Source organism: Actinocrinis sp., from assembly GCF_035653575.1.
Classification (GTDB): Bacteria; Actinomycetota; Actinomycetes; order Streptomycetales; family Catenulisporaceae; genus Actinocrinis.
In genome coordinates this window covers 57,672-115,342 of the sequence record NZ_DASRBQ010000124.1, presented here as the reverse complement: position 1 = coordinate 115,342, position 57,671 = coordinate 57,672, and the positions used below count along the sequence as shown (strand labels likewise).

Here is a 57,671-nt window from a genome sequence, read left to right as displayed (position 1 = left end):
ACTACGTCAACGCGCAACTGCTCGGCAACCCGAACACCCTGGTGATCGGCCAGAGCATCGAGCACGAATTCCTTCAGGACTCCACCGGCTACCCGGTGGCCAGCGCGCTGTCGGTCATCCTGATGGCCGCGACCCTGGCGATCGTCCTGGTGTACGTCAAGAGGGCCGGAACGGAGGACCTGCTCTAGTGTCCGCGCTGACCACAAGCACCGCCGCCGCGAACCGGTCCACGGCCGCGACGGTTTCGGGAAAGGCGCCCGCCGCGCGCGCCACGCGCCGCCGCAGCCCGCTGGAGTGGGTGCGGGCGCACGTCCTGGCCACCACCTCGGTGCTGATCTTCGTCTTCCTGCTGGCGCCGAACGTCGTGATGCTCGTCATGTCGTTCAACTCGCCGATCGGGAAGTACAACTACATCTGGCACCAGTTCTCCACCGACGCCTGGCGGCACCCGTGCGCGGTCGGCGACATCTGCCAGCACATGGGCCTGTCGCTGGAGATCGGCGTGGTGGCCATGATCGGCTCCACGGTCCTGGGCACGATGGCCGCGTTCGCCATGTCGCGCCACCGCTTCCGGGCCCGCCCGGCCGTCAACGTGCTGCTTTTCCTCCCGATGGCCGCGCCCGAGATCATCATGGGCGCCACCCTGCTGACCCTGTTCTTCTCCACGATCGGCAGCGGCTCGATGGGTTTCTGGACCATCGTGATCGGCCACATCATGTTCTGCCTGAGCTATGTCGTGGTGACGGTCAAGTCGCGGCTGGCCGGCATGGACCCCACCTTGGAGAAGGCGGCGCAGGACCTCTACGCCACCCCGCGCCAGACGTTCATGAAGGTGACGCTGCCGCTGGTCGCACCGGGAATCCTGGCCGCCGCGCTGCTGTCGTTCGCGCTGTCCGTGGACGACTACATCGTCACCAAGTACACAGCCGGCGACCAGATCACCTTCCCGCTGTACGTCTACGGAGCGGTACAGCGTTCGGTGCCGACGCAGATCGACGTGATCGGGTCGATGATGATGCTTGTGACGATGACGGGTATCGCGGGCATGCTCGTGGTCGGTCGGCTACGGGCACGACGGCGGTGACTATGGACGTGAACCATGCGTTGGCCGGGGCCGTACCGCAGTCGTTTTGGCTGGACGACCCCGGCCGCCCCGCACCGCTGCCGCCGCTGCGCGACGACGTGCGCTGTGACCTCGCGATCGTCGGCGCAGGCTACAGCGGGCTGTGGACCGCGTTGCTGGCGAAGGAGCGCGACCCCGGCCGCGACGTGGTCGTGCTGGAGGGAGCGCGGACCGGCTGGGCGGCTTCCGGCCGCAACGGCGGATTCTGCGCCGCCTCGCTGACGCACGGCCTGCCTAACGGAATCGACCGCTTCCCCGACGAACTGCGCACCCTCACCCGCCTCGGCGCGGAGAACCTGGACGCGATCGAGGCGACGCTGCGCAAGTACCGCATCGACTGTGACTGGGAGCGCACCGGCGAGATGAACGTCGCCACCGCGCCGTGGCAGGCCGCCGAGCTGCGCCAGTACGCGGACGTGGCCGCGCAGTACGGCGAGCGGGTCGAGTTCCTCGACGCCGAGCAGACCCGCGCACAGGTCAACTCGCCGACCTATCTCGCCGCGACCTGGGACCGGGAGGGCTGCGCGATCATCCACCCGGCCAAGCTGGCCTGGGGTCTGCGCGAAGCGTGCCTGGAGCTGGGCGTGCGCATTTACGAGCGCTCGCCGGTCGTCGCGCTGGAGAAGAGCGTCAACGGCCCCTCGCTGCGCACTCGGCAGGGCAAATGGGTGGTCGCAGACCATGTGGTACTGGCCACGAATGCCTTTCCGTCGTTGCTCAAGCGCGTCAGACCGTACATCGTGCCCGTATACGACTACGTGCTGATGACAGAACCGCTAAGTACCGCGCAGCTTGCCGAGCTGGGCTGGAGCGCGCGTCAGGGTATTGGCGACAGCGGTAACCAGTTCCACTACTACCGGCTCACCGCCGACAACCGCATCCTCTGGGGCGGTTACGACGCGATCTACTACTACGGCAGCCGCATCCGCTCCGAACTGGATCAGCGCCCAGCGACGTTCACCAAACTCGCCGAGCACTTCTTCCAGACCTTCCCGCAGCTGGAGGGGCTGAAGTTCACGCACAGCTGGGGTGGCGTCATCGACACCTGCACCCGCTTCTGCGCGTTCTTCGGTACCTCACACAACGGCCGGGTAGCGTACGGGGCCGGGTACACCGGACTCGGCGTTGGAGCGACCCGCTTCGGCGCGAACGTGATGCTCGACCTGCTCACCGGTAAGCCGACCGAGTTGACGGACCTTCAGCTGGTACGCAGCAAGCCGCTGCCCTTCCCGCCCGAGCCGTTCAAGGCACTCGGCGTGAACCTCACGCGCTGGTCGCTGGACCGCGCCGATCGCAACGAGGGCAAGCGGAATCTGTGGCTACGCGCCCTCGACCGCGTTGGGCTCGGCTTCGACAGCTGAGCCGGCGCGCGCGAGCCGGCGCGCTGCTGTAAGCCGAATGGCTCCGGCGCCGACACTGTGGCAATTGGCCACCCCGTGCCAGGTCAGCAGACTCGAAAGCACAGCATCCGCACATTCCAACCCAAGGGGCGATAACCCGTGAGCAAGCACGTCACACACTGGATCGACGGGGCGCCCTGGTCGGGCGTGGCCGACCGGCGCGGGGACCTGCACGATCCGGCCACCGGGCAGGGCACCGGCGTCGTGGACTACGCCTCGGTCCGCGAGGTGGACGACGCGGTCGCCGCCGCCGTGGCCGCGTTCCCGCAGTGGCGGGCGACCTCGCTGGCCAGGCGGGTGCAGCTGCTGTTCAACTTCCGGGAGCTGCTCAGCGCCCGGCGCGACGAACTGGCCGCGCTGATCGTCTCCGAGCACGGCAAGGTGCACTCCGACGCCCTCGGCGAAGTGGCCCGCGGCCTCGAGGTGGTCGAGTTCGCCTGCGGCATCCCGCACTTGGTCAAGGGCGGCTTCGTCGAGTCCGCCTCCACCGGGGTCGAGGTCTACGAGCTGCAGCAGCCGCTCGGCCCGGTCGCGATCATCTCGCCGTTCAACTTCCCGGCCATGGTGCCGATGTGGTTCTTCCCGATCGCGCTGGCCACCGGCAACACCGTCGTGGTCAAGCCCAGCGAGAAGGACCCCTCCGCGGCGAACTGGCTGGCCGCGCTGTGGAAGGAGGCCGGGCTGCCGGACGGGGTGTTCAACGTCGTGCACGGCGACAAGGTCGCGGTGGACCGACTGCTCGAACACCCGGACGTCAAGGCGGTCTCGTTCGTCGGCTCGACGCCGATCGCGCGCTACGTCTACGAGAACGGCACCCGCTACGGCAAGCGGGTGCAGGCGCTCGGCGGCGCGAAGAACCACATGGTCGTACTGCCCGACGCCGATCTCGACCTGGCCGCCGACGCCGCGGTCTCGGCCGGTTTCGGCGCGGCCGGCGAGCGCTGCATGGCGGTCTCGGTCCTGGTCGCGGTGGACCCGGTGGGCGACGAGCTGGTCCAGAAGATCGCGGACCGGATGGCCAAGCTGCGGGTCGGCCCCGGCTGCGCGCCGACCTCCGAGATGGGGCCGCTGGTCACCGCCGCGCACCGGGACAAGGTCACCTCGTACCTCGACGCCGGCCTCAAGTCCGGGGCGAGCCTGGTCGTCGACGGGCGCGAGCACGCGATCGACTCCGCCGAGCAGACCGGCGTGGACACCTCCGGCGGCTACTGGCTCGGCCCGACCCTCTTCGACCACGTGACCTCCGAGATGGAGATCTACACCGACGAGATCTTCGGCCCGGTGCTCAGCGTGGTGCGGGCGAAGTCCTACGACCAGGCGATCGAGCTGATCAACGCCAACCCCTACGGCAACGGCACCGCCATCTTCACCAACGACGGCGGCGCGGCGGCCAGGTTCCGCAACGAGGTCGAGGTCGGCATGGTCGGGATCAACGTGCCGATCCCGGTCCCGGTCGCCTACTTCTCCTTCGGCGGCTGGAAGTCGTCGCTGTTCGGCGACTCGCACGCCTACGGTCCGCAGGGCGTGCACTTTTACACGCGCACCAAGGCGGTCACCCAGCGCTGGCTGGACCCCTCGCACGGCGGGATCAACCTCGGCTTCCCGCAGAACGTCTAGCAGGCCGTCGCAAGGCCGCGCAGGGCCGGCGCCTCTCCGCCGAGACGCTAGCCCTGCCGCGGCTCCACTTGGGACATGATCGCGAGCGGATTGCCGTCCGGGTCCGCGAAGAAGGCCATCCACTCCTCGACGCCGTTCGCGTGCCGGTGGATCAGGTGCGGGGCTCCGGAGAAGATGGCGCCGCGCGCGGTCAGCTCGTCGTACGCGTGCTGAATGTCGGACACGCGGAAGTACAGCAGCGAGGGCGTCCCCGGCTGCGCGCCTGGTTCGGGCGGGCTGATCATCAGCCGGACTCCGCCGCAGTCGTAGAAGGCGAGCTGGCCGAAGGTGTAGAGGTGCTCGAGCCCGAGCGTCTTGCCGTACCAGTCGACCGCCGCGTCGAAGTCGCGCACGTGCCGGGAGATCTGGCCGAGCGGGCCGAGTTCGAGCCGTGCTCCGGGTTCCATCGCGGCGGGTCCTTTCCTCAGGGCGCTGTCTCTCGGCACGCCGCGCCACTGGCGCAACTCGGCGCGGTTGGCCAGGCCGAGCTTCGCGAGGGCGTTCGCGACGTGGAACTTCACGGCGTCCGGGCTCACGCCGCGCAGCCGCGCGATGTGGCGCGTGCTCATCCCGTGGCGCACCGCGTCGACGGTCCGCCACTCAGCGGGGGTCAGCACGTCCGGATGCCGTGGCCTGCCGCGTCGCGACCCGTTGCCGTTCACGGCGCCAGGCTAGCCACGCGGAGGGCGAATTTCCCTCCCCGCGGCCCGCGGGACCAGCCGGGTGAGGGTGTAGTGCCGCAGCACGAGCAGGGCGGCGCCGCACCAGCACAGCGAACCGAGAGTGTCGGAGAGCCAGTGGAAGTTGGACCAGAGCAGCCCGAAGATCGTCATCAGGACGAGCAGCGCCGCACCGGCGGTGACCGTGCGGCTTAGCGCGCGGCGGTGCCGGCTGACCAGTTCCGGGCCGAGCGGGATGACGAAGACGCACAGCAGCAGCGCGCTGGTCCCGTAGCACAGCGTCGCGTCCGCGGTGTGGCCGGAAGGGAAGTAACCGAGTGCCGCGTCACCGAGCACGCTGTGACTAGGACCGGGGCGGTCGATCCACAGCTTGAGCGGGATGACGGTGAGGAGGGCGGCCACGGCTGCCACGGAGACCAACGAGGGCAGCCAGGAGCGGGTGAATCGCACCGCGAGGATGGTGCTGACGAACAGCACCGACAGCGCCATCGTCTGGTCGCCGAGGTCGGCCATCGCGCGCCCCGGCCGCAGCATCCAGGACAGCGACGGGTCGAGCGCGTCGCGCTGTAAGCCATCGCGCAGATGTAGGTCCAACCGGGTGACGGGACCGTGCGACTTGACCTGCCAGAGCAGGAACGCGAAGCCGAGCAGCAGCGCGATCGGGGCGAGCCACCAGCGCACGGAACCACCGGACGAACCAGGACCCCCGGATGGACCAGGACCCCCGGATGGACCGGCGTCGTCGGCGGCCGGCGACGGGGGCGTCGCCGGCAGCGCCGTCGGCTCTGGTCGGGAGTTCGGCGTCTCTTCGAAAGTGCGCTGCATCCCTTCGAGGGTACGCTGCGCGGCTCACCCGGGACGGAGCTTCGGGCTGGCGTGCACAGGTTCTTCACACCGCGCCAGCCACGCGCTACGGCCCGGCCACCGCACCGGAGGACACGGAAGCGAGCCTCGCGGCGAAGACGAGCGCGGCGCCCGCCCGGGGTCGGGGGCGGGCGCCGCGCTGTCGTCCTCGGGCCGCACTCCCGGGGACAGGGCGGTCAGCTCATGGAGTCGAAGGCCTGCTCGATCACGTCCAGGCCTTCACTCAGCAAATCATCGCCGATAACCAGGGGCGGAAGGAAGCGCAGCACGTTGCCGAAAGTGCCGCAGGTGAGTACCACCACACCGGCGGCGTGGCAGAACGCCGCCGCCTTGACCGCGACCTCGGGCGCCGGCTCTAGAGTCCCCGGCTTGACCAGCTCGATCGCGATCATCGCGCCGCGGCCGCGCACCTCGGCGATCTCCGGGTGGCGCTCCGCGAGCGCCCGCAGCCGGCTGGTCATCACCTCGCCGATCTTGCGCGCCCGGCCCGCCAGGTCCTCCGCGCGCATGGTGTCGATCGCGCCGAGGGCCGCGGCGCAGGCCACCGGGTTGCCGCCGTAGGTGCCGCCGAGGCCGCCGGCGTGCGCGGCGTCCATGATCTCGGCGCGGCCGGTCACCGCGGCCAGCGGCAGGCCGCCGGCCAGGCCCTTGGCCGTGGTCACCAGGTCCGGGACCACGCCCTCGTGCTCGCAGGCGAACCAGTCGCCGGTGCGGCAGAAGCCGGTCTGGATCTCGTCCGCGACGAACACGATCCCGTTGTCCCGGCAGAACTGCGCGATGCGCGGCAGGAAGCCGGGCGGCGGCTCGATGAAGCCGCCCTCGCCCTGGATCGGCTCGATGATGACCGCGGCCACGTTCTGCGCGCCGACCTGCTTCTCGATCTGCGAGATCGCCTGCGCGGCGGCTTCCTCGGCGCAGTGCTCCGGGCCGGTCGGCCAGCGCAGCGGGTAGGCCATGGGCACCCGGTAGATCTCCGGGGCGAACGGGCCGAAGCCGTTCTTGTACGGCATGTTCTTCGCGGTCAGCGCCATGGTCAGGTTCGTGCGGCCGTGGTATCCGTGGTCGAAGACGACCACCGCCTGCCGCTTGGTGTAGGCGCGGGCGATCTTGACCGCGTTCTCCACCGCCTCGGCGCCCGAGTTGAACAGCGCGGACTTCTTCGCGTGGTCGCCGGGGGTCAGCTCGGCCAGCGCCTCGCAGACGGCGACGTAGCCCTCGTAGGGCGTGACCATGAAGCAGGTGTGGGTGAACCGCTGCAGCTGCTCGGTCGCGCGCCTGACCACGGCCTCCGCGCTGTTGCCGACGCTGGTCACCGCGATGCCGGAGCCGAAGTCGATCAGCGAGTTGCCGTCCACGTCCTCCAGTACGCCGCCGCCCGCGCGGGTGACGAACACCGGCAGCGTCGTCGACACGCCGAGCGCCACGGTCTCGTTGCGCCGGGCGAACAGCTCGCGCGACCGGGGACCGGGGATCTCGGTCACGAGCCGCCGCTCCTGGGGCAGCGAGGGGCCGCCGACAGGGCGGGAGGAGGTCGTCATCGGGCGGGTGCTCCTTAGGGCTTGCGGCCGGGTAGAAGACAGGCAGGCGAAAAAGGGGCGAGGCTGCTCTCGACGATAACGAAGTAACGCACGGCGGACACCTGGCAGCACGTCGGGGGTTTGCCGGTCACGCTTGTCAGAGTGTCGGTATCCGCCGCGGACGGCTGCGTATGGGTGCGCGGGTCAGTGCGCGACGGTGCGTGGTCGCGGTGTCGTCTCGGCGGGATCGGCGCAGGTCGCTACCATCGTGCGGACGGCTCGTCAGCTCGGGTTCCGCAGGGGCCGGACGCAGAGGGAGAGAGCACAGTGGCGGTGCATGACGGTCCGGTCGTCCCGGCCCAGAGTGCTGGACAGGAAGAGCGTCACGGGCACGGGCACGGCATGCGCGAGGGCTGGTATCCCTGCCCGAGCGGCGCGGCGCAGGTGCGCTACTGGGACGGCACGTCGTGGACCGACCAGACCCGACCCGACCTGCTCGGCTGGGTACACGGCCCGCGCGTCCTCGACCTGCCCGGCGTCTTCGCCTATGGCCGCGACCCCGAAGCCGACGGCTCGGGCCGACCCGGGCCGCTCGACCCCACGCTCTGGCGGCGGGTGCGCAATGCCCTGATCGCGCTGCCGATCCTGTACATCGCGCTGATTCTGCCGGCCGGGTACCTGCTCACCGCGATCGGCCTGTCCGTCGGCGTGGCCCGGATCATCTACCTCGTCGTGCTCGTCGTGATCTGCGGCAGCTACGGCAAATGGCTGATCGCGCTGCGGCATCTGTGGGCCAGGTACCGGCCGGAGGCGAAAACCGCGCCGGCGCCGCCGCCTGCCCGCCCCGACCTGTGGAAGGACCTGCGGCAGGCCGGTTACGACTCGGCCGCGCGCCGCCTCGACGAGGAACTGGCCGAGGGCGAGCTGACCGACGTCGACTACGTACGCGTCGCCCGCGTCGTGCAGCAGTCGGCGCGCTCCGCGCAGTCCGGGGAGAGCCGGGAGCGGCTGCGGCCGGTCGCCGAGCAGATCGAGGAGTACGGCGGCGCGGCGTTCGTGCACGAATCCCGTCAGCGCGACCTGCCGGTTCCCCGGCTGGTTCAGCACGACCTGATAACGGGTCAGGCCCGGCTCGGCGTCGCCGTCGCGACGCCCCGCAACCCGGCGACGCACCAGAACCAATGGTTCGCGCTCGACACCGAGGTGCTGCGCACCTCGATGCTCGTGGTCGGCCCGCCGGGATCCGGCAAGACCCGGTCCTTCGCCCGGCCGATCATCGAGCTGCTCGGCCTGCAGACCCTTGTCGGCCTGGCCTCGGTGGTGGTGATCGACCCGACCGGCTCGGCGTTCGGGCCCGCGGTGCTGCCCGGCTTCTTCGACATCGACATCGACCCGAACCGGCGCCCAGACGCGGCGCCGGACGACCGGTCAAACTGGGGCTTCGACCTGTTCGGCGGCGCGTCGAGCCCGGACGAGGCGGCGGATCGGCTGGCCGGCGCGGTGCTGCCGCCGGAGACCGCGCACCGCGATCCGGCCGCCGACTCGGCCGCCCGCAACGCGCTGTACGCGGTGATCTCCGGCTTCCACGAGCGCGAATCGCGCTACCCGACGCTGCGTGAGCTCATCGACGCGGTGCTGCGCGACAGCCCGGTCCAGCTGCTCAACGAACGGCTGCGGCTGCTCGACCGCCCGGCGTTGATCGACCTCTTCGACGGCCGCTCGCGCCGTTTCTCCATGCGCGAGATCAACCGGCCGACGCGTGTGCGCATCGCCCTGCCCGAGGGCAGCTCGCCGCAGGCAGCGCGCATCCTCGCCCGGCTGGCCATCGCACAGTTCGTACAGGTCGTCGCGGCGCCGGACGCGGATCGCTCGGTGTTCAAGGGCCTGGTCGTGGACGAGGCCGGCCGTTTCGTGGACGAATACGTCGTCCAGGGATTGCAGCGCGCGCGTGCCGCGAACGCCGGGATAGTGCTGCTGACGCAGTCGATGGGCCAGTTCCCCGAGCACCTGCGCTCCGCGGTGTTCACCGGCACCGGCTGCAAGGCGGTATTCGCCGGGGTCGAGCCGCAGGACGCGCGCTACTTCGCCGAGTACTGGGGCACCCAGTGGTCGGCCGAGACCACCGTGACGACCGGCTCGTCCACGACTACCGGCTCCGGACATATCTCCACGCCCGGAGGCAAGAAGGAGAAGTCGGTCATCCAGTCGATCACCGGCAACACCGCGGTGGAGTACTCGCGCTCGGTCGCGACCAGGGCGATCGAGCGGCCGGTCTGGTCGGCCTCGGAGATCATCAACGACGTTCCGACCGGACACGCGCTGATCTCGCTCGCCACTCCGGACGGCATCCGCACGCCCCCGGTTCTGGTGAACCTGCGCGGGTAGAGCGCTGAGGCCGGGCGGGCTGTCAGGTTGCCCGGTCCAGGCCGGAAATCGGCGGCAAGGTGTAGGGCGACGCGCACTGACCGGCCGACCTAGGGTGAAGCGGAAGAGTGCTGTCCTGGCGCAGTGAAGACACACAGCGATGGAGCCGACGATGACTGTTGCGACCGACCCGCGTCCGTTCTGGCTGGCCGGAAGCCCGGCGACCGGCGAGGCGACGCTTGAGGTGACGCGGCCGTACGACGGCTCGCGGCTGGCGGCGGTCTCGCTGCCGACCCGCGCGCAGATCGAGCAGGCGGTCGCGGCGGCCGAGGCGGCGGCCAAGCCGGCCGCCGCCCTGCCCGCGCATGCCCGCGCCGCCGCCCTGGACCATGTCTCCAAGCGCCTCGCCGAGCGCGCCGACGAGATCGCGCGGCTGATCACCGCGGAGAACGGCAAGCCGCTCAAGTGGTCGAAGGGCGAGGTCGGCCGCGCCGTCTCGGTGTTCCGCTGGGCCGCCGAGGAGGCCCGCCGCTTCGCCGGGGAGCTCCAGCGCCTCGACACCGACGCCGCGGCGGCCGGCCGGCTCGCGATCGTGCGCCGCTTCCCCAAGGGCCCGGTGCTCGGCATCGCGCCGTTCAACTTCCCGCTGAACCTGGTCGCGCACAAGGTGGCCCCGGCGATCGCGGTCGGCGCGCCGATCATCCTCAAGCCCGCCCCGGCCACCCCGCTCTCCGCGCTCCTGCTCGGCGAACTGCTGGCCGAGACCGACCTGCCGGCCGGATCCTGGTCGATCCTGCCGGTGCCCAACGACCAGATGGCGGACCTGACCGGCGACCCGCGGCTGCCCGTCATCTCCTTCACCGGCTCCGGCCCGGTCGGGGCGATGATCCAGCAGGCGGCGCCGCACAAGCACATCACGCTGGAGCTCGGCGGGAACGCGGCGGCCGTGGTGCTCGGTGACTACTCGAGCGAGCAGGATCTGGACTGGGCCGCCTCCCGCATCGCCACCTACTCGAACTACCAGGCCGGGCAGTCCTGCATCTCGGTGCAGCGGGTGATCGTGGACCGCTCCGTTTACGACCGGCTGCTGCCCAAGCTGGTCGACGCGGTGGCCGCGCAGAAGACCGGTGACCCGAACGACCCGGCGACCGACGTCGGCCCGATGATCAGCGAGCAGGCGGCGATCCGGGTCGAGCAGTGGGTCGAGGAGGCGGTGGCGGCCGGGGCGAAGGTGCTCGTCGGCGGCACCCGCGAGGTCTCGGCCTATGCCCCGACGGTCATAGTCGACGCCCCGTCAGACGCCAAGGTCGTCTGCGAGGAGGTCTTCGGCCCGGTGCTCGTCGTGCAGCAGGTGGACGACACCGCGGCGGCCTTCGCCGCGGTCAATGACTCGGCCTTCGGGCTGCAGGCCGGCGTGTTCACGCACGACATCCAAGCGGCGTTCCGTGCTCACAGCGAGCTGGAAGTCGGCGGCGTGATCATCGGCGACGCGCCGAGTTACCGCGCCGATCAGATGCCTTACGGCGGTGCGAAGGGCTCAGGCGTCGGGCGAGAGGGCGTCAAGTACGCGATGGACGACTACACCTACGAGCGCGTGATGGTGCTGACCGGCCTCGACCTCTGACAGGCGGTCAGGTAGGTCAGCGGCACCGTTTTTCAGCGGCACTGTTTTTCGGCAGCACTGCCTTAGGCCGAGGTACCGTTCGGCCCCTGCGTCGACCCGTTGGACGGATCCGAGCCGCTGCCTCCCTCGGTGAAGTGGAAATGCCCGGTGGCGATCAGCAGCGCCGCGAGCAGGATCCAGGCCGCGGACAGGATGATTCCGGCGATGGCCAGGCCCCTCCCGGCCTGCCGCGTCTTCGAGGTCTGCACCAGCGCGCCGATGCCGAGCCCGAGCCCGATCAACGGCGTGACGCAGAAGAAGCCGCAGATGCCGAGGACCAGCGACGCGATCGCCATGCCGCTGGTGCCGGGCGGCGGCCCGTACGCGGCCATGCCAGACCCGTACGGACCGGGGCCGTACTGGCCGTAGTTCGACGGGTACGGCATCCCCGGATACTGCGGGTACTGACCACTGGCTGCCTGCGGAGCGCCCCCGTATTGGAAGCCGCCGTACTGGGTCCCCGGCGGCGGAGGAAAGGCGCCCGGCGGGACGAGGGGTTGCTGCGGCGGGTCCGGCTGCGGATCCCAGGGCGACGGGGCCTGTTCAGACACGGCGCGACCCTACCAAGCGGGTGCGGAACAATGGCGCCCATGAGCGAAGCGAGCAGCAGCAGCCTCATCGACCACCCGCGGCGGATCGTCATCCTCGGCTCGACCGGTTCGATCGGCACCCAGGCCGTCGACGTGATCACCCGCAACCCCGGCCGGTTCCGCGTCGTCGCCCTCGCCGCCGGGGGGAAGAACGCCACGCTGCTGGCGCAGCAGGCGCTCGACCTCGAAGTCGAGGTCGTCGCCGTCGCCAGGGCCACCGCCGCGCAGGATCTCCAACTCGCCTTCTACGCCGAGGCGCAGCGCCGCGGCTACCCGACCGGCGGCTACCGGCTGCCGAAGATCGTCACCGGCCCGGACGCCGGGGCCGAGCTGGCCACGCTGGACTGCGACGTGGTGCTCAACGGCATCGACGGCGCCGCCGGGCTGAAGGCCACCCTCGCCGCGCTGCGCAGCGGCCGTACCTTGGCCCTGGCCAACAAGGAGTCCCTGATCATCGGCGGTGACCTGGTCACCTCGCTGGCCAGGCCCGGCCAGATCGTCGCGGTGGACTCCGAGCACTCCGCGCTGGCCCAGTGCCTGCGCGGCGGCACTGCCGACGAGGTGCGCCGGCTGATCGTGACCGCCAGCGGCGGCCCGTTCCGCGGCCGGGCCCGCGAGGAGCTGGCCGACGTGACGCCGCAGCAGGCGCTGGCGCACCCGACCTGGGCGATGGGCCCGCTGGTCACGATCAACTCGGCGACGCTGGTGAATAAGGGCCTTGAGGTCATCGAGGCGCATCTGCTCTACGACATCCCGTTCGACCGGATCGAGGTGGTGGTGCACCCGCAGTCGATCGTGCACTCCATGGTCGAGTTCGCGGACGGCTCCACGATCGCGCAGGCCTCGCCGCCGGACATGCGCATCCCGATCGCGCTGGCCATGGGCTGGCCGCACCGGGTCGCCGACGCCGCCCCGGCCTGCGACTGGACCAAGGCCGCGAGCTGGGAGTTCTTCCCGCTGGACGAGCAGGCCTTCCCGGCCGTGAGCCTGGCCAAGCAGGTCGGAAAGGCCGGCGGCACCTTCCCGGCGGTGTTCAACGGCGCGAACGAGGCGTGCGTCGCGGCGTTCCTGGGCGGGCGGCTGCCGTTCACCGGGATCGTGGACACCATCGCGGCCGTGGTCGCCGAGCACGCCGACCGCGCGCAGTCGGCCGAGGCCGCGACGCTGGAGGCGGTGCTCGAGGCGGACCGCTGGTCCAGGGCCCGCGCCGAAGAGCTCACCGGTTCGGCGGTCAGCGGGTAGGCTCGCAGGAGAAGATCCAGGCCGCGAGCGGTCTGGAACTTTCCCGCTTCCCGCGTACGTCTGTCCGGGAGACACCCGGTTTTGCCGTGTCCGGGTGCGGGGCACGAGACTCGGGTCCGGCAGGTTGCGTGCAGTACCACTCGACGATGAAGGCGGTTTCCCGGCGTGAACGTCCTCGGCGCGCTGCTGTTCGTGGTGGCGCTGCTCATCTCGATCGTGCTGCACGAGGCCGGGCACATGGTGTGCGCGCGCTGGTCCGGCGGCAAGGTCACCGAGTTCTTCGTCGGCTTCGGCACCCGGCTGTGGTCGTTCCGGCGCGGCGAGACCGAGTACGGGATCAAGGCGATCCCGGCCGGCGGCTACGTCAAGATCGTCGGGATGACCGATCTGGACGAGATCGAGCCGGGGGACGAGGACCGCGCGCTCAAGAACAAGCCGGCCCGGATGCGGCTGCTCACCCTCTCCGCCGGGTCGCTGACCCACTTCCTGATCGCGCTGGTGCTGTTCTTCCTCACCCCGATGCTGTTCGGCGTGCAGAAGGCGGACACCGCGCCCAGGGTCGGCCAGGTCGCCGCCTGCCTAACGTCTGACGGCACGCCGCAGGACACCTGCACGGCCGGCGCGAAGCAGTCCCCGGCGGCCGCCGCCGGGCTCGCCACCGGCGACCTGATCACCTCGATCGACGGCAAGCACATCGCGACCTTCGACGACCTGGCCACCGCCCTGCACCGGCTGCCGGCGAATCAGCCCGCGACGATCGAGTACACCGATCCGCAGGGCGTGCGGCGCTCCACCACGATCGTGCCGATCGGCGTGAAATCGGTCACCTACCCCGACGGGCACACCGCCCCCGGCAGCCTGGTCGGGCTGGGCCAGAACGCTTACACCCAGCACGAGAACCCGGTCTCGGCCGCGGCCTACAGCGGGCGGCAGTTCGGCAGCTCGATCGTCGGCACCTTCAAGGGCCTCGGCTCCATCCCGGCCGCGATCCCGAAGCTGTTCACCTCCACCGTCGACCACACCCAGCGCTCCGCGAACTCCCCGGTCGGCGTGGTCGGCATGGCCCAGATCAGCGGCAGCATCATCGGCAAGACCGGCTTCGCCGGCTTCTTCGCCCTGGTCGCGGTCATCAACGTGTTCATCGGCGTGTTCAACCTGCTGCCGATCCTGCCGCTGGACGGCGGGCACATCGCGGTCCTGCTCTACGAGGAGGGCCGCAAGCGGGTCTACCAGCTGCTGCGCCGGCCCGTGCCCGGCCGGGTGGACCTGAACAAGCTGATGCCGGTGGCGTACGCCTTCCTGCTGGTCTTCGTCGGCCTCACCCTGCTGCTGCTGGCGGCGGACATCACCAACCCGATCCGCCTGCCCTCCTAGCCGCGTCGGCCGGGGTGACCCTTTCAGCCCGCGGGATGTGCCGTTCGGCGCACAGCCGGTGAAGATCGGGTGAAGGGGTAGGGACGCCGTGCAATGAGAGCTGTCGATGTGTCGTAGCGTTGCTCTTGTCGCTGATCCATTGACGCAGGAACCACCGTCCCAAGACTGGGGAGAGCCCGAACGATGACCGCCGTTTCCCTCGGTGTTCCGTCCATTCCGGCCAAACCGCTCGCGCCGCGCCGCAAGTCCCGGCAGATCATGGTGGGTAACGTGCCGGTGGGCGGGGATGCGCCGGTCTCGGTGCAGTCGATGACCACGACGCTGACCGCGGATGTCAACGCCACGCTGCAGCAGATCGCGCAGTTGACCGCGGCCGGCTGTCAGATCGTGCGGGTGGCCTGCCCCTCGCAGGACGACGCGGACGCGCTGCCGCAGATCGCCAAGAAGTCGCAGATCCCGGTGATCGCGGACATTCACTTCCAGCCCAAGTACGTGTTCGCGGCGATCGACGCGGGCTGCGCGGCGGTGCGGGTGAACCCCGGTAACATCCGCAAGTTCGATGACCAGGTCGGGGAGATCGCGCGGCGGGCCAAGGCCGCCGGGGTGCCGATCCGGATCGGGGTGAACGCCGGGTCGCTGGACCCGCGGTTGTATGAGAAGTACGGCAAGGCCACCCCGGAGGCGCTGGTGGAGTCCGCGCTGTGGGAGTGCTCGCTGTTCGAGGAGCACGACTTCCGGGACATCAAGATCTCGGTGAAGCACAACGACCCGGTGGTGATGATCCAGGCCTACCGGCTGCTGGCGCAGCAGTGTGACTATCCGCTGCATCTGGGGGTGACCGAGGCCGGTCCGGCGTTTCAGGGCACGATCAAGTCGGCGGTGGCGTTCGGGGCGCTGCTGGCCGAGGGCATCGGCGACACCATCCGGGTTTCCCTCTCGGCGCCTCCCGTGGAGGAGGTGAAGGTCGGCATTCAGATCCTCGAATCGCTCGGGCTACGCCAGCGCGGTCTTGAGATCGTCTCCTGCCCTTCGTGCGGACGCGCGCAGGTGGACGTGTACACCCTGGCCGACCAGGTCTCTGCGGCACTCGACGGGCTCAACGTGCCGCTGCGGGTGGCGGTGATGGGCTGCGTGGTCAACGGACCCGGCGAGGCCCGCGAGGCCGACCTCGGGGTCGCCTCCGGTAACGGCAAGGGCCAGATCTTCGTGCGGGGCGAGGTCATCAAGACCGTGCCGGAGTCGCAGATCGTGGAGACCCTGGTCGAGGAGGCCGTGCGACTGGCCGAGGAGATGGGCGCCGACCTCGGCGACGGCGAGCCCGAAGTGGCGGTCGGCTAGAACCCTGCTTCCCGCGAATCCGACCGGCAGACCCGTGATCAGGTCTCGGTGAAGCCAAGGTTAGGCCGGGTACCGCGTCCGCACTATTTCGCCTCCGGTACTCAGGACCACGAGGCCCTTCCAGGCCGTAGAGTGTGCCTTAAGGGCTACAGGTGAGAGGCGTAGATCGCGCATGAACGTGGTGAGCCGGCTGCTGAGTCCCGCCGCGAGCGCGCGTGTGCTCGACCACAGCGACTTGGACGAGGTCCTGGAGTTGCTGGCCCGCGATCCGATAGACAACGCGTTCATCGGTTCACGGGTCGAGGCGGCGGGCCTCGACCCGTGGCAGCTCGGCGGCGAAATGTGGGGCTACGCGGCCAACGGCCGGCTCACCTCGCTGTGCTTCTCCGGCGCGAACCTCGTGCCGATCAACGCCACGCCGGACGCCGTGCGCGCGTTCGCCGACCGGGCGCGCAAGCAGGGGCGGCGCTGCTCCTCCATCGTCGGCCCCCGCGAACCCACCCTCGACCTGTGGTCCTACCTGGCCCCGCACTGGGACCAGGCGCGCGAGGTACGCCCGAACCAGCCGGTCATGGCGCTGCGCGAACCCTCGGCCACCGTGGCCCCGGACTTCCGGGTCCGGCCGGTGCACCCGGCGCAGCTCGACGTGCTCATGCCCGCCTGCATCGCGATGTTCACCGAGGAGGTCGGCGTCTCGCCGGTGGCCGCGGACGGCGGGCGGATGTACCGCCAACGGGTTGCCGAACTGGTGAACGCCGGCCGCGCCTTCGCCTGGATCGACGGCGGCGAGGTGGTGTTCAAGGCAGAGATCGGCGCGGTGACCCGGGCGGTGTGCCAGATCCAGGGGGTCTGGGTCAATCCGAAGTTCCGCGGCCGGCGCATCTCCGAGGGCGGTATGGCCGCGGTCGTCGAGTACGCGCTGCGCGACTTCGCCCCCGTGGTCTCGCTTTACGTCAACGACTTCAATGCTCCGGCGCGCGCCGCGTACCTGCGGGTCGGCTTCCACGAGGTCTCGGAGTTCGCCTCGGTGCTGTTCTGACCCACGCTGCTTGCTGAGCCGCCGTCAGAGCCTAGGCGCACTTGGCCTCGTGGTCGAGCAGCGCCTGCTTGATGTCGAGCCCGTACAGGAAGCCGCCCAGCGTCCCGTCAGTGCGGACCACGCGGTGGCAGGGCACGAACAGCGCCGTCGGGTTGGTCGCGCACGCGCTGCCCGCCGCCCGGATCGCCCGCGGATTGCCGGCCTTCGCGGCCAGCTGCGTGTAGGTGTACGTGGTTCCGGCCGGGATCCTGCGCAGCTCCTGCCGCGCAGCGGTCCGGAACGGCGCGAAGCCGGGGCGCTCCTTCGTGACGACCTCGTCGATCGCCGACAGGTCGCCCTCGAAGTACTTGCGCACCGCGGCGAGTGCACTGTGGTCGTCGTCGTTGACCGCGACCGAGCCGGGCTCGGCGTCGGCGAGCCGCGCCAGCTGCTCCACCGAGTCGGTGAAGCCGGCCGCATGCACGACGTCCCCGGCCACGAGCACCGTGAACGGACCGAGCGGAGTGGCGGTCTGATGCGCTGTCAGGTCAGTCATGAGCTTGGTTTCCTCTCCGGTGCGGGAAGATCGCACGCTTCGAGTCTGCCGCACCGCGCGAGCCGTCACTGGCGGGTTTCGGACATGGCAATGCGCGCCCTAGCTGCCGCCGGGAACGCCCGTACCCGCCGGGTTCAGTTCCCCAGCAGCCGCTGCCGCCAGTACGTGAACGACGACTCCGGATCGCCGGTATACGCCCACGGTACCCGCGTCACGTGGTTGCCGATCGCCTGGATCACCGGCCGCGCGTCATTGTGCCGGTCGGCGTAGATCAGCGCGTGCGCCAGGTAGTTCAGGTCCGCCTTGGCCTGCGCGTGCTGCCGCTCCTGCCGCCGGAACCACCGCTCGAGGATCCGGTCCAGATCCAGCCCGACCTGGTCCTCGGTCCACATCATGTCCAGTCCGGCCCGCATCGTGGCCCGCTTGTCCGCGGAGTGCGCCCGATACGACTCGGCGTGCGCCACCAGCGGCAGCACGGCGAGCGGCGAACCGACCGGCGCTTCTCCGGCGAGCCAGTAGGCGAAGTCGTACATCTCGGCGTGCGAGCCGTGCCAGGCCGCGAAGAGGTAGATCAGGGTCTGGTGGTGGCCCTCGCGGTTCCACGGGTCGCGCTCACGCATCCCGTGCCAGCGCGCCCAGAACTCGTCGCGATTCACGCCCTGCGCCCGCGCCAGCGTGATCAGGCTGATCCACGGCATCGGGTCCTTCGGCGAGAGCGACGCGGCCCGGCGGCACAAGTCCTCGACGTCTTGCGCGGTTTTGTTGGTGCCCGTGTCACGCACCTGGGCTCGTGCCCGCACCAGCCGGACCACCTCGACGTGCGCCTGCAACGTCAGGGCGTCCGGGTTGTGCGGGTCGAGCGCGAGCCAGCGCTCCAGCCAGGCGCTCGCCGCGGTCGTGTCGGCGAGCACCTTGATCCGGTGGGCGCGCCGGTCCCAGTTGCGGCGAGTGTCTTCGAGCAGGTCGCGGGCCGGTTCCCAGCGGCCCTGGGCCAGTTCGTCGCGGGCCTCGGCGAGATCGAGGTCGTCGAACGCGGGATCGAAGGAGGCCTTGAACGCCTTGGACCTAAACACCGCCATGGCAGCGCAATGTAGTGGTCAAGTAGCTCCCACGGCATTAATGCGACCGAACTGTGTCCGACGGCCCGATATTCTCGTGACGGGCTGTAGTACAACAGCCCGCAAGCACCCGTTACCGCCCCTGTTTCCGAGCCCGATCCACCCCCTCTTCCGCTAGGAGCGCCGCAGTGATCTCGCGCATGTCCACGCTCTTTCTCCGGACCCTCCGCGACGATCCGGCGGACGCGGAGGTGCCGAGCCACAAGCTGCTGGTGCGCGCCGGCTACGTGCGCCGCGTCGGGCCCGGCATCTACTCCTGGCTGCCGCTGGGCAAGCGGGTGCTGGACAACATCGCGCGCGTGGTGAAGGAGGAGATGGACCGCTTCGGCGCGCAGGAGGTCCAGTTCCCCGCGCTGCTGCCGCGCGAGTACTACGAGGCGACCGGCCGCTGGACCGAGTACGGGGCGAACCTGTTCCGGCTCAAGGACCGCAAGGGCGCGGACTACCTGCTCGGCCCGACCCACGAGGAGATGTTCACCCTCATGGTCAAGGGCGAGTACTCCTCCTACAAGGACCTGCCGGTCAATCTGTACCAGATCCAGACCAAGTACCGGGACGAGGCCCGGCCGCGCGCCGGTATCCTGCGCGGCCGCGAGTTCCTGATGAAGGACTCGTACTCCTTCGACCTGGACGACGAGGGACTGAAGCGCTCCTACGAGCTGCACCGCGAGGCGTACATCCGGATCTTCGACCGGCTCGGCCTCGACTACCGGATCGTGTCGGCCATGTCCGGCGCCATGGGCGGTTCGGCCTCGGAGGAGTTCCTGGCCCCCGCGCCCACCGGCGAGGACACCTTCGTCTCCTGCACGAACTGCGACTACGCGGCCAACACCGAAGCGGTCGAGGGACGGCCGGGCGCCGCGCTCGACGCCTCGGCCGAGCCCCCGCTCAAGGCCTACGACACTCCCGACACCCCGACGATCGACTCGCTCGTCGAGTTCTTCAACGGGCTGGACATCGGCCGGACGATCACGGCCGCGGACACCCTGAAGAACGTCGTGGTCAAGCTGCGCCACCCCGGCGTGAAGGAGCCGGAGATCCTGGTCGTGGGCGTGCCCGGCGACCGCGAGGTGGACCTCAAGCGCCTGGAGGCGGCGGTCTCGCCGGCCGAGGTCGAGCTGTTCGAGGCCGAGGACTTCGCAAAGCACCCGGCGCTCGTGCGCGGCTACATCGGTCCACAAGGCCTGGCCAAGGCCGGATACACGTACAAGGTGGATCCGCTCGTCGTGCCCGGCTCCTCGTGGATCACCGGCGCGAACGAGAACGGCAAGCACGCCGCGCACGTGGTCTACGGCCGCGACTTCACCCCGGAGGGCACCATCGGCGCGGCCGAGGTGCGCGCCGGTGACCCGTGCCCGCGCTGCGGCCACGCGCTGTCCATCGACCGCGGCATCGAGATCGGGCATATCTTCCAGCTCGGCCGCAAGTACGCCGACGCCTTCGAGCTTGACGTGCTCGGTCCGGACGGCAAGCCGGTACGCGTGACCATGGGCTCCTACGGCATCGGGATCTCGCGCGCGGTGGCGGCGATCGCCGAGCAGAAGCACGACGAGCTCGGCCTGGTCTGGCCGCGCGAGATCGCTCCCGCGGACGTGCACCTGGTGGCCACCGGCAAGGACGACTCGGTGTTCGAGGCGGCCGCGACCCTGGCCACCGAGCTGGACAACGCCGGCGTGCGGGTGCTGTTCGATGACCGGCGCGGAGTCTCGCCGGGCGTGAAGTTCAAGGACGCGGAGCTGATCGGCGTGCCGACGATCGTCGTGGTCGGCAAGGGCCTGGCCGACGGCGTCGTCGAGGTGCGCGATCGGGCCAGCGGCGAGCGCCAGGACGTGCCGGTCGCCGAGGCTGCGGCGCGGGTGCGGGCGCTGGCGGGCTGAGCGTACGGCGGGCGTCGTTCGCGGCGCCCGCCGCCCACGGGAAGCCGGCTTCAAGAGCGACCGAGGGCTGGGACCGGACTCTCGTCTCTCGGTCGCTCTTACCCGATTGGATCGACCTGGACTTCTCCTGCCGCCGGACCGACTACCCTGGTAGGCGACAGAACGCAAGACCAGACCCCACATCCGTCGAGGAGCCGACCCCGATGAGCCCGACCGCGCCGCCCAGGCTCGACCGGCAGAAGCTGCGCGCATTCTTGGAGCCGGTGGTCGAGCGGGCCGGCGCGGAGCTCGAGGACCTGACCGAGCAGCGGGCCGGGTCGCGTCGGCTGATCCGCGTGGTGGTGGACCGGGACGGCGGCGTCTCGATGGATGACGTCGCCGACGTGACGCGTGCGGTCTCCGAGGCCCTCGACGGCTATGCCGCGATGGGCGAGGCCGCGTACGTGCTCGAAGTCACCTCGCCCGGGATCGACCGGCCGCTGACCGAGCCGCGGCACTGGCGGCGCGCGCGGGGCCGGCTGGTCAAGGCGACGCTCAAAGCGGGCGGCGAGGTGGAAGGACGAGTATCCGCCTCGGACGAGCACGGGGTGACGCTGCTGGTCGGGGAGCGCGACAAGGAGCGGGTCCTGCCCTACGGCGAGATCGCCAAGGCGCGGATGCAGGTCGAGTTCAACCGGGCCGCCGAGGACGCGGACGATTCGGCGCTTGACGACGAATCGGATGAAGACGCGCGCTCCGACGATGAGCTTGACGACGAGAGCTGATTGAGGACGCGATGGACATCGACATGCGGGCGCTGCGCGACCTGGCGCAGGACAAGGAGATCTCACTCGAACGGCTCTTCGAGGCCATCGAGCAGGCGCTGCTGCTCGCGTACGAGCGGACCGAGGGCGCCTATCAGCGGGCCAGGGTCGTGCTCGACCGCAAGACCGGGCACGTCGCGGTGTGGGCCACCGAGACCGACGAGGAGGGCCGGCCCTCCGGTCCCGAGTTCGAGCACACTCCCGGCGGCTTCGGCCGGATCGCCGCATCCACCGCGCGCCAGGTCATCGCGCAGCGGCTGCGCGAGGCCGCCGACGAGGCGGTCTTCCGTGACTTCGCGGCCCGCGAGGGCGACCTGATCACCGGCAAGGTCCAGCAGGGCGACGACCCGCGCAATGTGCTGGTCGAGATCGACTCGGGCAAGAAGGAGAGCTTCGAGGCGCTGCTGCCCGCCCCCGAGCAGGTGCCCGGGGAGCGGTACGAGCACGGCACTCGGATCAAGTGCCTCGTCGTCGCGGTACGCCGGGGCCAGCGCGGACCGCAGGTCACGCTGTCGCGCACGCACCCGAACCTGGTGCGCCGCCTGTTCGCGCTCGAAGTGCCCGAGGTCGCGGACGGCACCGTGGAGATCGCGGCGGTGGCCCGCGAGGCCGGGCACCGGACGAAGATCGCGGTGCGTTCCACCAAACCGGGAGTGAACGCCAAGGGAGCGTGCATCGGACCGGTCGGCGCCCGGGTGCGCAACGTCATGAACGAACTGCACGGCGAGAAGATCGACATCGTGGACTGGTCCGACGACCCGGAGCGCCTGGTCGCCTCCGCGCTCTCGCCGGCCAAGGTCACCAAGGTGCGCATCGTGGACCCGGAGACCAAGTCCGCGCAGGTCACCGTGCCCGACTACCAGCTCTCCCTGGCGATCGGCAAGGAAGGGCAGAACGCCCGGCTGGCCGCGCGGCTGACCGGCTGGCGGATCGACATCCACTCCGACGCCGAGCAGCAGCCGGCCGGCTGATCGGCGCCCAACGGGCCGCGCGCGCGTCGAGGAGCGCTCGCGCGCGGCCGGTGCCCCCTGCCCGGACGGCGGTAACGGGGGAGCGGGCGCACTGATCGTGGGGGTAAGATAGAACGTGACTGGCCTGCCGACAGACCCGGGAGAGCGCGGCGCGCCGACGCGTACCTGCGTTGGTTGCCGTGTCCGGGATGCGCAGGAACGGCTGCTCCGTCTCGTCGCCGGAGAGGGCGAGGTTCTGCCCGATCCGCGTCGGCGCCTTCCGGGCCGCGGTGCCTATCTGCACCCGCGGCTCGCGTGTCTCGCCCTCGCCGAGCGCAAGCGGGCTTTCCCGCGGGCCTTCCGCCTGCCGGGACCGCTCGCGGTCGAACGGGTGCGCGCGCGGCTGGAGGCGTCCGAGGCGGGCGCGGAGTAAATCCGCTGCCCGCTCCGTTACAGGCGCAGCAGGCGAGTTGTCCGAAGCACTGTCAAATAGCAATGCCGAACAACAGGGATCGCTACGACGCGAAAGCGGGTCGAGAAACACGATGAGCACGCGATGAGCACCCAGCAATGAGCACGCCCATGCTGTGATACCGACGGTCGCGCGGACAAGACGCGGGCCGAGACAGGAGTGAAGTGGCCAAGGTCCGGGTCTATGAACTCGCCAAGGAGATGGGTGTTGAGAGCAAGGTCATCATGGCCAAGCTCCAAGACCTCGGTGAGTTCGTTCGTTCAGCCTCCTCTACGGTGGAGGCTCCGGTCGTTCGTAAGTTGAAGGATTCCTTCGACGGCGGGGGCAAGGCCTCCGCGTCGGGTGGTGGCTCCGGCACCGCCACCGCGCCGCGTCCCGGCGCCCCCAAGCCAGGCCCGCGTCCGGGTCCGGCTCCGATGACCCAGTCGCCCAAGCCCGCGCCGACGGCCGCCAAGCCGGCCGCGCGCCCGGCGGCGCCGGCACCGAACGGCAGCGCGGCCCCCGCGGCCCCTGCCCCGCAGACTTCCCAGAGCCCGGCGACGCAGGGTCCGGCGACCCAGAGCCCGCGTCCCGGCGCGCCCAGGCCCGCCGCGCCGCGTCCGGCCGCCCCGTCCTTCGAGGCCCCGACCGGCCCCGCCGCCCCGGCCCAGCCGAGCGCGCCCGGCCCGCAGGGTGGTGCGCCCCAGGGCGGCGCACCGAACCGCCCCGCGGGCCCCGGCCCCCGGCCCGCCCCGCGTCCGTCGGGCGACCGCTCCGGCGCGCCCCGTCCCGGCGGCGGAGCCCCGCGTCCCGGCGCCCCGCGTCCGGCCGGCCCGCGCCCCGGCAACAACCCCTTCACCTCCGGCTCGACCGGCATGCCGCGTCCCGGCGCGCCGCGTCCGGCTGGTGGAGAGCGCGACCGCGATCGTGACCGCGACAGGGACCGCGACCGCAGCCCGCGCGGCGACGCTCCGGGCGGTCCGCGTCCGGGTATGCCGCCGCGTCCCGCCGCCCCGCGCGGCGACCGCACCGGCGGCGCCCCCGGCGGTCCGCGTCCGAACCCGGGCATGATGCCCAACCGGCCTTCTCCCAGCCCCCGCCCCGGCGGCGGTCCGGGCGGCGGCGGCCGTCCCGGCGGTCCGGGTGCCCGTGGCGGCGCTCCGGGCGGTCCGCGCCCGGCCGGCGGTGCCCCGCGCACCGGCGGTCCGCGTCCCGGTCCCGGTGCGGGCTTCGGCCCGCGTCCCGGCGGCGGCGCTCCCGGTGGCGGCGGCCCCGGCGGTGGCGGCGGCTTCGGCGGCCGTCCCGGTGGTGGCGGCGGCGCCGGTCGCGGTGGTCGCGGTTCCGGCACGCAGGGCGCGTTCGGCCGTCCCGGCGGTCGCGGCCCGGCCCGTGGCCGCAAGTCGAAGAAGCAGCGGCGTCAAGAGTTCGACAACATGCAGGCCCCGTCGATGGGCGGCGCGCTGCTGCCCCGCGGCAACGGGCAGGTCGTCCGGCTGACCCGCGGTTCGTCCCTGATGGACCTCGCGGAGAAGATCGGCGCCAACCCGGCGGCCCTGGTGCAGGCGGCCTTCGCCATCGGCGAGATGGTCACCGCGACCCAGTCGGTCAACGAGGAGATCCTGCAGCTGATCGGCTCCGAGATCGGCTTCGAGATCCAGATCGTCTCGCCCGAGGAGGAGGACCGCGAGCTGCTCGAGTCCTTCGACATCGAGTTCGGCGACAACGAGGGCGGCGAGGACGACCTGGTGGCGCGTCCGCCGGTGGTCACCGTCATGGGCCACGTCGACCACGGTAAGACCCGCCTGCTCGACGCGATCCGCAAGTCCAACGTGGTCGCGGGCGAGGCCGGCGGCATCACCCAGCACATCGGCGCCTACCAGGTCAAGGCCGAGGTCGGCGGCGAGGAGCGGAAGATCACCTTCATCGACACCCCGGGTCACGAGGCGTTCACCGCCATGCGTGCCCGAGGCGCCAAGGTGACCGACATCGCGGTGCTCGTGGTGGCGGCCGACGACGGCGTGAAGCCGCAGACCATCGAGGCGCTCAACCACGCCAAGGCGGCCGAGGTGCCGATCGTGGTCGCGGTCAACAAGATCGACAAGGAGGGCGCGGACCCGCAGAAGGTGCGCGGCCAGCTCACCGAGTACGGCCTGGTCGCCGAGGAGTACGGCGGCGACACGATGTTCGTGGACATCTCCGCCCGCGAGAACATCGGCATCCAGGAGCTGCTCGAGGCGATCGTGCTGACCGCGGACGCGTCGCTGGACCTGCGCGCGAACCCGAACCAGAACGCCGAGGGCGTGGCGATCGAGGCGCACCTCGACCGCGGCCGCGGCGCCGTGGCCACTGTGCTGGTGCAGCGCGGCTCGCTGCGGGTCGGCGACACCATCGTGGTCGGCGACGCGCACGGCCGGGTGCGGGCCATGCTCGACGAGAACGGCAACAACGTCGAGGTGGCCGACCCGTCCCGTCCGGTGCAGGTGCTCGGCATGACCTCGGTGCCCGGGGCCGGCGACACCTTCCTGGTGGTCGAGGAGGACCGGGTCGCCCGGCAGATCGCCGAGCGGCGCGCCGCCCGCGACCGCAACGCGCTGCTGTCCAAGCGGCGGGTGCGCGTCTCCATGGAGGACATCGGCAGCGCCTTCGCGGCCGGCGACATCCAGCAGCTCAACCTCATCATCAAGGGTGACGTCTCCGGTTCGGTGGAGGCCCTCGAGGACGCGCTGCTCAAGCTGGACGTCGGCGCGGAAGTCGACCTGCGGATCATCCACCGCGGCGTCGGCGCGATCACCGAGTCCGACGTGGACCTGGCGCTCACCAGCGACACCATCATCATCGGCTTCAACGTGCGGGCGGACGGCCGGGCCAAGGCCAAGGCCGACCGCGAGGGCGTGGAGATCCGGTACTACTCGGTCATCTACCAGGCGATCGAGGAGATGGAGGCGGCGCTCAAGGGCATGCTGAAGCCGGAGTACGAGGAGGTGCAGCTGGGCACCGCGGAGATCCGCGAGGTCTTCCGCTCCTCCAAGTTCGGCAACATCGCCGGCTGCCTGGTGCGCTCGGGTCTCATCCGCCGCAACGCCAAGGCCCGGCTCATCCGGGACGGCGCGGTGGTGGCCGAGAACCTCAGCATCGAGTCGCTGCGCCGGTTCAAGGACGACGCCACCGAGGTCCGCGAGGGCTTCGAGTGCGGTATCGGCCTCGGCTCGTTCAACAACATCCAGGTCGACGACGTGATCGAGACCTACGAGATGCGGGAGAAGCCCCGCGTCTGATCCGCGGCGGGTGCCCGGGATCGCGCCGCACTGAATGCACAGTGCGGCGCGATCCCGGGCACCGCTCGGTTGATCGACCGATCAGTTGATCGGCCAGCCGTTTCATCGTTCTGACACAACCTCACCTCCCCTGGGCCGGGCTGGCCCTGATGTCACTGGTGTTCACCGGAACCCTGACCCTCGACCTGCTGCTCGGCGACGTTCACTCGCTCAAGGAGAAACGCGGGTTGATCCGGCCGGTGCTGGCCGAGCTGAGCCGCCGCCCCGCCGTCGCGGCCGCCGAGGTCGGCGCCCAGGACCTGCACCGCCGGGCCATTTTGGGCGTCGCCGTCGTGGCGGGCTCGCATCAACGGGTGGTGGAGCTGTTGGATGACTGTGAGGGCGCGGTGGCCTGGCGGCCCGAGTTCGAGCTGCTGTCCGTGCGCCGCCGCGTCCGCAGCGATGAAGACGACTGACGCACGCAACCACCAGACCGGCGGGGTGGACGAGACACCGCCGGACCGGCGCAGAGGACAGGAGCGGGAAGATGGCGAACAACACCGCGCGCGCGGCCAAGCTGGCCGACCGGATCAAGGTGGTGGTGGCCGAGACGCTCAAGACCCGGATCAAGGACCCGAGGCTCGGCTTCGTCACCATCACCGACGCCCGGATCACCGGGGACCTGCGCGAGGCGACCGTCTTCTACACGGTCTTCGGGGACGAGACGGAGCGCTCGGAGTCCGCGGCGGCGCTGGAGTCGGCCAAGGGGATCCTGCGCAGCGAGGTCGGCCGGCAGACCGGGGTGAAGTTCACCCCGACCCTGGCCTTCGTCGCCGACGCCATTCCGGAAGGCGCCAAGCAGATCGACGAGCTGCTGGCGCGCGCGGCCGCCGCCGACGCCAAGGTGCATGAGGTGGCCAAGGAGGCAAAGTACGCCGGCGACGCCGATCCGTACCGCGCGCCGCGTGCCGCCGAGGACGAGGACGAGGAAGACGCCGGGGACGAGTGAATCGCGCCGGGTGAGCAGGGCGGATGAGCAGTAGGGGCGGAGCACACTTTGACGCGTGACGCAGCGCGCCCAGCGCCGCCGGACGGCCTGGTCGTCGTCGACAAGCCGGCCGGCTGGACCTCGCACGACGTGGTCGGGCGGATGCGCCGACTGGCCGGAACCCGCCGCGTCGGGCACGCCGGGACGCTCGACCCCATGGCCACCGGCGTGCTCGTGCTCGGCATAGAGAAGGCGACCCGGCTGCTCGGGCACCTCGCCCTGACCCGCAAGGTGTACGAAGCGACGATCCGGCTCGGCCAGACGACCGTGACGGACGACGCGGAGGGCGAGGTGACCGCGGCGGCCCCGACCGGGCATCTGGCGGACGCCGACGTGCTCGCCGCGGTGAGCCCGCTCACCGGCGAGATCATGCAGGTGCCTTCGTCGGTGTCGGCGATCAAGGTCAACGGTGTGCGGTCGTACGCGCGGGTGCGGTCGGGCGACGAGGTGAAGCTCGCCGCACGGCCGGTGACCGTGTATGAGTTCACGGTCCGTCAGATCCGGCGCGTCGAAGCGGCCGAGGGGCTGGGTGTCGTCGACCTCGATGTCACGGTCGCCTGCTCCAGCGGGACCTATATCCGGGCGCTGGCCCGGGATCTCGGCGCGTCTCTCGGCGTCGGCGGGCATCTGACGGCCCTGCGACGCACCCAGGTGGGCCCGTACGGGCTCGCACAGGCCCATACGCTCGACGAACTGGCCGCGGTGGCAGCGCAGGCCGAGGCGCTACCCGTGCTGTCTCTGGCGGCCGCTGCGGCGGTCGCCTTCCCCCGCTACGACGTGGACGGCGAGCAGGCGAAGACGATCGCGCACGGCGGCTTCCTGCCCTCGCCCGGCCTGGGCGAGGGGCCGATCGCGGTCTTCGGCCCGGACGGCGCGTTCCTCGCGCTGGTCGAGGAACGCGGCGAGCGGGCCAAGCCGATTGCGGTCTTCGTTTAAGAAGACTTTCGGCTACTGCTTTCGGCTACTGCGACGGGTTCGACCACGGGTCGGTGGGCGGATCCTGCGGCACCTGCGGGCCGCCCGGTTGTCCGGGGGCGGGCGGTGTGGGCTGCTGGCCGGGCATCCCGTACTGATACGGGTACGGATACGGCGCGCCAGGCACGCCGAACTGCGGCGGCTTGAAGTACGGACCCGACTGCTTGTTCCACAGCAGGATGATCGTGGCCAGCCCGACGAGCCAGGTGATGATGCCGAGGGCGACGCCGATCCCGGAGGCCTTCTGCGCCGAGAACGGCCCGGAGCCGCCGGCCGAGGCCGCGAGCAGGCCGATGACGCTCAAGCAGCTGATGCCGAAGAACACCGTGGAGGTGATGCGCGCCCAGTTGCGTCCGTTGCGGTTCGCGAACGCCATCCAGACCCACAGCCCGACCTCGATCAAGCCGAACACCGCGGCGAAGGCGACGCCGGCGTGCACCGCGGTGTCCACTTTGGCGCTGGAGTAGTCCGGGTGCTGGTTACGGATTGTGTCCCGGATCGTGGAGGTCTGGGTGAGCCCGATGATCGCCGAGATCAGCGTCAGCCCGGCGCCGGCCAGCATGAGGTAGAAGGCGTTCTGCACGGTCCGCGGGATGGGCGGTTTGGCAGGCATCCCGGTCTGACCGGGATACTGGGGATAAGCCGGGGGCGGTCCCGGCTGCGGGTAGGCCATGACGACGGGGTTCCCCTCCTGTTTACAGTGCGTGCGGTCGAACATCGTAAACGCCCGGTCCGACGGGCGACAGGGGCGGCCGGTGCGGATCGCTCACGGCGATCTGGCAAGGTTGGACAGCGACGGGTTCGAACTGGAGGAGTGACGGTCCATGGAGCGCTGGCACGGCTTGTCCGAGGTGCCCCCCGGCTGGGGCGTGCCCGGCGGCTGCGTCGTCACCGTCGGCTTCTTCGACGGTGTCCACAAGGGCCATCAGCGGGTTGTGCGCCGCGCGGTCGAACTTGCCAGGCAGCGCGGGGCCGCGGCCGTCGCGCTGACCTTCGATCCGCATCCGAGCGAGGTCGTACGCCCCGGTACCCATCCGCCGCTGCTCTCAACCCCGGCGCACCGGATGGATTTGATGCAGGCTCTCGGCGTGGACGCGGTGCTGGTGCTCCCGTTCACCCTGGAACTTTCGAAGCTGACGCCGGAGGAGTTCGTCCAGCAGGTGCTGGTCGATCGGCTGCACGTGATCGCCGTGGTGGTCGGCCAGAACTTCCGCTTCGGACACCGCGCGGCCGGAACCGTGGAAACCCTGGCCGAGCTGGGCGAGCGCTACGGCTTCAGCGCCGAAGGGCTTTCGCTGGCCGCGCCCGACGAGAACGGGGAGGCGGGCACCGAGCCGCGCTTCTCCTCTACCGACGTGCGCCGGATGGTGCTGGCCGGGGACGTGGAGACCGCCGCGCGGCGGCTCGGGCGGCCGCACCGGGTCGAGGGAACGGTCGTGCGCGGGGCGCAGCGCGGCCGCGAGATGGGCTTCCCGACCGCGAACGTGGACACTCCGCCGCACACCGCGATCCCGGCCGACGGGGTGTACGCGGGCTGGCTGGTCGTGGACGGGGACCCGCTGCCCGCCGCGATCTCGGTCGGCACGAATCCGACCTTTGACGGAACCGAGCGCACCGTGGAGGCCTACGCGATCGGCCGCACGGATCTGGAGCTGTACGACAAGTACGTCGCCGTCGACTTCCTGGCCCGGCTGCGCGGCCAGGAGCGGTTCGACTCGATGGAAGAGCTCATCAAGCGGATGAACACGGACGTCGAGGAGGCGCAGCAGTTGCTGGCCGCCGCGACGCGGTCCTGAGCCGACAGCTGTCAGGCGATCGCGAGGAAGCGGTCGAGCACCCGGCAGCCGAAGTCGAGGGCTGAGATCGGCACCCGCTCGTCCACGCCGTGGAACATCGCGGCGAAGTCGAGGTCAGGGGTCAGCCGCAGCGGGACGAAGCCGTAGCCGCGCATCCCGCCCTTCCCGGAGCGGTCCAGCGACGCGAAGGTCTTGTTGTCGGTGCCGGCCGACAGGCAGTAGGGCACGGTGCGCGCGGCCGGGTCCTCGGCGCGCAGCGCTTCGAGCATCGCGTCGACGATCGGAGCGCCGAAGGGTGCCTCGACGGAACGGTCGTGGTGGATCGCCTCGCGGGTCACGCCGGGCCCGGCCAGCTCGTCGATCGCGGCCAGGAACTCCTCCTCGCCGCCGGGCAGGAAGCGCCCGTCGATCACGGCCGAGGCGCGCTCGGGGATGACGTTGCTCTTGTATCCGCCTTCGAGCATGGTCGGATTCGCGGTGTGGCGCAGGGTCGCGCCGACGAAGCGGGCCAGCGGGCCGAGCCGCTCGACCGCGGCCTCGGGGTCGGCGGGATCGAACGGGACGCCCAGGGCGTCGCAGACCTCGGTCAGGAAGTCGCGGACGGTCGGGATCAGCGTGGTGGGGAAGCGGTGCTCGCCGATGCGGGCGACGGCCGCGGCGATCGTGGTGATCGCGTTCTCATCGTTGAGCATCGAGCCGTGCCCGGCGCGGCCGCGCGCGGTGAGCCGCATCCAGGACAGGCCCTTCTGCGCGGTCTCGATCAGGTACAGGCGCAGGTCGGGGGAGACCTCGTAGGAGTAGCCGCCGACCTCGCTGATCGCCTCGGTGCAGCCGTCGAACAGCTCCGGGTGCTTCGCGGCCAGGAACTTCGCCCCCTGATTGCCGCCGGCCTCCTCGTCGGCGAGGAAGGCGAGCACCACGTCGCGGCGCGGCCGGCGGCCCTCGCGCACCATGCGCCGCACGACGGCGAGCGTCATCGCGTCCATGTTCTTCATGTCCACGGCCCCGCGGCCCCAGACCAGGCCGTCGCGCACCTCGCCGGCGAAGGGCGGCACCGACCAGTCGGCGGCGTCGGCCGGCACGACGTCGAGGTGCCCGTGCAGCAGCAGCGCGTCCGCGGAGGGATCGCTGCCCTCGAAGCGCGCGACGACCGATGCGCGTCCGGGCTCGGACTCGAAGATCCGCGGCTCGAACCCCGCCTCGGCGAGCCGTTCGGCGACGTACTCGGCGGCGGGCCGCTCAGGCTCGACCGGATTCGACGTGTCGATCCGGATCAGGTCGGTCAGCAGGCCGACCACCTCGCCATAGGACGCTTCGTCGGGGTGCATGTCCATGGCCACCACCGTACCCAAGCCGATCACCTCACGCCGAACCCATTGCGGCGGGTGCGGCGGATCCGGTGGGTACGGCGCGTGTGGTGGGTGCGGTGGGTGCGGTGGATACGGCGGATCCGGTGGCTACGGCTGATCCGGTGGATACGGCGGATCCGGCAGGCTACCGGGTGCGCTCCCCGAATCCCTGCGCGACGTTCGCGGCCAGTTCCAGGTACGCGTCCGCGGTGGCCGGGCGCAGCATCTCCAGGTCTATCTCGGCACCGGTGCCCAGGTGCGGGTCGAACGGGATCGGCACCACGGCGCGGCAGCGCGCGGCGAAGTGGGTGATCAGCTGGTTCAGGTCGAATTCCTTGGCGGACGGCCGCACCCCGGAAATCACGGTGACCGCGCGGGAGACCAGGTCCTGGTACCCGTGCGCGATCAGCCAGTCGAGAGTCGTCGAGGCGGAGTTCCCACCGTCCACCGAAGGGGTGGAGACCACGATGAGCTGGTCGGCCAGCTGCAGCACGCCGCGCATCGCGGAGTACAGCAGGCCGGTGCCCGAGTCGGTGAGGATGATCGAGTACTGACGCTGCAGCGCGCCGATGATGCGGCGGTAGTCCTCGTCGTTGAACGTGGTGGAAACGGCCGGGTCGACGTCGTTGGCCAGGATCTCCAGGCGGCTGGGGGCCTGCGAGGTGTAGCGGCGCATGTCCACGTAGCTCTGGATCGAGGGCAGCGCCTGCAGCATGTCGCGGATGGTGGCCCCGGTCTCCCGGCGCACTCGGCGGCCAAGGGTGCCGGCGTCGGGGTTGGCGTCGACGGCGATGACCCGGTCGCCGCGATTCCAGGCGAGCGTAGCGCCGAGTGCGGTGGTGGTCGTGGTCTTGCCGACACCGCCCTTGAGCGAGATGACCGCGATGCGATGGCAGCCGAGTAGCGGAGTGCGCACGCGTTCGAGCAGTTCCATGCGGTGTGCTTCCGCCTTGCCGGGGGCTGGCTTGATCAGGCCGCCGGTGGCCGAGCGCACGGTCTTGCGCCAGCCGGTGCGGGCGACCGGCTCGGCCTTGCGCACGAGACGGTCGGAGGTGAGGTCCTGCGAGGCCTGGAGCCCGAGGGGGAGCCCGGCGCCGGGAATAGGGGCTTGCGGCTGACCGGTGTAGCCGCCGGGCCGCTGGCCGTACGGGTTCTGACCTGGTTGCGTCGGGTGCGGGGGCTGATACGCGGTGGGCGCCGTCGTGCCGGTCGGGGGCTGGTACTGGCCGTATTGCGGCGGCTGGTACTGCGGGTGCTGCTGTTGTGGCGACTGTGGGTTGTGCGGCGGTTGGAGCTGTGGCTGGTGCTGCCCTGGTGGCAGCGGCTGGTATGACGCAGGCGGCTGCGGGGGCTGGATCGGCTGCGCAGCCGGGGCGCCAGGGTTTTGGGCGTTGGGAGCCTGAGGGTTCTGAGAGGGTGGTGCCCACACGTTGTTGGGTGGCCCGGGTGGCGTGTCCGGGTTGGTGGTCGCCGGGACGTTAGGCACACGCGGAATAAGCTGCGTGGACGGCGGAACGTTGATCGGCGCGGGAGTCACCGGGGCCGGGGGTAGGGGCGCTGGAGGGCGTGGCGATTGGAGCTGCGCCGACTGCGCCGACTGCGGTGACTGTGGTGATTGCGGTGGTTGCGGCTGGCCGACTTGGGACTGCCCGGGCTGTGGCCGCGGCGCCTGAAATTGTCCGTGTTGCGGCTGGCCGGGCTGAGGCTGCGGCGGCACTGGCTGCTGCGCCTGCGACGGGTGCGGAGCCACTGGTGGTGGCACGAGCGGAGGCGGCGGCACGGGCGTTCCCGGCGACGCTCCGTTGGACGGCGCAGGGGGACCCGCCTGCCACGAGTTCGGCGCGGGCGGAGCCACGTTCCAGCTACCCGAGCGCTCGAGCTGTGCCTGAGGCGTCGGCGCGGGCGGGGGCGGAACAGCTGTCGGGGGTGCGGGAGGCGTCGCGGTATTAACAGCCGGAGACGCCGTAGGTGGTGGTGGCGCAGCGTGAACAGCCGGAGACGTCGGGGGCGGTGGTGGCGGTGCTGAGTGAGTCGGCGGCGGCGTCGAAGCGCTGGACGAAGGCGTCGGAGGCGCTGACTGGGCAGCCGAAGACATCGAAGACGCCGGGGGCGGTGGTGGCGGCGCTGAGTGCGCGGGGGAGGGCGTGGGCGGCTTCGGCTGCGACTGTGCCCCGGCAGTCGCCTGCGGCGCCATTGGAGCCGCGTTCGACTGGACGGATGGCGCGGGCGGCGGAGGCGGCGGCGCAGCCGGTCCCGAGCTCGGGCGCGGGGCCTGAGGCGTGGCGAGTTGGCCGAAATGCGGGCCAGGCGTGTCAGCGTTCGCGCCTGCGGCTTCGGGCAGCACCGGACGGCCGATCGGCGGCGGCGCCAAAAGCGGCGGTGTGGCCGACGGCGCGACCTGAGACGCGGGCGGCGGGATCGACGGCCGTGGAGGAGGCGTGGCGGTCTGCACGGGCGGCGGTGGCGTAGGCGGCGTGGCGGTCTGCACGGGCGGCGGTGGGGGTGGCTGATGCGTCGCGGAAGTGGGCGGCGCGACCGAAGCCGGCGGCGGTGGGGGTGGCGGCGGAGGCGTCGACCCCTGACCAGTCGGCCGAGCGAGCGGGATGAAAGGGGGACCGGATGAGGGCTGTGGGCTGATCGGACCCTGCTGACCGTGACCGTGACCCTGGACTTGGCCCGGGCTTTGGACCTGACCCTGACCCTGACCCTGGCCTGGACTTTGAACTTGGCCCTGGACCGGAGGGGACGAAATAGGCTGATTCGGTCCGGTTTGCGGACGGGGCGGCTGCTGGCCGGGCAACGGGATGAATGGCGGTCCCGACTGCGCAGGCTGCGGCGCTTGGGGCGTCATCGGGGGTGCGGACTGAGGTGCTACCTGTGGCTGGCCCTGCACGGTACCGTGCGGCATGGGTTGCGTCGTGGCGTGCGGCGCAGCCTGCGAGTGCGGGGACTGCGGCGGCTGCGGCGTAGCCTGCGGCGGCTGGGGAGACTGCGCAGGCTGCGGCTGCGGAGGCACCGGCGTGTTCGGGCTGCCGGACTGCTTGTACCAGTCCGGCGCCGTGTAGACCGGTCCGGCCCAGTCCTCGTCCTCGGGGCTGTCGCCGAACCCGTTCTCGCCGCTCACTGCCGCCACCGCCACCCTCCAGATCCACCGTTGGCACAACTGTAGTCAGGCCGCCACCCGCTACGGAATGAGTAGCGAATCGGTGTGATTCGAACGCAATCGGACTGAAGGGACCGGGGCGGCGCAGCGCGACAAGAGGTGCCGAACGCGCGCGTCAGTCCATTCGGCGTGGAGCGCCGATCAGGCCGGCCTCCAACTGCGTCGGCATCCCGTAGACGTACTGCCTGCCGTGCCGCGCGCACCACAGCGTCAGCTCGTCCGGTAGGCCCGGCAGCGCCTGCACGTCCTCGTTGCCGAGGCGCACCACGCGCGACGCCAGCTGCGCCTCCTGTGGCGAGATCCGCTGCAACGCGACCAGATCCGCGCCGACCAACTGGCCCGCGTAGCCGGGATCCAGGAACGGCAGCAATGTCAGCGTCGTCTGCCACGGCGTCTTCGGCTGCGCGAGCCGAGGTGGACGCGCGCCGCAGTCGCGGATGAGCAGCACCGGACTCGTGGAGCTCGCACCCAGCGCACCCACCCGGCGCACCGGGACCAGCGCCACGATCTGCTGCCCGCCACCGGCGTTCTGCGCCAGCGCGCTCCACAGCTCCGGCCGCGCCGTCTCGATCACGATCCGCGCCCCGGTCGCCGCCGCGCGCAGCGCCAGCAGTTGTGCCAGGTACGAGCCGGCCACCAGCGCGCCGTCCACCGGACGCGGCCGGAACAGGCCGAGGACCGCGGGTTGGCGGTGTGGGTCGGTGCCGATCACGACGCCGTCGTCGCCTACCGGCAGACTCAGAGCGTTGAGTTGGTCGGCCTCCAGGATGTGCCGCTCGTGCCGCGGCCCGCGCACCGGCAGCAGCTTGGTCTCCTCCGCGCGAGAGGGGCGGGCGGCGACCACGAGCCGGGGTTGTTGGCTTCCCTGGCCTTGGCCCGCACCCTGAGGCGCGCCTGGGAAGGGGCCGCTGTCATAAGGACGCGCGGGGGTCGCGGTACGCGCGTATCCACTGTCCGGGTAACCACCCGAGCCGGTGCCGCTCATGCTTCCCCTCCCAGCGGAATCGTCGCCACCAGACCGGGCAGCTGCTCGCCGTCCAGCCGGGTCAGGTGCGCCCCGGCCTTTGCCGCACGCTGCTCCAGCGTCTTCGCCGCCTCGGCCAACTGCGCCTCCGAGCGCGCCGCGACGCGAACGTGCGCGCTGAAGCCCACCGAGCCGCCGGTGCCACGGGTCGCGGTGACCGCGAAGCTCGTCGCCAGCGTCGGCACACTGGTCAGCGCCGCGACCAGGTTCGGCGTGCTGTCCGCGGCCAGCCTCGGCAGCTTGTCCACCCAATACGTCGTGTGCCAGCGGTCGTCGCAGCGCCAGGTGCGCTTGGTCTCATCGGTGCGGTGCGCCGTGCCCGCCGAGCGCGGCGTCGTGCCGACCTGCGGGTTGACCGCGCAGGCGGTACCCAGGGCGGTGATCAGCTCCGGCTCGCTCAGCGGCACCGCCTCGAAACCGGCGCCCTCCAGGTCGCTGGCCACTCGCTGCACCGCGGTCAGCAGCGTGCGCTGGGTGCCAATGGCGCCGCCGCCGCGCGCCTCGATCGCGCCCATGGCCTCCTGCGGATCCAGCCGTACCGCGACCCACGTCGTGCGCTGCCCCGGAACGTCACCCATGACTTCCTGATACGAGCGCACCGCCAGCGCGTGCGGCGGCAGATGCGGAGCGGGCGCCGGCTGCGTGTATGTGATGATCTGAACGCAGGAGGCTGACAGCTTGTCGTCGGCCAGCACGCCAGCGATCGCCCCGAGCGGCAGCGGTTGCGCGGTACGCGGCGCACGCAGCGGCTCGGTACGGCTGCTGACTCGGATCACGGCGGTCAGGAACGTCCCGTCGCCGATCATGCCGACCGGCTCGCCGCTACGGCTGCTGATCGTCACGGTCCGCAGTCCCGGGAAAGTCTCACGCAGCGGCGCGAGTGCGGCCTCGCCGCCCGAGGCGTCAACATGCTGCGAACGCCGCTCGCGGTACTCGCCGCGCACCAGGGACATCTGGCCGAGCCAGCGCCCGTGGCTGCCGGCCAGCGCGCCCACGACGCACAGCGCCGCGATCGGCAGCGTGAGCGCGACCCAGAAGGTGTGCTTCGTCAGCAGCGGCACCGCCACCAGGGCCGCGGCTGCCTCGAGGAACACCAGCCGGATGACCTGAAGCCGCCCGATCCGGCCCGGCCGCGGATAGATCGCGGCCTGGGCACGCACGGGAGCGGAGCGCTGGGCACCCGTACCGCCGCCCGGCTGCGACCGGCCGCCGCCGCGCCGCCCGGAATTGCGCCCACCGCCCGGTGTGCCCGGATTGTACGGACCGTTCGATCCCCGATTGGTCGTCGCCGCCGTAGCCATAGCCCCTCGCGCCTGCCCCCATGCTGTCACCCAGAGCGCCGCCCCAGGTCGTTCCGTCGCTGGAACCGGAATTGCACCGCTACCGTACTTCGTCCGAGCCGCGGAACTCCACCATCGATCTCAGATCCTGTGGATAACTTTTCGCCACACGGCACACACAGCCACGCGCCACAGTGCGGTGAGATGTCCGTGCCGTGCCCGGGGCCGCGAAGTCGGTGCGAAAGAGGGTACCGTGTGCACCGCCGTACTCTGTGATACAAGGGGTCGCACGACGCGGGAGCACGGCGGACACACAGCAGCTTCGGCACCGTCAATGCGGTAACACAGCAGTCGTACGTCATTCATGGGGGCGAGGGGTAGAGCATGGCTACTCGCAAAGACCAGCTCGACGCGTTCGTATTCGCGCGCAGGCGCATGGTTGCGAATCTGGTGGCGCCCTCGCCTACCGGGAGCGACGAGGCCGCGCCCCGGCCCGTCAAGACCTTCTTCACCTCCGCGATCCTCAGCGCCATCGCAGTGGCCGGCGTCGCCGTGCTCGGCGTCTTCAAGCCGTCCGCCCCGAGCGGCTGGGAGAGCGGACTGGTCGTCGACAACTCGTCCGGGGCCGAATATGTCTACTCGCCACAGGACAAGCAGTTGCATCCGGTGGTGAACGTCACATCCGCGAAGCTGCTGCTCGGAAGCAGCTTCAAGAAGTACGACGTGCCGGACAGCGTGATCAACGGGCCGGATGTGACGATCGGGGCGCCGATCGGCATCCTGAACGCGCCCCCGGACGTGCCCAGCCCCGGAAACGTCGACCTCACGCAGTGGACGCTCTGCCTCGACTCGGCGAGCCACGCGGACCAGACGAAGTCGGGCGGCAAGACGATCCTCGAGATCGGATACGGCGCCGGTTCGGACAGCACCGCGCTGCAGAACACCGGCTTCGTCGCGCACGACACGAACAACACGAACTACCTCATCGACGGCGACTACGCCTATCCGATCCAGGACAGCGCCGTCACCAGCCAGCTCGTCGAGGTCTCCGTCCCCCAGGGCACCGGCGCGGGACCCTGGGTGTCCGACGCCTGGCTCAAGGCGTTCCGCCCCGGCACACCGCTGCAACTGCCGAGCGTCGCGGGCCTTGGCGACCCGGTCACCGCGCCGGACCAGCTCGGCAGGCACATCGGCGACTTCGGCACCGTGCAGGGCGAGAACGGCCAGCAGAGCGGTTACTACATCCAGACCGAGGACGGACTGGTTCAGGTCAGTGCCTTCGTCTACTCGCTGTACAAGGTGGGTCCTGCAGGCAGCAACGGGAACGTACGCCAGATGTCGCTCAACGGGGCCCAGATCCTCAACGCCAAGCCGAGGGCTGAGCTGACCTCTCCAACCTCGCTGCTGAACGCCGGCAGCGACTGGCCGCAGAGCCTGGTCACGCTCGTCGACACCGACGGGAAGACCCCGGGCTTCGGCGTGCTCTGCGCAGGCTTCTCCCAGAGCTACGACGGCGATCTGCCGCACATCTCGCTCTACTACGGCACGCACCTGCCGCAGCCGCTGCCGAACGGCGTCTCCGTGCAGGGCACCGGCCAGACCCTGGCGGACTACGTTCTGGTCAAGGCGGGCCACGCGGCCCTGGCGCGGAAGGTGAGCGGCGGCAACAACTTGAACAGCGGCCCGGAGTACCTGATCACGGAAACCGGCACGCAGTACCTGATGACACCGAGCGCGAAACTTCCAGGCGCGGCCGCCGACTCTCAGCCGGTCAACGCCGCGCAGATGCTGCTCTACGACAAGGTGCAGGTGACGCACGTCCCGCAGGCCTGGATGAGCCTGGTGCCTACCGGCCCGGAATTGGATCCGGCGCGCGCCGGCACCACCCCGTCCCTCACGAGCAATTGAACCGGTTGACGGCATCGAAGCGTGGTCGGGGCTGAAGTTGGACCAGGGACGGCGGGTGGCGTGATGACCGGACGAAACGGACACCGGCGGCGGGCCGGAACGCGGGCGTGCGCGGCGGGAGCCTCGGCGCTGCTGACGATGGGTGTGTGTGGGTTCGCGCCGACCGCGGCGCTGCCGCATTCCGGTTCCACGCTGACTGCTTCCGCGGGCACCACGCCGGCGGACGACAGCACCTGCACCAAGAACGACAGCAAGCAGCCGTGGCCCGATCAGACCGCGACGCCATGGGAGATTTCGTACGCGAATACGCAGTCTTCCGCCCAGTACGGCACCGGCGCCGGAGTCAAGGTCGCGATCATCGACACCGGCATCGCGGGCGGCAACAGCCAGCTGTCCCCGGCGATCATCGGGGGCCAGGACTTCACCAAGAGCGGCGGCGTGTACAAGGCGGACGTCGACGGCCACGGCACCTTCGTCGCCTCGATCATCGCCGCGCAGCCGAAGCCCGGCAGCAACGGCATGGTCGGCCTCGCGCCAGGCGTCAGCCTCCTGATTTACCGGGAGGCCGGCTGCAACGTCCAGGGCGGCAATGACGAGCGCACCATGGCGAGCGCGATCGACGCGGCGGTCGCTGCGCACGCGCGGGTGATCAACATATCGCAGGCCGGATACGTCCCCGACGATGTCCTCAAGGCCGCGATCATCAACGCCTACCAACACAACGTCCTGATCGTCGCTGCGGCCGGAAACTATGGCAACAAGGACGCCACCGACCAGAACACCAACGCCGACTACGGCGTCAACCCGACCACCTACCCGGCCGCGTACGTGCCGTATCTGCTCACGGTCGGCGCGGCGACGCAGGACGGCGGCGTCGCGGCGTTCTCCGAGACAGGGCCCTACCTCGGGGTCACCGCGCCGGGCGTCGACGTCGGCGGCCTGTTCCCGGACGGCAAGATCCACCACGACGACGGCACCAGCTTCGCCGCGCCTTACGTCTCCGCGATCGCGGCGCTGCTCATCGCCAAGCACCCCGACTGGTCGGTCCAGACCGTCATGCACGTGCTGGAGTCGACCGCGAGCGGCAACGGCTCGTGGAACCGGTCCCAGGGCTGGGGTGAGGTTTCCGCGATCGCCGCGCTCAGCGCCGATCCGACGAAGCTAACCCGCCTCTATGGCGCCGGTCCCAACGCCGACGGGCCGGCTCAGGACAAGCCGGTGAGCCACGGCATCCCGATGCTCCCGATCGTGAACCCGGCCCCGGCACAGACCGTGGTCGACCAGCACCGGGGCGCTTACATCGCGCTCGGCTCGGCGATTTTGATCGTGATTGTTACGCTGGCCGGCACGTTCATCGCGCGCGACGCGCGCCGCCGCCGGATGTCGCTCTAGCCGCCGGGCGCTCTACCGCAGAGAGCTGCGGTAGAGCGCCCGGCTGGTCTCACACCGCCGGCGGGATGTACGCGGTCTGTACCAGGATCGTGCCGTGCTTGCGGGAGACCAGGGTGCCGCGGCCGGGGGGCTGCTGGCTGGGGCGCACCTGCCCGATCAGCTGGCCCTCGTCGCGTTCGCCGGAGAGCACCAGGCCGGGCTGGCGGGTTTCGCGCATGCGCTGGATCAGCGGCTCGAACAGCGCGCGTCCCGCGCCGCCGGACGCCCGCGCGATGATCAGGTGGAACCCGAGGTCGCGGGCCATCGGCAGGTACTCGCCGAGCGGTCCGAGCGGGTTGCCGCCGGGGGTGGCCACCAGGTCGTAGTCGTCCACGATCACGAAGACCTCCGGGCCGGTCCACCAGGAGCGGGTACGCAGCTGCTCCGCGGTCACGTCCGGACCCGGCTGGCGCTTGTCCAGGAACGGCTTGACCTCCGCCAGCACGCTCTGCACCGCCGGAGCGGCCGCGCAGTAGGCGAGCTGGTGCGATTCGGGGATCGCGCCGAGCAGAGACCTGCGATAGTCCACCGCCAGGATGCGCGCCTGCTGCGGGGTGTAGGCCTCGGTGATGCCCTGGACCAGAGTGCGCAGCACCGAGGTCTTGCCGGACTCGCCCTCGCCGAACAGCAGGAAGTGCGGGTCGGCGTTGAAGTCCAGGTACACCGGCTCCAGCTTGGTCTCGTCCACGCCGAGCGGCACCACCTGGTTGGGGCGGGCGGCCGGTGCGGGCAGTTCCGTGTAAGGCACCATCAGCGGCAGCATCCGCAGCTTCGGTGCCGCAGGACCCTGCCAGGCGTCCGCGATCGCGTGCACCGCCTTGGCCACGCCGTCGGCTAGATCGGTGGCGTCTTCGACCCCGTCGATGCGCGGCAGCGCGCCGAGGAAGTGCAGCTTGCCCTTGGTCAGGCCGCGTCCCGGGGCGCCGGTGGGCACATTGACCGCGACCTTGCGGTCGATGTCGGACTCCATCGGGTCACCGAGGCGCAGCTCGATGCGGGTGTTGATGGCGTCCTTGAGCTGCGGGCGGATCTCCGGCCAGCGCGCCGCGGTGATGATCACGTGCACGCCGAAACCGAGGCCGCGCTGTGCGATCTCCAGGATGTCCTGCTCGAGGGTCTCGAAGTCCGCGCGCAGGGTGGCCCAGCCGTCGACCACGAGGAACACGTCACCGAACGGCTCGTCCGGCAGTTCGCCGCGGGCCCTGCGGGCCCGGAAGGTGCCGATCGAGTCGATGCCGTGGCGGCGGAAGGACTCCTCGCGCTTGTCCAGGATCGAGACGACCTCGCTGATCACGCGGCGCACCACGTCCACGTCCAGGCGTCCGCCGATCCCGGAGGTGTGCGGCAGTCCGGCCAGTCCCATCAGCGATCCGCCGCCGAAGTCCAGGGCGAAGAACTGCACCTCCTGCGGGGTGTGCCCGAGCGCCAGGCCCATCAGGATCGTGCGCACCATGGTGGACTTGCCGGTGCGCGGACCGCCGATCACCACCGCGTGACCGGCCGCGGAGGACAGGTCGATCTGGTAGAGCTCGCGCTTCTGCTCGATCGGCTTGTCCGCGATGCCGATCGGCACCAGCAGCCGGCCCGAGCCCGAGTACTCCGTCGCGGTCAGGCCGCGCTGCGGCGTCGGCTGCAGGCCCGGCATCAGCTGGTCCAGCGTCGGCGGCTCGTTCAGCGGCGGCAGCCACACCTGGTGCGCCGGCAGGCCCTGGCCTTCCATCTGCCGCACCAGCACGTCCAGCACGGTGTCGACCAGCGCGTCGTCGTCCTCCTTGACCGGAGCGGCGACGACCGGCTCGTCCACCCGCGGCGGGGCCTGGAAGTTCGAGGTGAACAGCGTCGGGCGCCGGTGGTCCAGCTTGCGGGCCACCGTGGTCCGGGTCTGCGGGCGGTAGGGCCCTGACACGTACGCGGCCTTGAACCGGGTACCTGCCGGGTTGCCGCCCTCCTGACCCACGGTCTTGAGATACCCCGAGCCAGGGATCGAAGGCAGCGTGAACGCGTCCGGGACGCCGAGCACGACGCGGGACTCGGCCGCCGAGAAGGTCTTCAGGCCCAGCCGGTAGGACAGGTAGGTGTCCAGGCCGCGCAGCTTGCCTTCCTCAAGGCGCTGCGACGCCAGCAGCAGGTGCACGCCGAGGGATCGGCCGATGCGGCCGATCTGGATGAACAGGTCGAGGAACTCCGGCTTGGCCGTGAGCATCTCGGAGAACTCGTCCAGCACGATCACCAGGTTGGGCATCGGGGTGAGCGCCGCTCCCGCCGCCCTGGCCTTCTCGTAGTCGTGGATGTTCTTGAAGTTGCCGCCGTCGCGCAGCATCTCCTGGCGCCGGTTCATCTCGCCGACGATGGCGTCGCGCATGCGGTCCACCATGGTCAGGTCGTCGGCCAGGTTGGTGATCACCGCCGCGGTGTGCGGCATCTCCGCCATGCCGGCGAAGGTCGCGCCACCCTTGAAGTCGGAGAGCACGAAGTTGAGGTTCTCCGAGGAGTGGGTGACCGCCAGCGCGAGCACCAGGGTCCTGAGAACCTCGGACTTGCCGGAACCGGTGGCGCCGATGCACAGGCCGTGCGGGCCCATGCCGCCCATCGCCGCTTCCTTGATGTCCAGGATCACCGGCTCGCCGTTCTCGCCGACCCCGATCGGCACCCGCAGCCGGTCCTGCGGCGAGAGCCGCTTCCAGCCGCGCCGGGTGTCGAAGGACCCTGGGTCGCCGATGCCCATCAGGTCGGTGAAGTCCAGCGAGGACAGCAGCGGCTCGTCGCCGTCCGCGCCGCCGCCGACCCGCAGCGGGGCCAGCTGCCTGGCCAGCGCCTCGGCCTGCGGGATGGACAGCCGGTCGCTGTTGCCCGTGAAGGTGGCGCCGGTGGAGGTGGCCAGGTTCAGCTTGCCGCCGTCGATGCCCAGCTGCACGCCGCCGCGCACCGCCGCCGCGTGGCCCTCGGTGTCGATCTCGACGATGGTGACGCCCATCAGGCCGTCGCCGTGCAAGAGCATGGATTCGCCGCTGGCCCGCGCGCCGTCCACGACGACCACGATGTGCGGCTGCTCATAGAGCGGCGGGTTGTCCCGCGAGTAGCGCGGCCGGTCGGCCAGGTCGGCGCCCAGGGCTTCTTCGAGCTCTGAGGCGTCGGAGAAGATGAGGCGCACCGAGCCCGCCGCGTCGGTGTCCTTCGGGTGCTGCGCGTGCGGCAGCCATTTGACCCATTCCCAGTGCTGGCGCCGGTTCTCCGCGGCCACCACGCAGATGCGCACCTCGTCAGGGGCGTGGAAGGTGGCCAGCTGGGAGAGGATCGCCCGGGCCTCGGCGCGCGCGTCGTCCGCGGTGCCGTTGCCGCTCGGGCCGATCAGCACGTGCCAGAACGAGCGGAAGGAGACCGCGAGCGGCAGGCCGTCCAGCGTGCCCTGCACGGTGATGAAGCGGCGCAGCGCGTCCGCGCAGACCGGCTCGAGCTCGTCCACCGGCGCGGTCTCCGGGGCCACCAGCGGCGTGGAGAGCCGCTGCGCGCCCGAGCCGAGCCGCACCTGCACGAAGTCCGGGTCGGTCGGCCGCCGCTCCCAAAGCCGTTGTCCGCTGGTCACGATCGCCCACAGGTGCGCGGGGCTCGGGTGCGACCACATCTGCGCGGTGTACTGCTGCTGCTGGGTCTTGCGCACCTGCGCGCGCACCTGACTCAGGTAACGCAGATAGTCGCGGCGCGCGTCGGCGGTCTTCCCCTTGCCGCCGCCCTTGCCCTTGACCAAGGACATGACCACGAAGCCGAGCGACGACATCAGGGTCATGCCGCCCATCAGCTTCATCAGGACATTGGTTCCCGGCATGAAGAAGAAGGCCACGGAGCCGACGCTGGCCAGCATCGGCAGCGCCTGCATCAGTGCGCCGCCGTCCTTCGCGGTGCGTGCCAGCTCCGGCGGCGGTTCGAGGAACACCTCTCCCGCGGGCACCTGCGGGGGATGCACCCGTGGTGGCCGCTTCACAATGACCGTACTCAACCCGCAGCCCCTCCCGTGTGTGGACCAGTCCCGTGTTGTATCCCGCGAAACCAGCCCGGGCAGTTCGACAGTGTCGCAATCTAGGCGCTGCGGCAGCGGGAGCGCCAGGCGCCTTCCCATACGCCTGAGGCGGTATCGCGGCACCCGAATACTGGTATCGCACCCGATGCTACCGGCCGCATGCGGCCAGTAGGTAGGATGCCTGCCGCGCCAACAGGCCGACGGCGAGCGGGGAACGAGGAGGGGCCGCGATGAGCAGCGGGGTTATGACAGGCTTCTGCCGAATTACGGTGGTCGCGCCGAATGTCCGGGTCGATGTGGCTTTGCCGGAGGACGTCCCGCTGGCCGAGTTGCTTCCGGACGTGCTGCGGATGGCCGACCAGTGGCAGAGCGAGGGCGCGCACGCAGGGTTCGTACTCGCCAGGCTCGACGGCTCCGAGCTCGACACCGGCATGTCCTTCGCCGCGCAGGGGGTGCGCAACGGCGACCTGCTCTATCTGCGCCCGGCCACCGACACGCTGCCCCCGCCGGTCTTCGACGACGTGGTCGACGCCATCGCGCAGACCGTCGCCGAGGACCGCCGGATGTGGGGCGCGACGCATTACCGCCGGATCGGCCTGACCGGCGGCGCCGCCCTGCTCGCGCTCGGCGCGTGGGTGCTGTGGACCTCGAACGACCCACACGGCATGCCCGCCTTCGTGGCCGGTGTCATGGCCTTGCTGCTCACCGTCTTCGGCGGTCTGCGTTCCCGGGTTTACGGCGACCACGTCGGCGGCGCGGTCCTCGGCGCCTGCGCGGTGCCGTACGCCTTCCTCGCCGGCATCGGCGCGCTGCCGATCAACGCGGGCGCCGGGCTCGGCCGCTCGCACTTCATCGTCGGCTGCTCCGCCGTCCTGGTGGTCTCGGTCGTCGGCGCGATCCTCCAGGAGGAGCACGACGAGGCATACCTCGCGGCGGCCATCGCGGCCGCGGCGGGCGCCGTCGCCGGCGCGGTCGGCCTGGCGAGCGGGGCCGACCCGGCCAAGCTGGCCGCCGGGACCGGGACGGTCGCCATCGCCGCGATCGGGTTCCTGCCCGGTCTCGCGCTGCGGGCCGTGCGCTTCCCGATGCCGCAGCTCGTCGACGGCGCGCCGCAGGTGAGCAGCACCGCGCAGAAGGCCGCGCTGCCGGCCGGCAACGACGACCCGGTGGACACCGCCTCGATCGACCGCCGCGCCCGCCGCAGCCACGAGCTGCTGACCGGACTGGCCGCGGCCTGCGCCGTGACCGTCGTGCTGAGCGCGTTCGTCCTCTCCTTCGCCAGCGACGGCCGCAGCGGCGGCGCCTGGGCTCAGGGGATGGCCAGCGTGCTCGGCCTCGCACTGCTCTCCCGGGCCCGGCTGTTCCGCCGCTCCTCGCAGGTCAACACGTTGGTGTGGGGCGGCGTCGGCACGGTCGTGGTGCTGCTGGTCGGCGCGGCGGTCCACGTCTCCACGCTCGCCCGCCAGACCTGGTTCTTCGGCGCGGTACTCGCGGGCGGCCTGATCCTGGTCGCGGTCGCCTTCGCGCTGCCGAACCGCTCGCTGTCCCCGCGCTGGGCGCGCAGCATCGACCTGCTCGACGGACTGCTGCTCGCCTCGGTCATCCCGGTGCTGCTCGGCGTGCTCAACATCTACAGCACGGTCCAGTCGGTCGGACACCACTGAGCGTGGCCGAAAGCGCTCCTCAGGTCGGATAGACTTGCTTGACGCAGCGCCTGAGGTGCTGCAGAGGCACCGCCGGGTTCGTTTGTGCTCGTGAGTAAGACCGAGTGCGCCCGGGTGCTCAACCGTGATGGAGACCCATGGCACTCGACGTCGCCACGAAGAAGCAGATCCTCGCCGAGTACGGCACCGCCGAAGGTGACACCGGCTCCCCGGAGGTCCAGGTCGCGCTGCTGACCAAGCGGATCAACGACCTGACCGAGCACCTGAAGGCGCACAAGCACGACCACCACTCCCGCCGCGGCATGTACCAGCTGGTGGGTAAGCGCCGCCGGCTGCTGAAGTACCTGGCCGCCAAGGACATCGAGCGCTACCGCGCGCTGATCGAGCGTCTCGGTCTGCGCCGATAGCGGCAGTACCTCGGGAGCGGTGCCCGGCTCAGTCGGGTGCCGCTCCCTTGGCGTATCGCGATCAGGCGGCTGGCCAGGCGCGCGAGGCCGGTGCGACACCCCGTTCTGGTGTTTCGCCGCCCCAAGCCTGGGCCGCATGGGTTAGCGTGACGTTGGATAGCTAGATAGTGAGAAGGGGTCCGCGCCGGGACGGCCGGACCGAGAGTTGAAGGAACGCGGCGTTCATCGCCGTAGGTGAGACCGGTACCGATCTTCGGTAGTGGCCGTCGGAGGTAACGCGCGTGCGCGCCCCGCCCGCCGGCTTCGATCGGAGACCGGTGTCCAGGATCAGGTCGCCGCTTCGGTGACGTCGCGTTCCGTCAGGACACGACAAGGAGGGCACCCCGTGGAGGGTCCCAGCAGTTACACCACCGAGGCGGTCATCGACAACGGCCGCTTCGGAAGCCGCACCGTGCGCTTCGAGACCGGGCGGCTCGCCCGGCAGGCGGCCGGCTCCGCGGTGGCTTATCTGGACGGCGAGACCATGGTGCTGTCCGCCACCACCTACTCGAAGCACCCGAAGGACCAGCTCGACTTCTTCCCGCTCACCGTGGACGTCGAGGAGCGGATGTACGCGGCGGGCCGGATCCCCGGCTCCTTCTTCCGCCGCGAGGGCCGTCCGTCCGAGGACGCCATTCTGACCTGCCGGCTGATCGACCGGCCGCTTCGCCCGTCCTTCGCCAAGGGTCTGCGCAACGAGATCCAGATCGTGGCCACCGTGATGGCGCTCAACCCGGACCACCTCTACGACGTGGTCGCGATCAACGCCGCCTCCGCCTCGACGCAGCTGGCCGGGCTTCCGTTCTCCGGGCCGATCGGCGGCGTGCGCGTCGCCCTGATCGAGGGCCAGTGGGTCGCCTTCCCGACCCACCCCGAGCTGGAGAAGGCCGTCTTCGACATGGTCGTGGCCGGTCGCGTCCTCGAGGACGGCGACGTGGCGATCATGATGGTCGAGGCCGAGGCCACCACGACCACGATCCAGCTGGTCGCGGACGGCGCGCAGGCGCCCACCGAGGAGGTCGTCGCCGAGGGGCTCGAGGCGGCCAAGCCGTTCATCAAGGTGCTGTGCCAGGCGCAGGCCGAGCTGGCCCGCCAGGCCGCCAAGCCGACCGCCGAGTTCCCGAAGTACCTCGACTACCAGCAGGACGTCTTCGACGCCGTCAGCGAGGCGGTCTCCGCCGACCTGGCCGCCGCCCTGACCATCGCGGGCAAGCAGGAGCGCGAGGCCGAGCAGGACCGGGTCAAGGCCGTCGCGATCGAGAAGCTGGCCGGGCAGTTCGAGGGCCGGGAGAAGGAGATCCCCGGGGCCTTCCGCGCGCTGACCAAGAAGCTGGTGCGCGAGCGGATCATCCGTGACCGCGTCCGCATCGACGGCCGCGGCGTCACCGACATCCGGGCGCTGGCCGCCGAGGTCGAGGTCGTCCCGCGGGTGCACGGCTCGGCGCTGTTCGAGCGCGGCGAGACCCAGATCCTGGGCATCACCACGCTCAACATGCTGCGCATGGAGCAGCAGCTGGACACGCTCGCGCCGGAGACGCGCAAGCGCTACATGCACAACTACAACTTCCCGCCCTACTCCACCGGCGAGACCGGCCGGGTCGGCTCGCCCAAGCGGCGCGAGATCGGCCACGGCGCGCTGGCCGAGCGGGCGCTGGTGCCGGTGCTGCCCAGCCGCGAGGAGTTCCCGTACGCGATCCGGCAGGTCTCCGAGGCCCTCGGCTCCAACGGCTCCACCTCGATGGGCTCGGTCTGCGCCAGCACCATGTCGCTGCTCAACGCGGGCGTGCCGCTCAAGGCCCCGGTCGCGGGCATCGCGATGGGCCTGGTCTCCGCGGAGATCGACGGCAAGACCGAGTACGTGGCGCTCACCGACATCCTCGGCGCCGAGGACGCGTACGGCGACATGGACTTCAAGGTCGCCGGCACCAAGGACTTCGTGACGGCCCTGCAGCTGGACACCAAGCTCGACGGCATCCCCGCCTCGGTGCTCGCCCAGGCGCTGCGCCAGGCGCACGACGCCCGGCTGCACATCCTGGACGTCATGCTCGAGGCGATCGACTCGCCGGACGAGATGTCCGAGTACGCGCCGCGCATCATCACGGTCAAGATCCCGGTGGACAAGATCGGCGAGGTCATCGGCCCGAAGGGCAAGATGATCAACCAGATCCAGGAGGACACCGGCGCCGACATCACCATCGAGGACGACGGCACGATCTACATCGGCGCGGCCGACGGACCGTCCGCAGAGGCGGCCCGCCAGACGATCAACCAGATCGCCAACCCGACGATGCCCGAGGTCGGCGAGCGGTACCTGGGCACGGTCGTGAAGACCACCACCTTCGGCGCGTTCGTCTCGCTGATGCCCGGCAAGGACGGCCTGCTGCACATCTCGCAGCTGCGCAAGATCGCCGGCGGCAAGCGGATCGAGAACGTCGAGGACGTGGTCAAGGTCGGCGACAAGCTCCAGGTCGAGATCGCCGAGATCGACCAGCGCGGCAAGCTGTCCCTGGTGCCGGTGCTCCCGGACGCCGAGCAGCCCGCGGCGCCGGCCGAAGAGGCCCCGGCCGAGCAGTCCTGACCGCTCCTACGCAGGCAGATCCTTGATACAGGTGGTCGATCTGACTCAGTCGCCGATCCCGGCCCCCGCGGCCGGGGCAGCGCCCTACTCGGACGCCGGGGAGCGCCCCGCGCCCCCCGGCACCACCGAGGTCCAGTCCGAGAGCAGGTTCCCCGCGCAGGCCCTGTTCCCGGACACCGCGGGCTCCGGTGACATCCGCCGGACCGTCCTGCCCGGCGGCATCCGGGTCATCACCGAGGCGATGCCGTCGGTGCGCTCGGTCACCCTCGGCGTCTGGGTCGGCGTCGGCTCGCGCGACGAGGACGCCGAGTCCGCCGGGGCCAGCCACTACCTGGAGCACCTGCTGTTCAAGGGCACCGCGCGGCGCTCGGCCCTGGACATCTCCGCCTCGATCGAGGCGGTCGGCGGGGAGATCAACGCCTTCACCACGAAGGAGTACACCTGCTACTACGCCCGCGTCCTGGACGCGGATCTGCCGCTGGCCGCCGACGTCATCACCGACGTCGTCGCGGCCGCGCTGATCCTGCCCGAGGACGTGGAGTCGGAGCGCGGCGTGATCCTCGAGGAGATCGCCATGACCGACGACGACCCGGGCGACATGGTGCACGACGAGTTCGCCCTCGCCCTGTTCGGCGACAGCCCGCTGGGCCGGCCGATCGCGGGCACGGCGCAGTCGGTCAAGACGATCACCCGCGACCAGATCGCTGCGCACTACCGCCGCTACTACACCGGGCCCAACCTGGTGGTCGCGGCGGCGGGCAACCTCGACCACGACCGCGTCGTCGAACTCGTATACGAGGGCTTCCTGCGGTCCGCCGGGGACTCCCACCTCGTGCTCGACTCGGCGCTCGCGCCGTTCGGCCCGCGCAGCCTCACCGCGATGCCCCCCTCCGGTAAGGCGACGCGGCTGGTCAACCGCAAGACCGAGCAGGCGCACGTCGTGCTCGGGATGCCCGGCGTGCACCGCACCGACCAGCGACGCTGGGCGCTCGGCGTGCTCGCGGCCGTGCTCGGCGGCGGCATGTCCTCGCGCCTCTTCCAGGAGGTGCGCGAGAAGCGGGGCCTGGCGTACTCGGTGTACAGCTACGCCTCGCAATACGCTGACGCCGGCGCCTTCGGCGTGTACGCGGGCTGCCAGCCGAAGAAGCTGCGCCAAGTGATCGCGCTGTGCCGGGCCGAGATCGCGAATCTCGTCGCCTCGGGCATCACCGAGCAGGAACTGGCGCTCGGCATCGGCCAGCTGCGCGGCGGCATGGTGCTCGGCCTTGAGGACACCGGCTCGCGGATGAGCCGGATCGGAAAGGGCGAGCTGGTCTACGGCGAGCATCTGTCGGTCGACACGGTGCTCGAGCTGATCTCCGGCGTCACGCTCGACGACGTGCGCGCCGTCGCGACCGATCTGCTCACCGCGGAGCCGGCGCTCGCCGTGATCGGACCGTACAAGGACCCCTCGTCCTTCATCGCCTGACCGCCCGCCACCCGCAGCGAATGGACACCACCATGATCAACGTCGCCGTCTTCGGTGCCAACGGCCGGATGGGCCGCCAGGTCTGCGACGCGGTCGAGCGGTCCGACGGCATGCAGGTCGTAGCGCGCATCGACGTGGACGACGACCCGAAGGCCGCGGTCGAGGCCGGCGCGACCGTGGCCGTGGACTTCACCAACCCGGACGTGGTGCTCGGCAACCTCGAGTTCTGCGTCAAGAACGGCATTCACGCGGTCGTCGGCACCAGCGGCTTCACCCCCGACCGCACCGCGCGGGTGCGGTCCTGGCTCGCCGAGCACCCGTCCACCGGCGTGCTCATCGCGCCCAACTTCTCCCTCGGCGCGGTGCTGATGATGAAGTTCGCGGCGCAGGCGGCCCCGCTGTTCGAGTCGGTCGAGATCATCGAGCTGCACCATCCCGACAAGGCCGACGCGCCGAGCGGCACCGCGCAGCGCACCGCCGAGCTGATCGCCGACGCGCGCGCGAAGGCGAACAGCAAGCCGTTCCCCGACGCCACGGCGCACGACGCGGACCACCACCGCGGCGGCACCGTGCAGGGCGTGCCGGTCCACTCGGTGCGCCTGCGCGGCCTGATCGCCCATCAGGAAGTGCTGCTCGGCGCGCAGGGCGAGACCCTGACGCTCCGGCACGACTCGCTGGACCGGATCTCGTTCATGCCCGGCGTGGTCCTCGGCGTCCGGCGGGTCGCCCAGCACCCCGGGCTGACCGTGGGACTCGAGCACTACCTCGACCAGCAGAGCTAGCCCGGAAGCGGAACGGAACCCCAGTGCGCGCCCGCACCGCCGCCTTCATCCTCAGCGCGGTCCTCGTCTTCTACCTGGGACTGTGCAGCTGGGAGGGAGCGCTCGCGCTCTACGACGGGTTCACCGGCGGCGGTGCGGCTCCCGGACTGCTCGGTGCGGCGGTGCTCGTCTTCGGCTTCTTCGGCGGCTGGTTCCTGGTGCGTGAGATCCGCTTCGGCTTCGCCACCGAGCGCCTGGCCAGGCAGCTCGACGATGAGGGCGGGCTGCGCCAGGAGGAGGTCGACGCGCTGCCCAGATCGCCGGGCGGCCGGGTCGACCGCGCGGCGGCGGACCGGCTCTTCGCGCGGCGCAAGGCGGAGACCGAGGCGGACAAGCAAGACTGGCGCGCCTGGTACCGCCTCGCGGTCGCCTACTCGGCGGCGAAGGACAACGCCCGCGCCCGCGCCGCGATGCGCCACGCCATCCGCCTGCACCGCTCCGCCTCCGCCTAAGCTTCCCGACCGGGCCTTCCGCCGTCGTTCAGAGCACTGCTATCGTCGCCCCGTCGCGCGGCTACGGGCGGGGGACGGGAGAGCGCACGTGGGAGTCGTACTGCCGCAGGAACTGGTCTGGGTGCTCGACATCATCGGGGTGTCCTGGCCCAACATCAACGAGGACGACCTCAAGGAGGCGGCCGACGAGCTCAAGCAGATAGCTCAGGAGCTCGAATCGGGGCACGGCGACGCCAAGGCCGAGATCGAGCAGATGCTCAGCATCAGCTCCTCCCAGTCGCTCAAGCTGTTCGAGGCGCTGTGGCAGAAGCTCTCGGACGGCCACCTCAAGGACCTGGCCGAAGGCCTGAAGATCTTCGCCGACGTCCTCGAGGTCGTATACGGCGTCATCATCGCCCTGAAAACCGAGGCGATCGTGCAGCTCGGCATCCTCGCCGCGCAGCTGATCGCCGACCAGGCGGCCGCGGTGGAGACCCTGGGCCTGAGCGAGGCCGAGGCGGCCGGCGCGATCGCGATCTGCAAGACCCTGGTCAAGCGGCTGCTCGACGAGGCGATTCAGCAGATACTCGCGCAGCTGACCCAGGCCGTCGAAGGCCCCATCTTCAGCGCGCTCAAGTCGGCCGGCGGCGAGCTGGCGCGGCAACTGCTCGGCGACGCGCTCGGCATCGGCCACGGCCTGGACTTCTCCGCCCTCGAGGCGGCTGCCGCGCGCGGCGGCTCGCAGGGCCTCTCCACGCTCGGCTCCCAGGCCGCCTCGGCGCTCTCCGATCCCGGCGGATCCCTGGTCTCGCTGGCGAACGGCACCGGCCTTCCCGGCGAGAGCGAGCAGGCGACGCAGGCGGGCGAGCAGCAGGGGCAGCTGGCCAGGATGCGCTCGATTCTGGCGGGGTCGTGATGTCGGGCGAGGAGCCGATCAACGTAGACCCCGAGTCGCTGCACCGCGGCGCGTCAGCCCTCGAACAGTTCGCGCAGGTGCTCCAGCCGCTCGGCGAACGGCTCAAGGCCACCGGGCAGAAGGTACTGGCGGCCGCGCGCTCGGACGGCGAGTCGGGCGTCGGCAAGGCGGTGGAGGAGGGCACCGGGGCCGGGGTCGAGACCGTCGGCACCGTGTTCGACGAGGCCGGTCGTGTCGTCGGGACCGCAGGGCGGAACCTGCACACGCACGCGGAGAACTACCGCGGGGTCGATGACGCGGCCGCGAGCGCGTACCGCAACGTGCATCAGAGTATGGACGGCGACCCCACCACGCCGACCGTCGCGCGCGGCGGTTCGAGCGCGCCCGAAGACGATGTCCCCGCGTCCGCACCCACCAGCGGTCCCACCGCCGCCCCGACGGTCGGCTCCTCAGCCGGAAGCTCGGGTGACTACTCCGGAAACCCGGCCTTCCGCTCCAGCGCCGACGATCGCCAGAACTTCGCCGCCGCGTACCACGGCTACGCCAACGACGAGCAGTTCGTGCAGGACCTCAAGGCGCGCAACCCCTCCCTGGCCGGCATCCCGACCGAGGACCTGGTGGCCGTGCGCGGGTACACCGGCGACGAGTTCTACAGCCAGATGAACTCCGCCCTGCGCAGCGGCGATCCGGCGGCGCTCGCGCAGTACGACGCACACATCCGGGCGACGACGTCCGGGCTGAACCAGCTGCCGCCGACGACCGGCGAGTACTACCGCGGCATGCAGATCCCGTCCGGGAACCTGAACGACGTGCTGTCCAAGTACGAACCCGGGCAGGTTGTCACCGAGCCGCACTTCCTCAGCACCGGCGAGCCCTTCCCCGGCAACGTGCAGTACGTCGTGCAGTCCACCACCGGGCGCGATGTCAGCTTCCTGTCGCATTATCCGCACGAGTCCGAGGTGCTCTTCCCGCCCGGTTCGCGGTTCCAGGTGGAAAGTAAGATCGAGGTCAGCCCGGGCAACTGGGTGATCAAGATGTCGGATGTGGGATGAGGGGCGCGGCGTGACGGACTTCCTGATCTCCCCGCAGATGCGGCGCGACCGGGCCCGCGGGGTGCTGGTGGGCGCCGCCTGCGGTGACGCGCTCGGTGTGCCGTACGAGTTCGGGCCCACGCTCGGCCCCAACACGCTTCCGGAGATGATCGGCGGCGGACTTGGGCCGTACGAGCCGGGGGAGTACTCCGACGACACGCAGATGCACGTGGTGATCGCCCGGGTGGCGGCAAGCGGCGCGGACCTGCGCACGGAGGAGGCGCTGCGTTCCGTGGCCGAGGGCTTCCTCGATTGGGCGGCGAGCGGAGCTACCGACATCGGCGCGCAGACGCGCGCGGTGCTGTCCGCCGCCCGCGGCGCCGCCGACCCGCTCGCGGCGATGCGCGAGGCCGCGCGTCAGACGCATGAGCGCACGGGCCGGTCGGCCGGCAACGGTTCGCTCATGCGCACCGGAGTGCTCGCGCTCGCCTACCTCAACGACCGCGCCGCGCTCGCGGAGGCGGCCCGTGCCGTCAGCGGGCTGACACACTACGACCCGGTCGCAGGCGAGGCCTGCGTGCTGTGGTGCGAGGCGATCCGCGTCGCCGTCCTCGACGGCACGCTGGACGGCCCACAGAGCGGTCTAGACCTCCTGGACGAGGCGGCCGCGCAGCGGTGGAAGACCTGGCTCGACGAGGCCGCGACGCAGCCCCCTGCGGCCTTCGCCCCCAACGGCTTTGTCGTGCGCGCGCTGCAGGCCGCCTGGTCTGCGATTCTCAGCATCCCGATTCCGGAGGACAACCCGGGCCGCCACTTCGGCCGCGCGCTCTACGCGGCGGTCCGGGCCGGCGACGACACCGACACCGTCGCCGCGATCGGCGGGGCACTGCTCGGCGGGCGCTGGGGCGTCTCGAGCATCTACCCGGTTTGGCGCAACACGGTGCACGGCTGGCCGGGCCTGCGCGAGCCGGACCTCGTCGCGCTCTGCGACGCGATCGTGGACCAGCGCGGCGGCTTCCCCGCGGAGGGCTGACCGCCGCCGGGTCCGGCCGCGCTGTCGGGCCCGGCGGCGGTCAGAGCTCGCGGTCAGAGGCCGCTGCCAGGCCTCGCCGCCAGACCCGCCGTCAGACCTCGACGACCACCGGGATGATCATCGGGCGGCGGCGGAAGGTGTCCGAGACCCACTTGCCGACCGTGCGCCGCACCAGCTGCTGCAGCTGGTAGGCGTCGCCGACGCCGTCGGCCGCGGCCTGGGCCAGGGCCTCCTCGATCAGCGGGGTGACGGCGGCCAGCGCCGAGTCGTCGATGCCGGCGCCGCGGGACTGGACCTCGGGGCCGCCGGAGACCTTGCCCGTGTCCGCGTCGACGACCACGAACACCGAGATGAAGCCCTCGTCACCGAGGATGCGCCGGTCCTTCAGGCTCGCCTCGGTGACGTCGCCGACCGACAGTCCGTCCACGTACACGTACCCGCACGGGACCTTGCCGGTGATCCGCGCGACCTTGTCCACCAGGTCCACCGTGACGCCGTCCTCGGCGATCACCACGCGGTCGGCCGGGACTCCGGTGAGCACCGCCAGCTCGCCGTTCGCCCGCAGATGCCGCCACTCGCCGTGCACCGGCATGACGTTGCGCGGCCTGGCCAGGTTGTAGAAGTACAGCAGCTCGCCGGCCGATGCGTGCCCGGAGACGTGCACCTTCGCGTTGCCCTTGTGCACGACCTTGGCGCCCCAGCGGGTCAGGCCGTTGATCACCCGGTAGACCGCCGTCTCGTTGCCGGGGATCAGCGAGGAGGCCAGGATTACCGTGTCGTCCTCGACGATGCGGATCTGGTGGTCCCGGTTCGCCATCCGGGAGAGCGCCGCCATCGGCTCGCCCTGCGATCCGGTGCAGATCAGCACGACCTGCTCGGGCGCGTAGTCGTCCAGCGCCCGCGCGTCGATGACCAGGCCGTCCGGAACCTTCAAGTAGCCCAGGTCGCGGGCCACGCCCATGTTGCGCACCATCGAGCGGCCGATGAAGGCGACCTTGCGGCGGTGCTTGACCGCGATGTCGAGCACCTGCTGGATGCGGTGCACGTGGCTGGCGAAGGAGGCCACGATGACCCGGCGGGTGGCCTGCGCGAAGGCCCGCTCGAGCGCCGGGGTGATCTCTCGCTCGCTCGGCACGAACCCGGGCACCTCGGCGTTGGTCGAGTCGCACAGCACCATGTCGATGCCGCGCTCGCCAAGCTTCGCGATCCCGGTCAGGTCGGTCAGCCGGCCGTCGAGCGGCAGCTGGTCCATCTTGAAGTCACCGGTGTGCAGCACCACCCCGGCCCCGGTCTCCACCACCACGGCCAGCGCGTCCGGGATCGAGTGGTTCACCGCGAGGAAGGAGCAGTCGAACGGGCCGATCCGCTCGCTCTGCCCCTCCTTGACCTCGAGGGTGTACGGGCGGATGCGGTGCTCGGCCAGCTTCGCCTCGATCAGCGCGAGGGTCAGCTGCGAGCCGACCAGCGGGATGTCGGCCCGCTCTTTGAGCAGGTAGGGCACGGCGCCGATGTGGTCCTCGTGCCCGTGGGTCAGGATCACCGCGACCACGTCCTCGTAGCGGTCCCTGATCGAGGTGAAGTCCGGCAGGATCAGGTCGACACCCGGCTGCTCCGGCTCGGGGAACAGCACACCGCAGTCCACGATCAGAAGCTTGCCCGCGTATTCGAACACGGTCATGTTCCGGCCGATCTCGCCGAGCCCGCCGAGCGGGGTGACGCGCAGCGCGCCTTCCGGCAGCTCCGGCGGTAGCCCCAGTTCGGGATGGGGGTGGCTCATCAGGCGGCTCCAGTTCCTTCGTTCGCGTGGTGCGATGGCGCGGGACCCTGCCGGCCCGGCGCGCGTGGTGTTCGTTGTGGAGTTGTGTTGTCGCGCCCGGGTGCCGGACGCGTGGTGCTCAGGCTTCGTATCGGCGCCCGCGGTCGCGGCGGGCGCCAGGCGGCTAGAGGTGCACGCCGGCGGCGGCGAGGTCCCGGCGCAGCACCTCCAACTGCGGTTCGGTCAGGTCCACCAGCGGGAGCCGGACCGGGCCCGCCGGGCGGCCGAGCCGGTTCAGCGCCGCCTTGGTGGTGATTACCCCCTGGGTGCGGAATAGACCGGTGTACACAGGCAGCAGCGAGCGGTGGATGTCGCGCGCCTTCGCCACCTCGCCGGCCGCGTAGGCGTCGAACAGGGCTCGGATATCGGCGCTTACCAGGTGACCGGCCACGGAGACCGCGCCGATCGCGCCGATCGACAGTAGCGGCAGGTTCAGCATGTCGTCACCGCTGTAGTAGGCCAGATCGGTGCGGGCCATCACCCAGCTGGACGCGCCGAGGTCCCCCTTGGCGTCCTTGACCGCGACGATCCGCTCGTGCTCGGCCAGGCGTACCAGGGTCTCGGTGTCGATGGGCGTCCCGGTACGCACCGGGATGTCATAGAGCATCAGCGGGAGCCCGGTGGCGTCGGCGATGGTGGTGAAGTGCCGGTACACGCCCTCCTGCGGCGGGCGGGAGTAATACGGCGTGACGACCAGCAGGCCGTCCGCCCCGGCCTGCTGTGCGGCCTTGGCCTGCTCGACGCTGTGCCGGGTGTCGTTGGTGCCGACCCCGGCGATCAGCCGCGCGCGGTCGCCGAGGGCGTCGCGCACCGCCTTGACCAGCGCGGCCTTCTCCTCATCCGTGGTGGTCGGCGACTCGCCGGTGGTGCCGTTGAGCACCAGCGCGTCGTTGCCGGCGTCGACCAGCTGCGCGGCCAGGGCCTGCGCGCCGTCGAGGTCGAGCGCGCCGTCGGCGGTGAACGGAGTGACCATCGCGGTCGCGATCCGGCCGAACGGCGTACGGGGTGAGGAAACGGGAGAAGCCATGGGACAAAGCTACCGGGCCGCGAGCAGGCTCGTCAGGTCCGAGTCCCCGGCCTGTGGATAACCGCCGCGGTTCGAAGGCCCTGTACAGCGTCCCGCGCAGTGGAAGGACCCCGTCGCCGCCTGCTCGGGGGTCCAGGAGGCGACGGGATCCACTATCACTATCGAGGCGCGCCCGGTCCGGGACACGGGCGTCGGGGGCACGTTCATCCGATTGGGTGTTATATGCAGAATTCGATCTAGGAGTGGCGAATCCCACGCCGCGTCAGGACCCGGCACGGCTACGGCGCGACCCGGCCGTTGCGGTTGAAGGCCGCGTAAGTCAGCGGCATCGCCTCGGCGAAGATCGCCTCCATCCGCTCCGCCACCATCTCGATCTCCCGCTGCGGGAAGGAGGGGAAGGTCGAGTCCTCCCGCTTGGTCCGCAGCGACAGGAAGTTCATCAACGCCCTGGCGTTGCAGGTGGCGTACATCGACGAGTAGACCGACACCGGCAGCACGCCGCGCGCCACCTCGCGGGCGATCCCGGCCTCCAGCATCTCCAGGTAGGCCCGGTACGCGGACGTGCACACCGCACGCGTCGCCTCGTCCACCAGCTTGTGCTGCTCCGCGGTGC

General features: G+C 70.9%; 44 protein-coding genes and 1 pseudogene (2 of these 45 cut by a window edge). 30 read left to right on the top strand and 15 right to left on the bottom strand.

All coding sequences use genetic code 11. The features are described 5' to 3' along the window. The 4 genes from VFA06_RS18155 to VFA06_RS18140 all read left to right on the top strand — a co-directional run. Positions 1 to 188, top strand: partial view of an ABC transporter permease gene (locus tag VFA06_RS18155; RefSeq protein ID WP_324841797.1) — the 3' portion only. 754 nt of this gene lie to the left of the window's left edge; the window shows 188 of its 942 coding nt (coding positions 755-942); its start codon lies off the left edge, out of view; the stop codon is at positions 186 to 188. Then, complete coding sequence (locus VFA06_RS18150; RefSeq protein WP_324841796.1) at positions 188 to 1,084, top strand: ABC transporter permease; 897 nt, start codon at positions 188 to 190, stop codon at positions 1,082 to 1,084. The genes VFA06_RS18155 and VFA06_RS18150 overlap by 1 nt, the downstream gene beginning before the upstream one ends. Positions 1,085 to 1,086: 2 nt before the next feature. Next, the gene (locus VFA06_RS18145) at positions 1,087 to 2,484 is read left to right on the top strand and encodes an FAD-dependent oxidoreductase (RefSeq protein WP_324841795.1); all 1,398 of its coding nucleotides are present in this window, start codon (positions 1,087 to 1,089) and stop codon (positions 2,482 to 2,484) included. Positions 2,485 to 2,622: 138 nt separating this feature from the next. Beyond that, entirely contained in the window at positions 2,623 to 4,140 is a 1,518-nt protein-coding gene (locus VFA06_RS18140) for a CoA-acylating methylmalonate-semialdehyde dehydrogenase (protein ID WP_324841794.1), read from the top strand. 47 nt (positions 4,141 to 4,187) lie between these two features. Here VFA06_RS18140 and VFA06_RS18135 read toward each other — a convergent pair whose 3' ends face one another. From VFA06_RS18135 to gabT, 3 genes are all read right to left on the bottom strand, one after another. Continuing rightward, entirely contained in the window at positions 4,188 to 4,841 is a 654-nt protein-coding gene (locus tag VFA06_RS18135) for a VOC family protein (protein WP_324841793.1), read from the bottom strand. Positions 4,842 to 4,850: 9 nt separating this feature from the next. Then, positions 4,851 to 5,684, bottom strand: coding sequence for a phosphatase PAP2 family protein (locus VFA06_RS18130; RefSeq protein ID WP_324841792.1), 834 nt, complete (start codon positions 5,682 to 5,684; stop codon positions 4,851 to 4,853). Between the two features lie 215 nt (positions 5,685 to 5,899). Next, positions 5,900 to 7,261: a 4-aminobutyrate--2-oxoglutarate transaminase gene (gabT, locus tag VFA06_RS18125; RefSeq protein ID WP_324841791.1), complete on the bottom strand. Its 1,362-nt coding sequence runs from the start codon at positions 7,259 to 7,261 to the stop codon at positions 5,900 to 5,902. A 306-nt stretch (positions 7,262 to 7,567) separates the two neighbouring features. On the opposite strand from gabT, the gene VFA06_RS18120 reads away from it, so the two are divergent. Both VFA06_RS18120 and VFA06_RS18115 read left to right on the top strand, forming a co-directional pair. Then, entirely contained in the window at positions 7,568 to 9,625 is a 2,058-nt protein-coding gene (locus tag VFA06_RS18120; protein ID WP_324841790.1) for a DUF2510 domain-containing protein, read from the top strand. A 151-nt stretch (positions 9,626 to 9,776) separates the two neighbouring features. Then, entirely contained in the window at positions 9,777 to 11,228 is a 1,452-nt protein-coding gene (locus tag VFA06_RS18115; protein ID WP_324841789.1) for an aldehyde dehydrogenase family protein, read from the top strand. Positions 11,229 to 11,290: 62 nt separating this feature from the next. On the opposite strand, the gene VFA06_RS18110 is transcribed toward VFA06_RS18115, so the two are convergent. Continuing rightward, positions 11,291 to 11,818 (bottom strand): DUF4190 domain-containing protein, encoded by a 528-nt coding sequence (locus tag VFA06_RS18110; protein ID WP_324841788.1) that lies wholly within the window; start codon positions 11,816 to 11,818, stop codon positions 11,291 to 11,293. A 30-nt stretch (positions 11,819 to 11,848) separates the two neighbouring features. Here VFA06_RS18110 and dxr point away from each other — a divergent pair, with 30 nt between their 5' ends. The 4 genes from dxr (at position 11,849) to VFA06_RS18090 (ending at position 16,850) form a co-directional block, all read left to right on the top strand. Continuing rightward, positions 11,849 to 13,099: a 1-deoxy-D-xylulose-5-phosphate reductoisomerase gene (gene dxr / locus VFA06_RS18105; RefSeq protein ID WP_414639921.1), complete on the top strand. Its 1,251-nt coding sequence runs from the start codon at positions 11,849 to 11,851 to the stop codon at positions 13,097 to 13,099. 165 nt (positions 13,100 to 13,264) lie between these two features. Continuing rightward, positions 13,265 to 14,473: an RIP metalloprotease gene (locus VFA06_RS18100; protein ID WP_324841786.1), complete on the top strand. Its 1,209-nt coding sequence runs from the start codon at positions 13,265 to 13,267 to the stop codon at positions 14,471 to 14,473. A gap of 183 nt (positions 14,474 to 14,656) precedes the next feature. Beyond that, positions 14,657 to 15,811 (top strand): flavodoxin-dependent (E)-4-hydroxy-3-methylbut-2-enyl-diphosphate synthase, encoded by a 1,155-nt coding sequence (gene ispG / locus VFA06_RS18095; protein WP_324841785.1) that lies wholly within the window; start codon positions 14,657 to 14,659, stop codon positions 15,809 to 15,811. A gap of 172 nt (positions 15,812 to 15,983) precedes the next feature. Continuing rightward, positions 15,984 to 16,850, top strand: coding sequence for a GNAT family N-acetyltransferase (locus tag VFA06_RS18090; RefSeq protein WP_324841784.1), 867 nt, complete (start codon positions 15,984 to 15,986; stop codon positions 16,848 to 16,850). Positions 16,851 to 16,881: 31 nt separating this feature from the next. Here VFA06_RS18090 and VFA06_RS18085 read toward each other — a convergent pair whose 3' ends face one another. Next, positions 16,882 to 17,385, bottom strand: a complete 504-nt coding sequence (locus VFA06_RS18085; RefSeq protein ID WP_324841783.1) for a methylated-DNA--[protein]-cysteine S-methyltransferase — start codon at positions 17,383 to 17,385, stop codon at positions 16,882 to 16,884. Positions 17,386 to 17,519: 134 nt separating this feature from the next. Next, positions 17,520 to 18,464 (bottom strand): hypothetical protein, encoded by a 945-nt coding sequence (locus VFA06_RS18080; protein ID WP_324841782.1) that lies wholly within the window; start codon positions 18,462 to 18,464, stop codon positions 17,520 to 17,522. Positions 18,465 to 18,631: 167 nt separating this feature from the next. Here VFA06_RS18080 and VFA06_RS18075 point away from each other — a divergent pair, with 167 nt between their 5' ends. The 8 genes from VFA06_RS18075 (at position 18,632) to truB (ending at position 27,822) form a co-directional block, all read left to right on the top strand. Beyond that, positions 18,632 to 20,380 carry a proline--tRNA ligase gene (locus VFA06_RS18075; RefSeq protein ID WP_324841781.1) on the top strand — a complete coding sequence of 583 codons (1,749 nt, stop codon included), beginning with the start codon at positions 18,632 to 18,634 and terminating at the stop codon, positions 20,378 to 20,380. 203 nt (positions 20,381 to 20,583) lie between these two features. Then, the gene (gene rimP / locus VFA06_RS18070) at positions 20,584 to 21,144 is read left to right on the top strand and encodes a ribosome maturation factor RimP (RefSeq protein WP_324841780.1); all 561 of its coding nucleotides are present in this window, start codon (positions 20,584 to 20,586) and stop codon (positions 21,142 to 21,144) included. Positions 21,145 to 21,155: 11 nt separating this feature from the next. Next, entirely contained in the window at positions 21,156 to 22,154 is a 999-nt protein-coding gene (gene nusA, locus VFA06_RS18065) for a transcription termination factor NusA (protein WP_324841779.1), read from the top strand. A 115-nt stretch (positions 22,155 to 22,269) separates the two neighbouring features. Then, the gene (locus tag VFA06_RS18060; RefSeq protein WP_324841778.1) at positions 22,270 to 22,566 is read left to right on the top strand and encodes a YlxR family protein; all 297 of its coding nucleotides are present in this window, start codon (positions 22,270 to 22,272) and stop codon (positions 22,564 to 22,566) included. A gap of 203 nt (positions 22,567 to 22,769) precedes the next feature. Then, positions 22,770 to 25,859: a translation initiation factor IF-2 gene (gene infB, locus VFA06_RS18055; protein WP_324841777.1), complete on the top strand. Its 3,090-nt coding sequence runs from the start codon at positions 22,770 to 22,772 to the stop codon at positions 25,857 to 25,859. Between the two features lie 158 nt (positions 25,860 to 26,017). Next, positions 26,018 to 26,314, top strand: coding sequence for a DUF503 domain-containing protein (locus tag VFA06_RS18050; protein ID WP_349260234.1), 297 nt, complete (start codon positions 26,018 to 26,020; stop codon positions 26,312 to 26,314). Positions 26,315 to 26,385: 71 nt separating this feature from the next. Next, positions 26,386 to 26,847: a 30S ribosome-binding factor RbfA gene (gene rbfA / locus VFA06_RS18045; RefSeq protein ID WP_324841775.1), complete on the top strand. Its 462-nt coding sequence runs from the start codon at positions 26,386 to 26,388 to the stop codon at positions 26,845 to 26,847. Between the two features lie 48 nt (positions 26,848 to 26,895). Next, complete coding sequence (gene truB, locus VFA06_RS18040; protein ID WP_324841774.1) at positions 26,896 to 27,822, top strand: tRNA pseudouridine(55) synthase TruB; 927 nt, start codon at positions 26,896 to 26,898, stop codon at positions 27,820 to 27,822. Between the two features lie 25 nt (positions 27,823 to 27,847). On the opposite strand, the gene VFA06_RS18035 is transcribed toward truB, so the two are convergent. Next, complete coding sequence (locus VFA06_RS18035; protein WP_324841773.1) at positions 27,848 to 28,534, bottom strand: hypothetical protein; 687 nt, start codon at positions 28,532 to 28,534, stop codon at positions 27,848 to 27,850. A gap of 151 nt (positions 28,535 to 28,685) precedes the next feature. Between VFA06_RS18035 and VFA06_RS18030 the strand changes: the two genes are divergently transcribed. Continuing rightward, positions 28,686 to 29,657: a bifunctional riboflavin kinase/FAD synthetase gene (locus VFA06_RS18030; protein ID WP_324841772.1), complete on the top strand. Its 972-nt coding sequence runs from the start codon at positions 28,686 to 28,688 to the stop codon at positions 29,655 to 29,657. 11 nt (positions 29,658 to 29,668) lie between these two features. On the opposite strand, the gene VFA06_RS18025 is transcribed toward VFA06_RS18030, so the two are convergent. From VFA06_RS18025 to eccE, 4 genes and pseudogenes are all read right to left on the bottom strand, one after another. Beyond that, a complete protein-coding gene (locus VFA06_RS18025) occupies positions 29,669 to 30,985 on the bottom strand; it encodes a M20/M25/M40 family metallo-hydrolase (RefSeq protein ID WP_414639923.1) in 1,317 nt (438 codons plus the stop codon). A 184-nt stretch (positions 30,986 to 31,169) separates the two neighbouring features. Continuing rightward, positions 31,170 to 32,387 (bottom strand): annotated as a pseudogene (locus VFA06_RS18020) (MinD/ParA family ATP-binding protein); the annotation flags it as partial. A gap of 1,897 nt (positions 32,388 to 34,284) precedes the next feature. Further along, entirely contained in the window at positions 34,285 to 35,154 is an 870-nt protein-coding gene (locus tag VFA06_RS18015) for a hypothetical protein (protein ID WP_324841769.1), read from the bottom strand. Continuing rightward, positions 35,151 to 36,494 (bottom strand): type VII secretion protein EccE, encoded by a 1,344-nt coding sequence (gene eccE / locus VFA06_RS18010; RefSeq protein WP_324841768.1) that lies wholly within the window; start codon positions 36,492 to 36,494, stop codon positions 35,151 to 35,153. The genes VFA06_RS18015 and eccE overlap by 4 nt, the downstream gene beginning before the upstream one ends. A 363-nt stretch (positions 36,495 to 36,857) precedes the next feature. On the opposite strand from eccE, the gene eccB reads away from it, so the two are divergent. Further along, positions 36,858 to 38,381: a type VII secretion protein EccB gene (eccB, locus tag VFA06_RS18005; RefSeq protein WP_324841767.1), complete on the top strand. Its 1,524-nt coding sequence runs from the start codon at positions 36,858 to 36,860 to the stop codon at positions 38,379 to 38,381. A gap of 63 nt (positions 38,382 to 38,444) precedes the next feature. Further along, positions 38,445 to 39,773, top strand: coding sequence for a S8 family serine peptidase (locus VFA06_RS18000; protein ID WP_324841766.1), 1,329 nt, complete (start codon positions 38,445 to 38,447; stop codon positions 39,771 to 39,773). A gap of 49 nt (positions 39,774 to 39,822) precedes the next feature. Here VFA06_RS18000 and eccCa read toward each other — a convergent pair whose 3' ends face one another. Further along, on the bottom strand, positions 39,823 to 43,806 hold the full coding sequence (gene eccCa, locus VFA06_RS17995) for a type VII secretion protein EccCa (protein WP_324841765.1): 3,984 nt from the start codon (positions 43,804 to 43,806) through the stop codon (positions 39,823 to 39,825). A gap of 251 nt (positions 43,807 to 44,057) precedes the next feature. Here eccCa and eccD point away from each other — a divergent pair, with 251 nt between their 5' ends. From eccD to VFA06_RS17950, 9 genes are all read left to right on the top strand, one after another. Continuing rightward, a complete protein-coding gene (gene eccD / locus VFA06_RS17990; protein ID WP_324841764.1) occupies positions 44,058 to 45,491 on the top strand; it encodes a type VII secretion integral membrane protein EccD in 1,434 nt (477 codons plus the stop codon). A 137-nt stretch (positions 45,492 to 45,628) separates the two neighbouring features. Further along, the gene (rpsO, locus tag VFA06_RS17985; RefSeq protein ID WP_324841763.1) at positions 45,629 to 45,898 is read left to right on the top strand and encodes a 30S ribosomal protein S15; all 270 of its coding nucleotides are present in this window, start codon (positions 45,629 to 45,631) and stop codon (positions 45,896 to 45,898) included. 385 nt (positions 45,899 to 46,283) lie between these two features. Then, positions 46,284 to 48,515 carry a polyribonucleotide nucleotidyltransferase gene (locus tag VFA06_RS17980; RefSeq protein ID WP_324841762.1) on the top strand — a complete coding sequence of 744 codons (2,232 nt, stop codon included), beginning with the start codon at positions 46,284 to 46,286 and terminating at the stop codon, positions 48,513 to 48,515. Positions 48,516 to 48,678: 163 nt separating this feature from the next. Beyond that, entirely contained in the window at positions 48,679 to 49,983 is a 1,305-nt protein-coding gene (locus VFA06_RS17975) for a pitrilysin family protein (protein ID WP_349260233.1), read from the top strand. A gap of 20 nt (positions 49,984 to 50,003) precedes the next feature. Next, the gene (gene dapB, locus VFA06_RS17970) at positions 50,004 to 50,765 is read left to right on the top strand and encodes a 4-hydroxy-tetrahydrodipicolinate reductase (RefSeq protein WP_324841760.1); all 762 of its coding nucleotides are present in this window, start codon (positions 50,004 to 50,006) and stop codon (positions 50,763 to 50,765) included. 23 nt (positions 50,766 to 50,788) lie between these two features. Beyond that, a complete protein-coding gene (locus tag VFA06_RS17965) occupies positions 50,789 to 51,256 on the top strand; it encodes a hypothetical protein (RefSeq protein ID WP_324841759.1) in 468 nt (155 codons plus the stop codon). Positions 51,257 to 51,344: 88 nt separating this feature from the next. Further along, positions 51,345 to 52,151: a hypothetical protein gene (locus tag VFA06_RS17960; RefSeq protein ID WP_324841758.1), complete on the top strand. Its 807-nt coding sequence runs from the start codon at positions 51,345 to 51,347 to the stop codon at positions 52,149 to 52,151. Further along, positions 52,151 to 53,203: an ADP-ribosyltransferase domain-containing protein gene (locus VFA06_RS17955; RefSeq protein ID WP_324841757.1), complete on the top strand. Its 1,053-nt coding sequence runs from the start codon at positions 52,151 to 52,153 to the stop codon at positions 53,201 to 53,203. The genes VFA06_RS17960 and VFA06_RS17955 overlap by 1 nt, the downstream gene beginning before the upstream one ends. A gap of 10 nt (positions 53,204 to 53,213) precedes the next feature. Continuing rightward, entirely contained in the window at positions 53,214 to 54,215 is a 1,002-nt protein-coding gene (locus tag VFA06_RS17950; RefSeq protein ID WP_324841756.1) for an ADP-ribosylglycohydrolase family protein, read from the top strand. Positions 54,216 to 54,306: 91 nt separating this feature from the next. On the opposite strand, the gene VFA06_RS17945 is transcribed toward VFA06_RS17950, so the two are convergent. The 3 genes from VFA06_RS17945 to thyX all read right to left on the bottom strand — a co-directional run. Then, positions 54,307 to 55,992, bottom strand: coding sequence for a ribonuclease J (locus tag VFA06_RS17945; RefSeq protein ID WP_324841755.1), 1,686 nt, complete (start codon positions 55,990 to 55,992; stop codon positions 54,307 to 54,309). Positions 55,993 to 56,155: 163 nt separating this feature from the next. After that, the gene (dapA, locus tag VFA06_RS17940; RefSeq protein ID WP_324841754.1) at positions 56,156 to 57,058 is read right to left on the bottom strand and encodes a 4-hydroxy-tetrahydrodipicolinate synthase; all 903 of its coding nucleotides are present in this window, start codon (positions 57,056 to 57,058) and stop codon (positions 56,156 to 56,158) included. Between the two features lie 278 nt (positions 57,059 to 57,336). Next, a protein-coding gene (thyX, locus tag VFA06_RS17935; protein ID WP_324841753.1) for an FAD-dependent thymidylate synthase crosses the window boundary here: on the bottom strand, positions 57,337 to 57,671 show its final stretch. The gene runs 412 nt beyond the window's last position; only the last 335 of its 747 coding nucleotides appear in the window; its start codon lies off the right edge, out of view; the stop codon is at positions 57,337 to 57,339.

Coding starts and splice junctions, on each gene's coding strand:
- VFA06_RS18085 (WP_324841783.1), bottom strand. CDS start 17,385: ATGACTGACCTGACAGCGCATCAGACCGCCACTCCGCTCGGTCCGTTC.
- ispG (WP_324841785.1), top strand. CDS start 14,657: ATGACCGCCGTTTCCCTCGGTGTTCCGTCCATTCCGGCCAAACCGCTC.
- dapB (WP_324841760.1), top strand. CDS start 50,004: ATGGACACCACCATGATCAACGTCGCCGTCTTCGGTGCCAACGGCCGG.
- eccB (WP_324841767.1), top strand. CDS start 36,858: ATGGCTACTCGCAAAGACCAGCTCGACGCGTTCGTATTCGCGCGCAGG.
- VFA06_RS17945 (WP_324841755.1), bottom strand. CDS start 55,992: ATGAGCCACCCCCATCCCGAACTGGGGCTACCGCCGGAGCTGCCGGAA.
- VFA06_RS18025 (WP_414639923.1), bottom strand. CDS start 30,985: ATGCACCCCGACGAAGCGTCCTATGGCGAGGTGGTCGGCCTGCTGACC.
- rpsO (WP_324841763.1), top strand. CDS start 45,629: ATGGCACTCGACGTCGCCACGAAGAAGCAGATCCTCGCCGAGTACGGC.
- VFA06_RS18080 (WP_324841782.1), bottom strand. CDS start 18,464: ATGGCGGTGTTTAGGTCCAAGGCGTTCAAGGCCTCCTTCGATCCCGCG.
- rbfA (WP_324841775.1), top strand. CDS start 26,386: ATGGCGAACAACACCGCGCGCGCGGCCAAGCTGGCCGACCGGATCAAG.
- VFA06_RS18090 (WP_324841784.1), top strand. CDS start 15,984: ATGAACGTGGTGAGCCGGCTGCTGAGTCCCGCCGCGAGCGCGCGTGTG.
- dapA (WP_324841754.1), bottom strand. CDS start 57,058: ATGGCTTCTCCCGTTTCCTCACCCCGTACGCCGTTCGGCCGGATCGCG.
- eccD (WP_324841764.1), top strand. CDS start 44,058: ATGAGCAGCGGGGTTATGACAGGCTTCTGCCGAATTACGGTGGTCGCG.
- VFA06_RS18035 (WP_324841773.1), bottom strand. CDS start 28,534: ATGGCCTACCCGCAGCCGGGACCGCCCCCGGCTTATCCCCAGTATCCC.
- dxr (WP_414639921.1), top strand. CDS start 11,849: ATGGCGCCCATGAGCGAAGCGAGCAGCAGCAGCCTCATCGACCACCCG.
- VFA06_RS18000 (WP_324841766.1), top strand. CDS start 38,445: ATGACCGGACGAAACGGACACCGGCGGCGGGCCGGAACGCGGGCGTGC.
- VFA06_RS18145 (WP_324841795.1), top strand. CDS start 1,087: ATGGACGTGAACCATGCGTTGGCCGGGGCCGTACCGCAGTCGTTTTGG.
- gabT (WP_324841791.1), bottom strand. CDS start 7,261: ATGACGACCTCCTCCCGCCCTGTCGGCGGCCCCTCGCTGCCCCAGGAG.
- VFA06_RS18130 (WP_324841792.1), bottom strand. CDS start 5,684: ATGCAGCGCACTTTCGAAGAGACGCCGAACTCCCGACCAGAGCCGACG.
- VFA06_RS18030 (WP_324841772.1), top strand. CDS start 28,686: ATGGAGCGCTGGCACGGCTTGTCCGAGGTGCCCCCCGGCTGGGGCGTG.
- VFA06_RS17955 (WP_324841757.1), top strand. CDS start 52,151: ATGTCGGGCGAGGAGCCGATCAACGTAGACCCCGAGTCGCTGCACCGC.
- VFA06_RS18115 (WP_324841789.1), top strand. CDS start 9,777: ATGACTGTTGCGACCGACCCGCGTCCGTTCTGGCTGGCCGGAAGCCCG.
- VFA06_RS18015 (WP_324841769.1), bottom strand. CDS start 35,154: ATGAGCGGCACCGGCTCGGGTGGTTACCCGGACAGTGGATACGCGCGT.
- rimP (WP_324841780.1), top strand. CDS start 20,584: ATGAGCCCGACCGCGCCGCCCAGGCTCGACCGGCAGAAGCTGCGCGCA.
- eccE (WP_324841768.1), bottom strand. CDS start 36,494: ATGGCTACGGCGGCGACGACCAATCGGGGATCGAACGGTCCGTACAAT.
- nusA (WP_324841779.1), top strand. CDS start 21,156: ATGGACATCGACATGCGGGCGCTGCGCGACCTGGCGCAGGACAAGGAG.